Origin of the sequence: Brevundimonas sp. (assembly GCF_046295775.1) — a bacterium.
Taxonomy (GTDB): Bacteria; Pseudomonadota; Alphaproteobacteria; order Caulobacterales; family Caulobacteraceae; genus Brevundimonas.
In genome coordinates this window covers 54,424-109,213 of the sequence record NZ_JBKBML010000004.1, presented here as the reverse complement: position 1 = coordinate 109,213, position 54,790 = coordinate 54,424, and the positions used below count along the sequence as shown (strand labels likewise).

The 54,790-nt window shown below is 68.0% G+C and carries 56 protein-coding genes and 2 tRNA genes (1 of these 58 cut by a window edge); 17 read left to right on the top strand and 41 right to left on the bottom strand.

Annotated features, from left to right (window positions below):
* Positions 1 to 84: 84 nt before the first annotated feature.
* From pal to ACK4I0_RS04185, 6 genes are all read right to left on the bottom strand, one after another.
* Entirely contained in the window at positions 85 to 639 is a 555-nt protein-coding gene (gene pal, locus ACK4I0_RS04210) for a peptidoglycan-associated lipoprotein Pal (RefSeq protein ID WP_409608310.1), read from the bottom strand.
* A gap of 149 nt (positions 640 to 788) precedes the next feature.
* The gene (gene tolB, locus ACK4I0_RS04205; RefSeq protein WP_409608308.1) at positions 789 to 2,156 is read right to left on the bottom strand and encodes a Tol-Pal system beta propeller repeat protein TolB; all 1,368 of its coding nucleotides are present in this window, start codon (positions 2,154 to 2,156) and stop codon (positions 789 to 791) included.
* 124 nt (positions 2,157 to 2,280) lie between these two features.
* Positions 2,281 to 3,111 (bottom strand): hypothetical protein, encoded by an 831-nt coding sequence (locus ACK4I0_RS04200; protein ID WP_409608306.1) that lies wholly within the window; start codon positions 3,109 to 3,111, stop codon positions 2,281 to 2,283.
* Positions 3,112 to 3,115: 4 nt separating this feature from the next.
* Positions 3,116 to 3,589 carry an ExbD/TolR family protein gene (locus tag ACK4I0_RS04195; protein ID WP_409608304.1) on the bottom strand — a complete coding sequence of 158 codons (474 nt, stop codon included), beginning with the start codon at positions 3,587 to 3,589 and terminating at the stop codon, positions 3,116 to 3,118.
* 3 nt (positions 3,590 to 3,592) lie between these two features.
* Positions 3,593 to 4,348, bottom strand: coding sequence for a protein TolQ (tolQ, locus tag ACK4I0_RS04190; protein ID WP_409608302.1), 756 nt, complete (start codon positions 4,346 to 4,348; stop codon positions 3,593 to 3,595).
* Positions 4,349 to 4,429: 81 nt separating this feature from the next.
* On the bottom strand, positions 4,430 to 5,413 hold the full coding sequence (locus tag ACK4I0_RS04185; protein WP_409608300.1) for a TraB/GumN family protein: 984 nt from the start codon (positions 5,411 to 5,413) through the stop codon (positions 4,430 to 4,432).
* 162 nt (positions 5,414 to 5,575) lie between these two features.
* On the opposite strand from ACK4I0_RS04185, the gene ACK4I0_RS04180 reads away from it, so the two are divergent.
* Positions 5,576 to 7,660, top strand: coding sequence for a TonB-dependent receptor plug domain-containing protein (locus ACK4I0_RS04180; protein ID WP_409608298.1), 2,085 nt, complete (start codon positions 5,576 to 5,578; stop codon positions 7,658 to 7,660).
* Between the two features lie 71 nt (positions 7,661 to 7,731).
* On the opposite strand, the gene ACK4I0_RS04175 is transcribed toward ACK4I0_RS04180, so the two are convergent.
* Positions 7,732 to 9,573: a peptide MFS transporter gene (locus tag ACK4I0_RS04175; RefSeq protein WP_409608296.1), complete on the bottom strand. Its 1,842-nt coding sequence runs from the start codon at positions 9,571 to 9,573 to the stop codon at positions 7,732 to 7,734.
* Between the two features lie 232 nt (positions 9,574 to 9,805).
* Here ACK4I0_RS04175 and ACK4I0_RS04170 point away from each other — a divergent pair, with 232 nt between their 5' ends.
* Positions 9,806 to 10,876, top strand: a complete 1,071-nt coding sequence (locus ACK4I0_RS04170) for a GNAT family N-acetyltransferase (protein WP_409608294.1) — start codon at positions 9,806 to 9,808, stop codon at positions 10,874 to 10,876.
* 12 nt (positions 10,877 to 10,888) lie between these two features.
* On the opposite strand, the gene mscL is transcribed toward ACK4I0_RS04170, so the two are convergent.
* The 5 genes from mscL to aroA all read right to left on the bottom strand — a co-directional run bounded on the left by mscL (position 10,889) and on the right by aroA (position 15,696).
* Positions 10,889 to 11,311, bottom strand: a complete 423-nt coding sequence (gene mscL / locus ACK4I0_RS04165; protein WP_409608292.1) for a large-conductance mechanosensitive channel protein MscL — start codon at positions 11,309 to 11,311, stop codon at positions 10,889 to 10,891.
* 10 nt (positions 11,312 to 11,321) lie between these two features.
* Complete coding sequence (locus ACK4I0_RS04160; RefSeq protein WP_409608290.1) at positions 11,322 to 11,612, bottom strand: integration host factor subunit beta; 291 nt, start codon at positions 11,610 to 11,612, stop codon at positions 11,322 to 11,324.
* A gap of 282 nt (positions 11,613 to 11,894) precedes the next feature.
* Positions 11,895 to 13,595: a 30S ribosomal protein S1 gene (rpsA, locus tag ACK4I0_RS04155; RefSeq protein ID WP_409608288.1), complete on the bottom strand. Its 1,701-nt coding sequence runs from the start codon at positions 13,593 to 13,595 to the stop codon at positions 11,895 to 11,897.
* 167 nt (positions 13,596 to 13,762) lie between these two features.
* The gene (gene cmk, locus ACK4I0_RS04150) at positions 13,763 to 14,401 is read right to left on the bottom strand and encodes a (d)CMP kinase (RefSeq protein ID WP_409608286.1); all 639 of its coding nucleotides are present in this window, start codon (positions 14,399 to 14,401) and stop codon (positions 13,763 to 13,765) included.
* On the bottom strand, positions 14,398 to 15,696 hold the full coding sequence (aroA, locus tag ACK4I0_RS04145) for a 3-phosphoshikimate 1-carboxyvinyltransferase (RefSeq protein ID WP_409608456.1): 1,299 nt from the start codon (positions 15,694 to 15,696) through the stop codon (positions 14,398 to 14,400). The genes cmk and aroA overlap by 4 nt, the downstream gene beginning before the upstream one ends.
* 149 nt (positions 15,697 to 15,845) lie before the next feature.
* Here aroA and ACK4I0_RS04140 point away from each other — a divergent pair, with 149 nt between their 5' ends.
* A complete protein-coding gene (locus ACK4I0_RS04140; protein WP_409608284.1) occupies positions 15,846 to 16,304 on the top strand; it encodes a TIGR02300 family protein in 459 nt (152 codons plus the stop codon).
* A gap of 157 nt (positions 16,305 to 16,461) precedes the next feature.
* Positions 16,462 to 16,537 (top strand) — tRNA-Ala (locus ACK4I0_RS04135).
* A gap of 54 nt (positions 16,538 to 16,591) precedes the next feature.
* Here ACK4I0_RS04135 and ACK4I0_RS04130 read toward each other — a convergent pair.
* From ACK4I0_RS04130 to ACK4I0_RS04120, 3 genes are read right to left on the bottom strand one after another with little or no spacing between them, the layout of a single operon-like run.
* On the bottom strand, positions 16,592 to 17,122 hold the full coding sequence (locus ACK4I0_RS04130; protein ID WP_409608282.1) for a lipocalin family protein: 531 nt from the start codon (positions 17,120 to 17,122) through the stop codon (positions 16,592 to 16,594).
* A complete protein-coding gene (locus ACK4I0_RS04125) occupies positions 17,109 to 17,939 on the bottom strand; it encodes a DUF1365 domain-containing protein (RefSeq protein ID WP_409608280.1) in 831 nt (276 codons plus the stop codon). Before ACK4I0_RS04125 ends, ACK4I0_RS04130 begins: the two co-directional genes overlap by 14 nt.
* Positions 17,936 to 19,288, bottom strand: a complete 1,353-nt coding sequence (locus tag ACK4I0_RS04120) for an NAD(P)/FAD-dependent oxidoreductase (RefSeq protein WP_409608278.1) — start codon at positions 19,286 to 19,288, stop codon at positions 17,936 to 17,938. Before ACK4I0_RS04120 ends, ACK4I0_RS04125 begins: the two co-directional genes overlap by 4 nt.
* A gap of 110 nt (positions 19,289 to 19,398) precedes the next feature.
* Between ACK4I0_RS04120 and ACK4I0_RS04115 the strand changes: the two genes are divergently transcribed.
* The 5 genes from ACK4I0_RS04115 to ACK4I0_RS04095 all read left to right on the top strand — a co-directional run bounded on the left by ACK4I0_RS04115 (position 19,399) and on the right by ACK4I0_RS04095 (position 22,479).
* Complete coding sequence (locus tag ACK4I0_RS04115; RefSeq protein ID WP_409608276.1) at positions 19,399 to 20,202, top strand: DUF1295 domain-containing protein; 804 nt, start codon at positions 19,399 to 19,401, stop codon at positions 20,200 to 20,202.
* Entirely contained in the window at positions 20,199 to 21,227 is a 1,029-nt protein-coding gene (locus tag ACK4I0_RS04110) for an SAM-dependent methyltransferase (RefSeq protein WP_409608274.1), read from the top strand. Before ACK4I0_RS04115 ends, ACK4I0_RS04110 begins: the two co-directional genes overlap by 4 nt.
* 18 nt (positions 21,228 to 21,245) lie before the next feature.
* The gene (locus ACK4I0_RS04105; protein WP_409608272.1) at positions 21,246 to 21,647 is read left to right on the top strand and encodes a DUF2177 family protein; all 402 of its coding nucleotides are present in this window, start codon (positions 21,246 to 21,248) and stop codon (positions 21,645 to 21,647) included.
* Positions 21,648 to 21,742: 95 nt separating this feature from the next.
* Positions 21,743 to 22,162, top strand: a complete 420-nt coding sequence (locus ACK4I0_RS04100) for an Hsp20 family protein (RefSeq protein WP_409608270.1) — start codon at positions 21,743 to 21,745, stop codon at positions 22,160 to 22,162.
* A 56-nt stretch (positions 22,163 to 22,218) separates the two neighbouring features.
* Positions 22,219 to 22,479 (top strand): DUF1150 family protein, encoded by a 261-nt coding sequence (locus tag ACK4I0_RS04095; RefSeq protein ID WP_409608268.1) that lies wholly within the window; start codon positions 22,219 to 22,221, stop codon positions 22,477 to 22,479.
* Between the two features lie 32 nt (positions 22,480 to 22,511).
* On the opposite strand, the gene ACK4I0_RS04090 is transcribed toward ACK4I0_RS04095, so the two are convergent.
* The 11 genes from ACK4I0_RS04090 to ACK4I0_RS04040 form a co-directional block, all read right to left on the bottom strand.
* Complete coding sequence (locus ACK4I0_RS04090; RefSeq protein WP_409608454.1) at positions 22,512 to 22,976, bottom strand: PTS sugar transporter subunit IIA; 465 nt, start codon at positions 22,974 to 22,976, stop codon at positions 22,512 to 22,514.
* A 76-nt stretch (positions 22,977 to 23,052) separates the two neighbouring features.
* The gene (gene hpf, locus ACK4I0_RS04085; protein ID WP_409608266.1) at positions 23,053 to 23,715 is read right to left on the bottom strand and encodes a ribosome hibernation-promoting factor, HPF/YfiA family; all 663 of its coding nucleotides are present in this window, start codon (positions 23,713 to 23,715) and stop codon (positions 23,053 to 23,055) included.
* Between the two features lie 62 nt (positions 23,716 to 23,777).
* Positions 23,778 to 25,286, bottom strand: coding sequence for an RNA polymerase factor sigma-54 (gene rpoN / locus ACK4I0_RS04080; protein WP_409608264.1), 1,509 nt, complete (start codon positions 25,284 to 25,286; stop codon positions 23,778 to 23,780).
* An 85-nt stretch (positions 25,287 to 25,371) separates the two neighbouring features.
* Positions 25,372 to 26,163, bottom strand: a complete 792-nt coding sequence (gene lptB, locus ACK4I0_RS04075; RefSeq protein ID WP_409608262.1) for an LPS export ABC transporter ATP-binding protein — start codon at positions 26,161 to 26,163, stop codon at positions 25,372 to 25,374.
* A gap of 3 nt (positions 26,164 to 26,166) precedes the next feature.
* Positions 26,167 to 26,661 carry an LptA/OstA family protein gene (locus ACK4I0_RS04070; RefSeq protein ID WP_409608260.1) on the bottom strand — a complete coding sequence of 165 codons (495 nt, stop codon included), beginning with the start codon at positions 26,659 to 26,661 and terminating at the stop codon, positions 26,167 to 26,169.
* Between the two features lie 2 nt (positions 26,662 to 26,663).
* Positions 26,664 to 27,323 (bottom strand): LPS export ABC transporter periplasmic protein LptC, encoded by a 660-nt coding sequence (lptC, locus tag ACK4I0_RS04065; protein WP_409608258.1) that lies wholly within the window; start codon positions 27,321 to 27,323, stop codon positions 26,664 to 26,666.
* A 5-nt stretch (positions 27,324 to 27,328) separates the two neighbouring features.
* Complete coding sequence (locus ACK4I0_RS04060; protein ID WP_409608256.1) at positions 27,329 to 27,943, bottom strand: ribonuclease D; 615 nt, start codon at positions 27,941 to 27,943, stop codon at positions 27,329 to 27,331.
* A gap of 102 nt (positions 27,944 to 28,045) precedes the next feature.
* Positions 28,046 to 28,132 (bottom strand) — tRNA-Leu (locus ACK4I0_RS04055).
* Between the two features lie 89 nt (positions 28,133 to 28,221).
* The gene (locus ACK4I0_RS04050) at positions 28,222 to 30,294 is read right to left on the bottom strand and encodes a TonB-dependent receptor domain-containing protein (protein ID WP_409608254.1); all 2,073 of its coding nucleotides are present in this window, start codon (positions 30,292 to 30,294) and stop codon (positions 28,222 to 28,224) included.
* A gap of 131 nt (positions 30,295 to 30,425) precedes the next feature.
* Entirely contained in the window at positions 30,426 to 31,007 is a 582-nt protein-coding gene (locus ACK4I0_RS04045; protein ID WP_409608252.1) for a hypothetical protein, read from the bottom strand.
* A gap of 82 nt (positions 31,008 to 31,089) precedes the next feature.
* A complete protein-coding gene (locus tag ACK4I0_RS04040; protein ID WP_409608250.1) occupies positions 31,090 to 31,551 on the bottom strand; it encodes a peptidase S1 in 462 nt (153 codons plus the stop codon).
* 238 nt (positions 31,552 to 31,789) lie between these two features.
* Here ACK4I0_RS04040 and ACK4I0_RS04035 point away from each other — a divergent pair, with 238 nt between their 5' ends.
* From ACK4I0_RS04035 to ACK4I0_RS04025, 3 genes are all read left to right on the top strand, one after another.
* Positions 31,790 to 33,589 (top strand): long-chain-acyl-CoA synthetase, encoded by a 1,800-nt coding sequence (locus ACK4I0_RS04035; RefSeq protein ID WP_409608248.1) that lies wholly within the window; start codon positions 31,790 to 31,792, stop codon positions 33,587 to 33,589.
* A gap of 80 nt (positions 33,590 to 33,669) precedes the next feature.
* The gene (gene motA / locus ACK4I0_RS04030) at positions 33,670 to 34,539 is read left to right on the top strand and encodes a flagellar motor stator protein MotA (protein WP_409608246.1); all 870 of its coding nucleotides are present in this window, start codon (positions 33,670 to 33,672) and stop codon (positions 34,537 to 34,539) included.
* Positions 34,540 to 34,646: 107 nt separating this feature from the next.
* Positions 34,647 to 34,946 (top strand): hypothetical protein, encoded by a 300-nt coding sequence (locus ACK4I0_RS04025; protein ID WP_409608244.1) that lies wholly within the window; start codon positions 34,647 to 34,649, stop codon positions 34,944 to 34,946.
* A gap of 15 nt (positions 34,947 to 34,961) precedes the next feature.
* On the opposite strand, the gene ispG is transcribed toward ACK4I0_RS04025, so the two are convergent.
* From ispG to ACK4I0_RS04005, 4 genes are read right to left on the bottom strand one after another with little or no spacing between them, the layout of a single operon-like run.
* Positions 34,962 to 36,092, bottom strand: coding sequence for a flavodoxin-dependent (E)-4-hydroxy-3-methylbut-2-enyl-diphosphate synthase (gene ispG, locus ACK4I0_RS04020; RefSeq protein WP_409608242.1), 1,131 nt, complete (start codon positions 36,090 to 36,092; stop codon positions 34,962 to 34,964).
* Between the two features lie 54 nt (positions 36,093 to 36,146).
* A complete protein-coding gene (locus ACK4I0_RS04015) occupies positions 36,147 to 37,181 on the bottom strand; it encodes a helix-turn-helix domain-containing protein (RefSeq protein ID WP_409608240.1) in 1,035 nt (344 codons plus the stop codon).
* Between the two features lie 6 nt (positions 37,182 to 37,187).
* The gene (gene ptsP / locus ACK4I0_RS04010; protein WP_409608452.1) at positions 37,188 to 39,494 is read right to left on the bottom strand and encodes a phosphoenolpyruvate--protein phosphotransferase; all 2,307 of its coding nucleotides are present in this window, start codon (positions 39,492 to 39,494) and stop codon (positions 37,188 to 37,190) included.
* Between the two features lie 43 nt (positions 39,495 to 39,537).
* Positions 39,538 to 40,797, bottom strand: a complete 1,260-nt coding sequence (locus tag ACK4I0_RS04005; protein ID WP_409608238.1) for an aspartate kinase — start codon at positions 40,795 to 40,797, stop codon at positions 39,538 to 39,540.
* 56 nt (positions 40,798 to 40,853) lie between these two features.
* Between ACK4I0_RS04005 and ubiG the strand changes: the two genes are divergently transcribed.
* A complete protein-coding gene (gene ubiG / locus ACK4I0_RS04000) occupies positions 40,854 to 41,681 on the top strand; it encodes a bifunctional 2-polyprenyl-6-hydroxyphenol methylase/3-demethylubiquinol 3-O-methyltransferase UbiG (RefSeq protein WP_409608236.1) in 828 nt (275 codons plus the stop codon).
* Here the strand turns inward: ubiG and ACK4I0_RS03995 are convergent.
* Genes ACK4I0_RS03995 through ACK4I0_RS03975 form a run of 5 tightly spaced genes read right to left on the bottom strand, consistent with a single transcriptional unit; the run spans position 41,678 to position 44,562 of the window.
* On the bottom strand, positions 41,678 to 42,184 hold the full coding sequence (locus ACK4I0_RS03995; RefSeq protein ID WP_409608234.1) for a GNAT family N-acetyltransferase: 507 nt from the start codon (positions 42,182 to 42,184) through the stop codon (positions 41,678 to 41,680). The genes ubiG and ACK4I0_RS03995 overlap by 4 nt on opposite strands.
* A 2-nt stretch (positions 42,185 to 42,186) precedes the next feature.
* The gene (locus ACK4I0_RS03990) at positions 42,187 to 42,621 is read right to left on the bottom strand and encodes a DUF1178 family protein (protein ID WP_409608232.1); all 435 of its coding nucleotides are present in this window, start codon (positions 42,619 to 42,621) and stop codon (positions 42,187 to 42,189) included.
* A complete protein-coding gene (locus tag ACK4I0_RS03985; RefSeq protein WP_409608230.1) occupies positions 42,618 to 43,454 on the bottom strand; it encodes a carbon-nitrogen hydrolase family protein in 837 nt (278 codons plus the stop codon). The genes ACK4I0_RS03990 and ACK4I0_RS03985 overlap by 4 nt, the downstream gene beginning before the upstream one ends.
* Before the next feature lie 3 nt (positions 43,455 to 43,457).
* A complete protein-coding gene (grxC, locus tag ACK4I0_RS03980) occupies positions 43,458 to 43,715 on the bottom strand; it encodes a glutaredoxin 3 (protein ID WP_409608228.1) in 258 nt (85 codons plus the stop codon).
* Between the two features lie 55 nt (positions 43,716 to 43,770).
* Positions 43,771 to 44,562, bottom strand: coding sequence for a ComF family protein (locus ACK4I0_RS03975; RefSeq protein WP_409608226.1), 792 nt, complete (start codon positions 44,560 to 44,562; stop codon positions 43,771 to 43,773).
* Between ACK4I0_RS03975 and ACK4I0_RS03970 the strand changes: the two genes are divergently transcribed.
* On the top strand, positions 44,561 to 45,442 hold the full coding sequence (locus ACK4I0_RS03970) for a methyltransferase domain-containing protein (RefSeq protein ID WP_409608224.1): 882 nt from the start codon (positions 44,561 to 44,563) through the stop codon (positions 45,440 to 45,442). The two genes, ACK4I0_RS03975 and ACK4I0_RS03970, sit on opposite strands and share 2 nt — an antisense overlap.
* Here the strand turns inward: ACK4I0_RS03970 and ACK4I0_RS03965 are convergent.
* Genes ACK4I0_RS03965 through ACK4I0_RS03950 form a run of 4 tightly spaced genes read right to left on the bottom strand, consistent with a single transcriptional unit; the run spans position 45,439 to position 48,364 of the window.
* Positions 45,439 to 45,618 (bottom strand): Flp family type IVb pilin, encoded by a 180-nt coding sequence (locus ACK4I0_RS03965; RefSeq protein WP_409608222.1) that lies wholly within the window; start codon positions 45,616 to 45,618, stop codon positions 45,439 to 45,441. The two genes, ACK4I0_RS03970 and ACK4I0_RS03965, sit on opposite strands and share 4 nt — an antisense overlap.
* Before the next feature lie 24 nt (positions 45,619 to 45,642).
* Positions 45,643 to 46,056: a (deoxy)nucleoside triphosphate pyrophosphohydrolase gene (locus ACK4I0_RS03960; protein WP_409608220.1), complete on the bottom strand. Its 414-nt coding sequence runs from the start codon at positions 46,054 to 46,056 to the stop codon at positions 45,643 to 45,645.
* Positions 46,053 to 47,465, bottom strand: coding sequence for a bifunctional glutamate N-acetyltransferase/amino-acid acetyltransferase ArgJ (argJ, locus tag ACK4I0_RS03955; protein WP_409608218.1), 1,413 nt, complete (start codon positions 47,463 to 47,465; stop codon positions 46,053 to 46,055). The genes ACK4I0_RS03960 and argJ overlap by 4 nt, the downstream gene beginning before the upstream one ends.
* On the bottom strand, positions 47,462 to 48,364 hold the full coding sequence (locus ACK4I0_RS03950) for a peptidyl-prolyl cis-trans isomerase (RefSeq protein ID WP_409608216.1): 903 nt from the start codon (positions 48,362 to 48,364) through the stop codon (positions 47,462 to 47,464). Before ACK4I0_RS03950 ends, argJ begins: the two co-directional genes overlap by 4 nt.
* Positions 48,365 to 48,643: 279 nt before the next feature.
* On the opposite strand from ACK4I0_RS03950, the gene secA reads away from it, so the two are divergent.
* The 3 genes from secA to ACK4I0_RS03935 all read left to right on the top strand — a co-directional run bounded on the left by secA (position 48,644) and on the right by ACK4I0_RS03935 (position 54,020).
* Entirely contained in the window at positions 48,644 to 51,487 is a 2,844-nt protein-coding gene (gene secA, locus ACK4I0_RS03945) for a preprotein translocase subunit SecA (RefSeq protein ID WP_409608214.1), read from the top strand.
* 146 nt (positions 51,488 to 51,633) lie between these two features.
* Entirely contained in the window at positions 51,634 to 52,797 is a 1,164-nt protein-coding gene (locus ACK4I0_RS03940) for an aminotransferase class V-fold PLP-dependent enzyme (protein ID WP_409608212.1), read from the top strand.
* 194 nt (positions 52,798 to 52,991) lie between these two features.
* Positions 52,992 to 54,020 (top strand): ribonucleotide-diphosphate reductase subunit beta, encoded by a 1,029-nt coding sequence (locus ACK4I0_RS03935; protein ID WP_409608450.1) that lies wholly within the window; start codon positions 52,992 to 52,994, stop codon positions 54,018 to 54,020.
* An 18-nt stretch (positions 54,021 to 54,038) separates the two neighbouring features.
* Here ACK4I0_RS03935 and ACK4I0_RS03930 read toward each other — a convergent pair whose 3' ends face one another.
* Positions 54,039 to 54,446: a MaoC family dehydratase gene (locus tag ACK4I0_RS03930; protein ID WP_409608210.1), complete on the bottom strand. Its 408-nt coding sequence runs from the start codon at positions 54,444 to 54,446 to the stop codon at positions 54,039 to 54,041.
* Between the two features lie 14 nt (positions 54,447 to 54,460).
* Positions 54,461 to 54,790, bottom strand: partial view of an NADP-dependent oxidoreductase gene (locus tag ACK4I0_RS03925; protein WP_409608208.1) — the end only. Its footprint extends 690 nt past the window's final position; 330 of the gene's 1,020 nt are visible here — the last part of the coding sequence; its start codon lies beyond the right edge, outside the window — the gene reads right to left on this strand; the stop codon is at positions 54,461 to 54,463.

The window sequence follows — 54,790 nt, the reverse complement described above, 5'->3', positions numbered from 1 at the left end:
CGCAAGGCGCGGGCGCGGGGTCTTCACACATGAAAAGGCCGGCCGGGAAAACCCCGGCCGGCCTGATGTCTCACCGTGTCGAAATCAGCGCTGGGCGCCGGAGACGATGGCGGTGTGGGCGTTGCGGTTGCGGGCCCAGGCGTCGTCGTTCGAACCTTCGGCGATCGGGCGCTCCTTGCCGAAGCTGATGGTGTCGATGCGGGCCGCCGGGATGCCGCGGTCCACCAGATAGTTGCGCACCGACTCGGCGCGGCGGGCGCCCAGAGCCAGGTTGTATTCGCGGGTGCCGCGTTCGTCGGCGTTGCCTTCAATGCGGATGCGCACGTTCGGATAGCGCTGCAGCCACTGAGCCTGGGCGTCCAGGCGCGGATAGGCGTCCGACTTCACGTCATAGCTGTCCAGGTCGAAGTAGACGCGGTCGCCGACGTTGACGATGAAGTCCTGCTCGGAGCCTGGCACGGCGGCGCCGACATTGCCGCCCGAAACCGGACCGGTCGGGGCCGTCGGATAAGCCGGACCCGTGGCTGGCGGGGCGGTGTCGGGCACGACCGTATCGACGGGACGCCGCGGCGTGCAGGCGGTGACGGCCACGGCGATCACGCCCACGGCGGCCAGGTTGACGAGGGTGCGGGTGTTCATCTGGGCGTCTCCTAAATCTGGTCCGGGGCCTCTGCCCCAAGCTTTGCCTTGAAGCTGCTGCTAGCGGCGGGCACGGCGTCGCGCCAGCCGGGGTAACGCACAGTTGAGCGATAAGGCTCCGCTCGTGACCGCGTATTACCCAAACCGCGCTACGACGGGCAGGAATCAGGCCCCTGACCCAGGCCCAGCGTCGCCGGCGGCGTGTCCAGAAGCGGGGACCAGGCCGGGTCTGAACCGCGCCCGTCATAGCCGGCCTGGGCCACCACGCGGCCCGACAGATCGACGGTCCACAGACGGGTGTCGCCGCCGCGCGTCTGGCGCGCGAACATGATGTAGCGGCCGTTCGGGGCCCACGACGGGCCTTCCTCGAAATAGGACGATGACAGGATGCGTTCGCCCGAGCCGTCGGGCCGCATCACGCCGATGTGGAAACGTCCGCCCTGTTGCTTGGTGAAGGCGATCAGGTCGCCGCGCGGGCTCCACGCGGGGGCGGTGTAGATGCCGCCGCCGCGCGAGATTGGACGCTGGCCGCGTCCGTCGGCGCTCATGACGTAAAGACGGGCCGAGCCGCCGCGATCGGAGGTGAAGACGATCTGAGAGCCGTCGGCGCTGAACGACGGCGAGGTGTCGATGCCCGGATCGCTGGTCAACCGCGACAGCTGGCGCGTGCGCAGGTTCATCACATAGACGTCGGTGTTGCCGCCCCGGATGATCGAGAAGGCGATTCTGGAGCCGTCGTTGGAGAAGCGCGGCGCCAGCACCTGGCCGTCGAACTGACCCAGATTTTCGGTCCGCCCGGTAGTCAGATTGCGAAGATAGATGCGGCTGTAGTCGCGCCCCAATCCGACATAGGTCACTTCGTCGGGATTGGAGGCGGAGAAGCGCGGAGACATGATGACCTCGTCACCCGGCGTCAGATAAACGGGATTGAAACCGTCCTGATCCACGATCGACAGGCGCGACAAGCGGTTTAGCTGAGTGCCGCTTTCCGAAACGAAGATCACGCGGCTGTCGAAGAAGCCGTTCTCGCCGGTCATGCGCTGATAGACGACGTCGGAAATCTTGTGCGCGATGCGGCGCCACTGCTCGGGCGTGGCGGTGAATTGATAGCTGACCAGCTGGCACTGCCGGTACGGGTCATACAGCCGGAAGCCCACGTCGTTGCGGCCGTCCGGGCGCGGGGTGACCGAGCCGTACAGAACCGCCTGGGCGCCGATGGACGTCCACTGCGGAAAGTTCGGCGCATTGGCCAGGGTCAGATTGGTCTCGATGAAGCTGCGCGGATCCAGGGGCGCGAAATAGCCCGAGCGCCGCAGATTGCCTGACACCACATTGGAGATGTCCGCGCCGTTCGCGCCGCTGAAGGGCGCGACAGCGATCGGAAAGGGGCGCAGCACGCCTTGGTCCACGACAACGTCCTGAACAGGCGCGCTTTGGACAGGCTGGCCGGTCTGGGCGTTGGCCGTCGACGTCAGGGCCAGGGCGGCGGCGGATGCCAGCAGAAGCGTCAGACGCATGAAGGTCTCCTTGGAAGTCTCGGCCCGATCCGCTCAGCTTGACCGGGATTGAGGCCATATTGGGATGGCTTGAGCCACGAAACGATCCGGGCGGTGATGACGATCCCGTTATCCGCCCGGGCCCCTAGCGACTGCCGCACTGACGGGCGGTCTCGAAGCGGAAGGGTACGTCCTGGGTTTCGAAGCCGCTCGGGACATCGAACGGGGCGGCGGCCCGCAGGGCTCGCAACATGGAGTCCGACGCGGCGCGCCATGCGGCGTCGCTGCGGGCCCCTTCCAGACGCGGGTTGCCGACGATCTGACCTGAGGCGGCCAGGCGGACAGTGACGCGGATCGTCAGGTTGTCTGCTCCGGGCATCTCGCAGTTGACGTTCCAGTGCGGCGTCACCTGCGAGGCGAGCGCGCTGAGCTGCGGCCCCGTGGCGCGCGGCGCTTGGCCCGCGCCCTGCTGGCCGGCGGCGGGACGGCCCGTCGTCCCGGTGGGACGCGGCGGTCCGGCCAGGGCGTCCAGGTCGAGGCTTTCCTCGCGGCGCGGGGGGGCGGGACGCGGCGGCGTCGGCTGGCTCTTGGTGGGAGGAGCCGGCGTGGGCGGCGCCGGACGAGGCGGCGTCGGAGCGGGCGTCGGCGGCTTTTTCTCGGGCGGGCGCGGCGTGGGTGTCGGTGTCGGTGTCGGACGGGGCGCGGGCGGCGTCGGGGCCGGCGGAGTCGGTTCGGGCGGCGGAGGCGTGACCTCGGGCTCGGGCGGCGGCGGAGCCGTGGCGCCGTCGTCGGGCGACAGCTCCTCCTGAGGATTGTCGGGCGCGGCGGCCGCGATCTCGATGTCGGAGACGATCGAGACCGGCACCGACGACGGCAGAGGACGCGGCTCGCTGCGCGGGAAGGAAATCAGGGCGAGCGAAGCCACCCCCAGGTGCAGGGCGATGGATCCCAGGACGGCGGGGCTGGGACGACGCAAGCGGTCAGCCTCCGCTCGCCGCATCCGGCGCGGTGTCGGTGATCAGGTTCAGCTTGGTGAAGCCCGAGGCCGACAGGCGCGCCATGACGCGGGCCACCGCCTGATAGGGCGCGCGCCCGTCGGCGCGGATGTAGACCGGCCGATCCGTGGCCTCGCCCTCCCCGTCACCACCCTGGGCTCGGAGACGCGGCACGAACTGGTCCCAGGCCGCCTCGGCGTCGTCGACATAGATGGCGCCGTTCTGATCGATGGAGACCGACAGCGGCTCCTGCGTCTGTTCGACGGCGGACGCCTCGGTCTGGGGCAGTTCGACCGGCACGCCGACCGTCAGCAGCGGCGCCGAGATCATGAAGATGATCAGCAGCACCAGCATCACGTCCACCAAGGGCGTGACGTTGATCTCGCTCAGCGGCGCGCGCCGCCTGCGGCCACGACCGCGGCCCGAGCCGCCGGCCGCGCCTCCTCCGCCCAGGGCCATGGGTCAGGCGCCCCGGCGCAGGCTGAAGTCCGACGAGGGCGGGGGCGGCGGAGGCGGCGGCGCGGACGGCGAGGCCAGCCGGCGCGCCACGGCCGCCTGCAGGTCGTCGGCGAAGGCTTCCAGCCGGCCGACGTACTTGCCCGCGTCGATCGAGAACTTGTTGTAGGCGATATAGGCCGGGATCGCCGCGCCCAGGCCAATGGCGGTGGCGAACAAGGCCTCGGCGATCGCCGGCGCAACGGTGGTCAGATTTGTGTTGCCGGCCGAGGCGATGGCGTCGAACGCGTTCATGATGCCCCAGACCGTGCCGAACAGGCCGATGAAGGGCGACGAGGTGGCGACCACCGACAGCACGCCCAGGCCGTTCTCGACCCGCTGGCCCTCGCGTGAGATCAGGCTGTTCAGCGAGCGGTCGATGCGCGCGACCAAAAGGCTTCCCTGATCGGCGTCGACCGGACCGCGCTGACGCGTGTCCTTCCACTCGGCCAGGGCCAGCTTCAGCATCCGCGGCAGGGCGTGGGCGGGCTCGGCGCCCGACTGGGCCGCCACGTCTTCCAGTGAACGGCCCGAGTTCAGATCGGCCTCGAAGGCGTCGGCCTGGCGGTTCAGCCGGGTCAGGCGCACGGCCTTGTCGATGATGACCGTCCACGACCAGACCGAGGCGACGGCCAGGCCGATCATGACCGCCTTCACCACCCAGTCGGCATGCATGAACAATTCGATCGGATTCAGCATCGAGGCGTCGACGGGCGCGGTCATTCAGCGGTCCTGCGGCGGATCAGAGGATGGGTCGCCCCGTTCGAGCGGCGGAGCGCGGCCATTTCAAGGCGTGGAATCCGTCTAGACGCCTGAATCGGCCGCGTCACCTGTCGGTTGCGTGATCGGACGCCATTCCGGCCCCTCGATCTCGAGGCCGCGCGCCTCCAGGGCGTCCAGCACGCCGCCCGGCCGCGCCAGCAGTCGGATCGGCGCCACGGCCAGGGTGACGCCGGGCTGGGTCAGCGCCTGGTTCAACGCCTCGTCCCACTGGCCGCGCAACAGGGGCGCGACCTCCGGGTCGCCCCAGGGCCAGCAGACGTCCAGCGCCGCGTCGATCGGCGAGGCCGCGACCTCGGCGACGCGGAACCGCCGCCAGGCCTCGGCGCGGGCCAGGGTCATCTCGGGACCGCCCTCGGCGGCGACGATGGCCGCCTTGACGCACGGCGCATAGGTGGACGGCGGCGCATTGATCAGGCCGTCGATCAGTTCGTCGCCCCGGATTATGCCCACCGGCGTGACCGGAACGCGCGCCCGGCGCGCGGCGCGGCGCACAACGTCGTCGGGTCCGGCGCTGGTCCGGCGCGAAAAGCCCGCCTTGTCGTTCAGCAGGTCGATGCTCAGCGGCACGAAGTTGGTGGTGCGCCAGCGCTGACTGCGCTCACTGGCCATGACCGCCTCCAGCCGCGCCTGCCATTCGGGCTCGAGATAGTCCGCGGTCGTCGTTCCGGCCGGCAAGTTGGAAATGGTGCGGATGCGCCAGATCAGGCGCAGCACGTCCGCCGCAGAGGCGCGCCCCTGCTGAGGAAACAAAATGCGGTCGGCGCGCAGGGTCGCCGCCTCCAGGGCGTCGGGCCGCCACTCAAGTTCGCGCGGCGGCGTGATGGCCCCGACCAGGATCAGGGTGCGGTCGTCCTGGGTGATCTCCCACATCGGCGCGCCCGAGCGCCGCGCGGTGACGATGATGTCCTCGACCTGGGTCGCAGGCGCAGCGTCCTGAGTTCGCCCAGGGTGCGCCGGCAGCATCAGCACGGCCGCAAGGACCAGCACCACCATTCGTCGGATCATCGAAGCCCCCGTGGATCGCGGCCGGAATGCGGCGCGAACATTGCCGATGCGTAATCTTAAACCACTGTAATACATGGCGAATGTTTAATCCACCTTGCCGCCTTGTAACTGGCTTGATCAGGGCCGCACGGCCACCTTCGCGCCACACGAGGAGGGACCGCCATGTCCAAGACCATTCTGCTGGCCGGCACGGCCCTGCTGCTCATTCCTAGCGCCGCCCTGGCCCAGACCAGCAATGACGGTCCCGAACCTCAGGTCGCCCAGGCCCCTGTCCCCACCGGACCGACCTCCACCTCGCCACTGGTGGACGCCGCTGACAAGGGGGTCCTGGTCTTCACCCCTGACTTCTTCGCCGAGCAGCGGCCCAACACCGCGCTGGACATGGTCAACCGCGTGCCCGGCTTCTCCGCCGACAACGGCTCGGGCGCGCGTGGCTTCGAAGGCGCGGTCGGAAACATCCTGATCAACGGCGCGCGGCCGGCCTCCAAGAGCGACACAGGCACCAATGTGCTGGGCCGCACCCTGGCCAATCAGGTGGATCGCATCGAGCTGATCCGCGGCGGCGCGCCGGGCATAGACATGCAGGGCTATTCGGTCGTCGTGAACGTGGTGCTCAAGACCACCGCCAGCCGCCAGCACATCGTCACCTGGAACGCCAATCTGTTCGAGGGCGGACAGGATCTGTTCGGCGGATCCTATCAGTTCACGGCCCGCGAGGGCGAACGGACCTATGGCCTGACCCTGTCGGACGGGGTGTCGATGAGCGACTCCAACGGCGCGGGCCGCGTGATCCGCCGCGCGCCCGACGGGACCGTCACGCGCGACGAAGATTTCTACAACGACGGCTACGGCGGCGGTCAGTCGGTGCGCGGAAACTTCTCCACCCCCTTCGCCGGCGGCAAAATCGATCTGACCGCCCGGTATGGCCGCAACGACTGGCACGGGATCAATCTGCAGACCGCGCCCGGCGTGCGTCGCGAAAACCTGAGCGATCAGGACTCGACAGGCGGGGAGTTCGGCGTGGTCTACACCCGCCCCCTGCGCGACGATCTGAAGCTTGAGACCCGGCTGATGCATCAGTTCGGCGACTTCGACGCCACCTCGGTTTCGCGCACACGCATCGGAACGACCGACAGCCCCGAACAGGTGTTCCGCTCCATCGGTGACTCGTCGGAAAGCATCGCCCGCGCCCTCGTGCGATACGAGCGGTCGCCGACCCTGAACTTCGAGCTGGGAGGCGAGGTCGCCTACAACATGCTCGACACCGAGCAGGCCTATACGGTCGGCGGCGTGGCGATCCCCCTGCCGTCCGCGACGGTTAAGGTCGAGGAAACGCGCGGCGAAATCTTCGCCAAGTCAGGCTGGCGCGTCAGTCCCAAGCTGAATGTCGAGGCCGGCCTGCGGCTGGAATCCTCGACCATAAGCCAGTCCGGCGACGCCGATCAGGAAGAGAGCTTCTTCTACGCCAAGCCGCGCCTGCTGGTGACCTGGACGCCCATGGCCGACAATCAGCTGCGCTTCCGTTTCGAGCGCGTGCTGGGCCAGTTGGACTTCGACGACTTCGCCGCATCAGCCGACTTTCAGGACGAGAACGTCCAGGGCGGCAACATCGACCTGAAACCCGAGCAGCGCTGGGTCAGCGAGGTCATTTACGAGCGCCGCTTCTGGGGCGAGGGCGTCGTCTCGGTCGGCCTGCGCCATGACGAGATCCGCGACGCCATCGATGTCATCCCCCTGCCCGGCGGCCTGTCGGCCATCGGCAACATCGGCGACGGCACTCTGGATCAGCTGGCGCTGAACATCACCGTGCCGCTGGACAAGCTGGGCGTCTCGGGCGGCCAGTTCGGCTTCCGCAACACCTGGAACCGCACCGAGGTGACCGACCCGACGATCGGCGAGGCGCGGCCGATCTCCGGCGTGCGCCCGACCCAGGCGGTCATCACCTTCCAGCAGGACATCGACAGCTGGAAGCTGCAGTACGGCGCCGCCTACATCCCGCTGCTGGGCCAGGCCAGCTTCGACCCGGACTTCAAGTCCAGCTGGCGCGGCCGCGACTATCTGGAGCTCTGGGCCGAGTACAAGCCGACCGCGACCCTGTCGATCCGCGGCCAGGTGAACCTGTGGGACGACTTCTCGCAGGAGCGCGAGGTCTACGCCAACCGCACTACGCGGCCGATCGCCTTCGTCGAGAACCGCTTCGTCGACCCGCGGACCTTCTATCAGATCCGGGTGCGCAAGACGTTCTGAGGACGATGGCCCCTCGAAGAAAAAGGCCCCGGGATCGCTCCCGGGGCCCTTTCCGCTTCCTGATCGAACGATCAGCGAACGCCGGCCATGCCCTTCTTGAGGATGGGCGAAACCAGCAGCAGGACGACGCCGACGCCAACCCCGGTCCAGCCGATCGTGCCGAAGATGGAGCCGTAGGTCTCCAGCGCCAGGGCGCGATTGGTCACCACGCCGGCCACGGTCTCGGTCGCTGTCGCCTGGGCGATCATGCCGGCGACGATGTGCGCCACAGAAGACGACAGGAACCACACGCCCATCATCATGCCCACGACCCTGTCCACCGACAGTTTGGTGATCATCGACAGACCCACCGGCGACAGACACAGCTCGCCCATGGTGTGCAGGAAATAGGTGAAGAACAGGAACATCAGCGGGACGCGGAAGTCGAGGTTGAACGCGTTGGCCGCGGCCCAAGCCAAAAGCAGGAAGCCCGATCCGACCAGAACCAGACCCATGGAGAATTTGACCGGGGTCGAAGGCTCCATGTTGCGCTTGGCCAGCCAGACCCACAGGGCGGCGAACATCGGTCCGAAGATCACGATGATGGCCGGGTTGAACATCTGGGTGTAGCCGACGTTGAACCAGCCGGGCATCTCGGTCGACTGGTCGGCGAACAGGGTCAGCGAAGAGCCGGCCTGTTCGAATAGCGCCCAGAACAGCACCGAGAAGAAGATCAGAACCTGGGCGACCAGCATGCGGCTGCGCTCGGCGCCCTGCAGCTTGATGATGGTGTAGCCGACCACGGCGACGAAGATCAGGCCGGCGGCGTAGGGCAGTACGGCCGAGATCAGCTCGTGGCGCTGCATCAGCAGCCAGGTCGGGAAGACCGCCACCAGGCCGCCGATCCAGAATACGGCCTCCAGAGGAATGCCGAACACGCGGGTGCCGGCCAGCTTCTCGGGGTTGGGCGGCCCGCCGCGGCCTTCAAGCCAGGACTGGCCCAGGATGAAGGTGACAAGGCCGATCAGCATGCCGAAGCCCGCCAGACCAAAGCCGTAAGCCCAGCCGTAGTTGAATCCCAGGTAGGAGCACAGGCCCGTGGCCAGCACGGCGCCCAGGTTGATGCCGACGTAGAAGAGGGTGAAACCGGCATCGCGGCGCGGATCATTCTTCTCGTAGAGCGAGCCGACCACGGTCGAGATGTTGGCCTTCAGGAAGCCGACGCCGACGATGATCAGAGACAGCGCCAGGAACAGCATAGGTTCGCCGAAGCCGGTGTCGCGCGTCGTCTCCAACTGATAGTCGCCTGAGGCGACGAAGGCCGGGAAGCCTGCGGCTGCGGCCTGAGGCGTGATGGGAACGGGGCTGTCCGCGGCGGCGGCGGGCGGGGTTCCCATCTGCTCGCCCACGACGGCTGCGGCCACGTCAGCGGCGGCCGCGGCCGACGGCTCGGCCGCCACTGTCGAGATGCCTTCCGGGGCGACACGGATTTCCACCCGCTCGTCGCCGACGACGGCGAATTGGCGACGGTTGGTGTCGCGGCCCTCAACCTCAACGGCGTAGGACTGATCACCGATGATGATGCGGTCACGGCCGCCCTGGCCCTCGAAAGCCATGGTGAAGTGACCGGCGACCAACAGGATCGCTCCGATCATCACCGCCTTGCGCTGACCCAGATACTTGTCGGCGATCATCCCGCCGATGACGGGCATCAGATAGACCAGCGCGCCATAGGCCGCATAGATGCCGGCCGCCTCGGACGGACCGAACAGGAAGTGCTGAACCAGATAGATGGTCAGCATGGCCCGCATTCCGTAGAACGAGAACCGCTCCCACATCTCCGTGAAGAACAGGATCACCAGCCCCCTCGGGTGTCCCAGGATCGTCTTGCGCGGATCGCCGATAACGGCGTCTCCCCCGTCCGTCGTGCTCAACGGCTTACTCCAATAATGCTGCGCGCCCGCTGTGCCGCAGGGCTGCGCCGGAAGGTCGCATATCGAGCACGGCGGCCCCATCGCGACAAGGGTTAAGCGGACGTCGCGGCACGGACCTTGCCGCAGGAGCCTCCAGCAAGATCAATTCAGCACACGTTTACAACTTTGGGTTACTTCGGACCTCAGAGGGCATCCGATGCTTCGACCTTTTCAATTGACGGACCACGCGGCGGTGAACCGACTGCTCGCGTCGGTGGGGTGGCCCACACGGTCGCAGGCCGGATGGGCCTGGCTGGGGACATCGCCTGCCGGACGCGAAATCCACGCGCCGCAGGGCTGGATCGTGGAAAGCGACTTTGGTGATGTCGTCGGGTTTCTGGGCAATCTGGTGCTGCCATTCGACTTTCGCGGGCGGCGTCTGCGCGGCGCCACGGGCTTCTCCATCGTCGTGCGACCCGAGGCGCGCGGCGCGGGCCGGCGGCTGATAAGCGCCTTTCTGAACCAGGACGGCGTCTTCACGCACTACACGTTGAACGCGAATGCGCTTTCGGCGCCCATCTACGCCCGGCACCGCATGACCCCGTGGCCCGAGGCGACGTCCGGGCTGAAGCTGTCGTGGATCGCCGACCCCGTCGCCTGCATGAGTTCGCGGTTGTTGCGGGCGGCGGCGCGGCTCGAGCCGCAACGCATCGTTTTCCCAGAGCGGCTGCTGACTTCTCGACTGGACACGCCTGCGCCGTTGCGATTGCCGCAGGGCGTTGATGTCGTCAGCACTTTTGAGCCGAATGGAGACTACGCCCTCTATTGGTCCAGACTATCCGAAGAGGGCCGGCTGCGGGTGGATCGCAGTCCCGCCGAAATCAGCTGGCGCTTCGCTGACCCCGACCTGTGGCGTCAGCCGCTGGTTCTGGGGTTCCGGCGCGACCGGGGCCTGACGAGTGTCGCGATCGCTGTCCTAGCCAAAGGCCACCCGCTGGAGCCGGCCGTTCTGGAGGTGATCGACCTGACTGCCCTGTCCGATGAAAAGGACGGCTGCGAGATCCTGCTGCGGGCCCTCATCGACAACGCCCCTCGGTTGGGCGCGGCCAAGACCAGGCTCCCGGTGGTGTCACCCTGGCTTCTGGACCGGCTGGGCGAGACGGCCCGGACCGCGCGGCGCGAGGGCGGTTGGGGCCATTGCCATGCCCGCTTCGGCGCGGCAGGGCCCGACCCTGAACTGTGGTCGCCGACCGCCTGGGATGGAGACTACTCCGTATGCCTGCGTTCGGCCCCGATAAGCGCCCGGTCTTCTCAGGCCGCTTAGCGACCGGGCCTTCTAGGGCCTGGGCCGCGCCTTCAGCTCGTCGCGGATTTCGGTCAGCAGGCTCTCCGTCGCCGTGGGCGCGGTGGGAGCCGGGTCGGGCTGGGCCGCCTGTTCGCGCCGCAGGCGGTTGATCACCCTCACCAGCATGAAGACCACGAAGGCCACGATGAGGAATTGGATCAGGGTGTTGATAAAGGCGCCGTACTGGATGGCGACCTTCTCGATCTCTTCGGTCGCCGGATTCTCGGCCACGAGCACCCATTCCAGCTGAGAAAAGTCGATGCCGCCTGTCACCAGGCCGATGGGCGGCATGATGACCTGATTGACCAGGCTTTGAACAATCCCGTTGAAGGCCGCGCCGATGATGATGCCGACCGCCAGGTCGATGACGTTGCCCTTGACCGCGAACTCGCGGAATTCAGTCAGCAATCCCATGTTCGCTCCGTCAGGCGTCGCCCGAGGCGTTCAGCCTCTCGCGCAGTTCCTTGCCGCTCTTGAAGAACGGCACCGACTTGGCCGGCACATCCACCGTCTCTCCCGTGCGCGGGTTGCGCCCCGACCGCGCCGGGCGCGACCTGACCGAAAAGGCGCCGAAGCCGCGCAGCTCCACCCGCCCCCCGTCGGACAGCGCCTCGGTCATTCGGCCCAGCACGATGTTCACCACACGCTCGACCTCGGAATGGGTCAGGTGGGTGTGCTCAGCCGCCAGCTTGTCGATCAGTTCTGACTTGATCATCGATTAGGCCCCCGCCCTGCCGCGCCCGTCGCCGGGCTGTCTGGGGTCGCGGCCTCAATGACCGCCGGCGCACACTAACCACAGCTTTCCGCAGGAAAAAGGGGCTGGGGGGCAATTGGGGCCGAATATCGTCGTTAAGGGCGCGCGTTCCCGCCGCCGGCGACGCCCTGCCCTGAGCTTTCGCGCATCAGGCGAGCGGACATGGAAAAGGCGGCCGGATCGCTCCGGCCGCCCCGTCCTTCAGCTCCCGCTGCAGAACGCGTGGCGTTCCGCAGCCGAGGCTTACTCCTTGTTGGCGTTCTTGAGCGCGGCGCCTAGGATGTCGCCCAGCGAAGCGCCGGAGTCCGACGAACCGAACTGTTCGATGGCTTCCTGCTCGTCCTTCATCTCCAGAGCTTTGATCGACACCGAGACGCGGCGCGAGGCCTTGTCCACGGCGGTGATCATGGCGTCCACGCGGTCGCCGACGGCGAAGCGTTCCGGACGCTGCTCGTTGCGGTCGCGCGACAGGTCCGACTTGCGCACGAAGGCCGTGACCGGCGCGTCGTCTTCACCGAACTTGACCTCGATGCCGCCGGTCTCGATCGAGGTGACCGTGACCGTGACCTGCTGGCCGCGCTTGAAGGTGTCGCCTTCGCCGATCGGATCGCCGCCCAGCTGCTTGATGCCCAGCGAGACGCGTTCCTTCTCGACGTCGACGTCCAGGACCTTGGCCTTGACCATCTCGCCCTTGCGGTAGCGCTGGATGGCTTCTTCACCCGACACCGACCAGTCGAGGTCGGACAGGTGCACCATGCCGTCGATGTCGTTGTCCAGACCGATGAACAGGCCGAACTCGGTGGCGTTCTTGACCTCGCCCTCGACGGTCGAACCGACGGGGTGGGTTTCCAGGAAGGCGTCCCAAGGGTTGGCCTGAGCCTGCTTCAGGCCCAGCGAGATGCGACGCTTGGAGCTGTCGACGTCCAGCACGATGACGTCCACTTCCTGCGAGGTGGAGACGATCTTGCCGGGGTGGACGTTCTTCTTGGTCCACGACATTTCCGAGACGTGCACCAGGCCCTCGACGCCGGCTTCCAGCTCCACGAAGGCGCCGTAGTCGGTGATGTTGGTGACGCGGCCCGTGTATTTGGCGCCGACCGGGTATTTGGCTTCCACGCCGTCCCAGGGATCCGACTGCAGTTGCTTCATGCCCAGTGAGATGCGCTGGGTGTCCGGGTTGATCTTGACGATCTGCACCTTGACGGTGTCGCCGACGGCGAGAACCTGCGACGGGTGCGAGACGCGCTTCCACGACATGTCGGTGACGTGCAGCAGGCCGTCGATGCCGCCCAGGTCCACGAAGGCGCCGTAGTCGGTGATGTTCTTGACGACGCCGTCGCGGACTTCGCCCTCGGCCAGCTGACCGACCAGTTCGGTGCGCTGCTCGGCGCGGGCTTCTTCCAGGATGGCGCGACGCGAGACGACGATGTTGCCGCGCGGACGGTCCATTTTCAGGATGGCGAAGGGCTGTTCCTTGCCCATCAGCGGACCGACGTCGCGCACCGGGCGGATGTCGACTTGCGAACCCGGCAGGAAGGCCGAGGCGCCGCCCAGATCGACCGTGAAGCCGCCCTTGACGCGGCCGACGATGGCGCCGTTTACCGGGTGACCTTCGGCGAAGACGCCTTCCAGACGGGTCCAGGCTTCTTCGCGGCGAGCCTTGTCGCGGCTGATGACGGCTTCACCCAGGGCGTTCTCGACACGCTCCAGATAGACTTCGACGTTATCGCCCACCTTGGGGATGACGGCGCCTTCGCCCTGGCCGAACTCGCGGGCGGCGATGCGGCCTTCGGTCTTCAGACCGACGTCGACGATGATGATGTCTTTTTCGATGCCGACCACGCGGCCGTGCACGACCTGGCCTTCGCCGAGGTCGCGGCCTTGCAGTTGTTCGTCGAGCAGCGCGGCGAAATCGTCGCGGGTGGGGTTCAGGGTATCGGTCATGAAGCTCTGGGGTTGGAGGAAAGGGCTATGGCGCGCGACCAAACGGCCCCGCGCGAAGTGGTTGTCAGAAGAAAAGGCAGGTCGTCAGGATGCGAGGCCGAAGCTCGACCCGATCGCCCGCGGAAGCCGAGGATGGGAGCGTTGGATTTGCGAATGGGCTTGAAGGCCTAATTCGCGCGCGCCGCCTCGACGATACGGCGGGCCGCATCGAAGGCGGCTTCTATATCCATCTCTGTGGTGTCCAGCAAGACCGCGTCTTCGGCCTGGACCATGGGCGCGGCGCCCCGGCCGGCGTCGCGCTCGTCGCGGCGCACGATGTCGGCCAGCATGTCCTCGAAGGCGATGACCTCGCCGCGCCTGGTCAGCTGTGTCCAGCGCCGGGTGGCGCGCACGTGCGGCGTGGCGGTGACGAAAAGCTTGGCGACCGCGTCCGGGGCTATGACGGTGCCGATGTCGCGCCCATCCAGAACGGCCCCGCCGGGCAGGGCGGCGAAATCCTGTTGCAGCTTCAGCAGGGCTGCGCGCACGCCGGGATGGCCCGCCACGCGGCTGGCGGCCTCGCCGGTTCCCCGCTCGATCAGTCTGGGATTGTCCGACAGGCCCGACACGTCCAGCACCCGCGCCGCCGCCTCGGCGGCCTGCGCGTCGTCCAGCGACACGCCTTGGTCCAGCAGGCTCAGACCCACGGCCCGATACAGCAGGCCCGTATCCAGATGCGGCAGGCCGTAATGCGCCGCCAGCCGCGAGGCGATGGTGCCCTTGCCCGAAGCGGCCGGGCCGTCGACGGCGATAACCAGGCCGCTCATGCGCCCACCTCGGCGCCCAGACCCTGCATCAGTTCGACGAAGCCGGGGAAGCTGGTGGCGATCATCTCGGGGTCCAGCACCGACACGGGCTGTTCGGCCGCGAGACCGAGGACCAAGTGGCTCATGGCGATGCGGTGGTCGTGGGCCGTGGCGACGGTCGCGCCGCCGCGGACTGGGCCGCCCATGACAGTGAACCCTTCCGCCTCCTCCTCGACCGCGACGCCGCAGGCGCGCAGGCCGTCGACCATCAGGCGAATGCGATCGCTTTCCTTGACCCGCATCTCGCCCACGCCGCGCATGACGGTCTGTCCCTCCGCGAAGGCCGCCGTGGCCGCAAGGATCGGATATTCGTCGATCATGGAGGCGGCGCGCGCTTCAGGCACGACAACACCCTTCAGGCGCGAGTGGCGGGCGGTGACGTCGCCGATGTCCTCGCCGCCGCTCTGACGTCGATTGGCGATGGTCAGGTCCGCGCCCATCTCGATCCAGGTGTCGAACAGGCCGGTGCGCAGGGCGTTCAGCATGACGCCCTCGACCGTCACTTCCGATCCCGGAACGATCAGGCCGGCCGCCAGCGGAAAGGCCGCCGACGAGGGGTCGCCCGGCACGGCCACGACCGTCGCCTTCAGCGTCTGGCCGCCCTTGAGACGGATGCGCCAGCCCTCGCCCTCGGGGACCACAGACACCTCCACGCCGAAGTCGCGCAGCATACGCTCGGTGTGGTCACGGCTCTTTTCCGGCTCGACCACGCAGGTTTCGCCCTCGGCCGTCAGGGCGGCCAGCAGGATCGCCGACTTGATCTGGGCCGAGGCCACGGTCTGGACGTGATGGATGGCGCTCAGCCCGCCGCCCTTGAGGGTCGCGGGCAAACGGTCCTCAGCGACCTGCCAGGCAAAGCGGGCGCCCATGATGCTCAAGGGGTCGGTGACGCGCTTCATCGGGCGTTTGCGCAGCGAGGCGTCACCGTCAAAGGTCGCCTGGACCGGCTGACCGGCCGCGGCCCCCATCAGCAGACGCACGCCCGTGCCCGCGTTGCCGCAGTCGATGACATCGGCCGGCGTGCTGAACCCGCCCTGGCCCTCGACGCGCCAGGCGCCCTCGCCGGTGCGCTCGACCTTGGCGCCGAAAGTCTGGACGGCGCGGGCGGTGGCCAGGATGTCCTCGCCCTCCAGAAGCCCTTCGATCCGCGTCGTCCCGGTCGCCAGCGCGCCCAGGATCATCGCCCGATGCGACATCGACTTGTCGCCCGGCGCGCGCACGCGTCCCTTGAGTGAAGCGGATGGTCTGGAGGTCAGGAGAGAGGGGGTCGTCACCCGGCGGTCTCGTTTGCGGATCGCGCGCCGGGCGGCGCCCAAATGGGGTAGATAAGAGAGAGCTTTTGACAGCGGCCCTTGGGGGTGGCAAGGGAGCCGCCCGAAATCACCCCTTTTCGAGAGCATCGTCCGTGGCCAATCCCGAACTGGGCGCCAAGCAGGTCTGCCCGAACTGCCAGGCTAAGTTCTACGACCTGAACCGTCGTCCCGCCCACTGCCCCAAGTGCGACACTGAATTCGACCCCGAAGAGGCGCTGAAGAACCGTCGCTCGGCCGGTCGCGGCCGTCCGGCCGGCTATGCCCCGGACGAAGCCGAGGATCAGGTCAAGGAAAAGGCCGCCGAGAGCGACGACGAGGACGAGGATGCGGAAACCTCGACGCCAGAAATCGATCAGGAAGGCCACGAGCCGATCGTCACGCCGGACGACGATGATGACGACTCCGCCGACGACGACGCCGGCATGGGTTCGTCCGACGGCGACGACGATCTGGACGACGACGATGACGATGACTCGGTCCCCTTCATCGAGGACGAGGACGACGATTCCTTCAACGACGAGATCGCCAAGCCGTCGAAGGACGACGACTGACGCTCAACCTACTGTTTTCGCCCGGCTTTCAGGAAACTGGGGCCGGGCGAAAATAAAAGCGGAACGGGTCTTGATCGCCGTCAGACCCTGACATAGTTTCCGCCGCCTCGCTGGGGCGTTTCGAAAGAAGAACCGGCGGACCAGACCGAAACGGTCCGGGGCTATAGCTCAGTTGGTAGAGCGCTTGAATGGCATTCAAGAGGTCAGCGGTTCGACTCCGCTTAGCTCCACCACAACGGCCGCTTCCCTAAAGGGAGCGGCCGTTTCCAATTCTACCGCCTGAACTCCTAACGACCGCCCGACGGCTCCAGCTGGCGGGTCGGCAGGCCCAGTTCCGCCATCCTAGCCACAAGTCGCTGACGCTGGGCGTCGCTCATGGTCGGGCTACGCGACAGCAGCGCGGGAAATTGTCCGTCGGCGGTCGAGGCGATCATCCAGCTGTAATCCGGCGCGATGTCGATGACCCAGTAGCGCTGGCGGATCAGGCCGCCGAAGAAGCTGGCCTCGAACTTGGCGTTCGTTTGCGCGTCCAGAACCCGCGCTCGGGTCTCGACCACCCGCGTGGGCCCCGTGCGCGATCCCCGGTGGCAGGTCTGGCGGATGGTGAAGTTCCCGCCGTCGCGCGGGGCCCAGACCTGGCTGGCGGCCCAGCAATCGCGCTGGTGATTGTTGGGCGTGCGCAAAATCTCGTGCCAGCGGCCCATGAAGCGGTCCAGATCAACCGTGCGACGCGGCTCGGGCGCCTGGGCCAGGGCGACGGCGGGAAACAGCACGAAGGCGGCGGTCAGGCCGGCCAGGGCGGACTTAAGCACGGACATCGGTCGAAACTCCTGCGGCGGCCGGTCGGCCATGGGTGACGAACTGATCGGGCGGCGGCGGGCGATGGCGGAAGCCGACGCCCTTGAGGAAGATGAACAGCGCCTCCCAGTGGATGCCCGCAACCACCTTGAGGGTCAGCAACGGGTGGGTGACCCATGCGCGCAGCAGCTGGCCGTCGGTCAGGGGGCGACGCCGGCCCGTGAAGGCGGCGGTCAGCATGGGGCCTTCGGCGTCGTCGACCGAGATGTTCAGCCCGGCCTGTTCGCCGTCGCGCCCCTCGGGCGGAACGATGCTGAAGCGGTAGGTCAGGCCCATGTCCATGAAGGGCGAGACGTACAGCCGCTTGTCCGTGGTCTGGCGCACCGGCCGGCCCGGCCCTTCGACCGGCAACAGATAGACATGGCGGTCGCCGAAGGTGTTGGACACTTCGTACCAGATGGCCTGGAGCGCGCCGTCGGGCGCGTGGCAGAAGATGAGGCTCAGCGGATTGAAGCCATGGCCCAGCACGCGCGGCATGGTCAGCAGGCGGATCGGGCCGCCGATGGGCAGGCCGGCCTCGACCAACTCCGCCTCCACCTGGGCGCGCAAGGGGCGGCCCGACCGGTCGCCGTGGTCCTCGGCCCGGAAACTGGCCAGGCCGAACCGCCCGCGCGTCAGGATCCTAAGCCGACGGATCAGCCCCTCGACCTCGTCCAGATCCAGCAGCAACATGAAGACGCGGTACTTCAACGCGTGCTTGCGCGGCCGGCGGCGCTGATGGGTCACCACCCCGACGTAGAGGCCGGACGCCTCGGCGCGCGGGGCGGGCAAGGTCATGCCGCCTGGGCCAGAAGCGGCGCCGCCAGGGGGATGCGGCCGCTCTCGTTTTCGACCGACCAGGGTCGACGCACGCCGCCCATCTCCTCGGCGGCGGCCAGGCCGGCCTGCAGCCCGTCCTCGTGGAAGCCCGAGCCGAACCAGGCCCCGGCGAACCAGGTGTTGCGCTGGCCCTGCAACGACCACAGCCGGGCCTGCGCCTGCAAGGCGGCGGCGTTGAACACCGGGTGCTCATAATCGTCCTGGCGGATGACCAGGGCAGGGTCGGGCCCGCGGTGCGGGTTAAGCGTCACGAACAGGTCGGGGCCAGGCAGGCTCTGCAGTTGGTTCATCCAGTAGGTCACGCCCCCGCCGGTCTCATGCTCGACATCGGTGTCGCTGACGTGGTTCCAGGCCGCCCAGGCGGCGCGGCGGCGCGGCATCAGGCTGCGGTCGCGGTGCAGAACCGCGCGGTTGGGACGATAGGCGATGGCGCCCAGCAGTTCGCGCTCGTCCGCGCTGGGCTCGGCCAGCATGGCCAGCGCCTGATCGGAGTGGACGGCCAGCAGCACGGCGTCATAGGTTTCGGGCGCCTGGCCCTGGGCATGGATCACCGCCCCGTTCGCCGGCCGATCGACCCGCGTGACGGGCGCGCCGGAGACAACGCGCCCGGAAAAAGCCTGACGCAGGCGCTCGACATACTCCCGGCTGCCGCCGTCTACGGTCCGCCAAGTCGGGCGGGTGTCGTATTCGAGCAGACGGTGGTTCTGATAGAAGCGGATGAAGGCCGCCGCCGGATAGTCCGCGATCTGGCGCGCGCAGGCCGACCAGATGGCCGCCGCCTGAGGCAGCAGGTGGTGATCGCGGAACATCTCGCCGTAGGTCTGCTCTTCGAGCCAGTCGCCCAGAGAGCACAGCGAACCGTCCAGCCGCTCCAGATCGGCCGCCGCCGTCCGATGAAAGCGCTGCAGGTCGCGCAGCATCGACCAGAAGCGCGGGCTGACCAGATTGCGCTTCTGCGCGAACAGGCCCGCCAGGCCGTTCGACGAATATTCGAACTTCCCATGGTCCCGCGACACGGCGAACGACATATAGGCCGGCTTCGTCGCCGCCCCCAGGTGATCCAGCATCGCCGTCAGGTTGGGATAGTTGGCCTCGTTGAAGACGATGAAGCCCGTGTCGACCGCGACCGGGCCTGACGGCGACGGCGCATCGACCGTGTGCGAATGCCCGCCCAGCCGCGCCTCGGCTTCGTACAGCGTGACGTCATGGCTCTTGGACAGCAGCCAGGCGGCCGACAGGCCCGAGACGCCGGCTCCGACGACAGCGATGCGACGGCGAGGGGAAGGAGTAGGGGTCAAGCGGAGCATCCAGGCTGGCGAAAGCTGTGCCGAAAAATACGCGGTGTCACTGAACGCGGATGCGCCGCATCCGTTCGAGTCTCTATGGCGTAGCTTGGCCGCTGGAGGAACGAAACACCATGATGCTCATGGCCCTGACGATCCTGGTGATGATGTCCGTCGTCATGGCGGCCGCCTGGATCTGGGTGAAGCGCACCGGCAACGGCGGCTGGACCGACGTCTTCTGGACCTACGGCACCGGCGTGGCCGGCGTGATCGCCGCCCTGTGGCCGGTCGAAGGCGCGCTGATGGAGCGCCAGGCCATTGTCGCGGTGCTGGTGGCGATCTGGAGCCTGCGTCTGGGCACCTATGTCGCCCTGCGTGTGTCGCGCAGCGACGAGGACGTTCGTTACGACACGCTCAAGAAGGACTGGGGCGGCTGGGGCCCCAAGGCGTTCGGCTTCCTCCAGATCCAGGGGCCGATCTCCACGCTTCTGGCCCTGTCGATCCATGCGGCGGCGGCCCGGCCGACAGCCGAGCTGGACTGGCGCGACGCCCTCGGCTTTCTGGTTCTGATCATGGCCATCGCGGGCGAGAGCCTGGCCGATCGGCAGATGAAGGCGTTCAAGGCCGACGCGTCCAACAAGGGCAAGGTGGCGGACACCGGCCTGTGGGGCTGGTCGCGCCACCCCAACTATTTCTTCGAATGGTTCGGCTGGCTGGCCTATCCGGTCATGGCCCTTGCTGCCGACTACCCCGTGGGCTGGCTGTCGCTGATCGCGCCCGCCCTGATGCTGTTCGTCCTGACGCGCCTGACCGGCGTGCCGCCGCTGGAGGCCGCCATGGTCAAGTCGAGGGGCGAGGCCTACCGCGCCTATCAGCGCCGGGTCAGCGCCTTCTTCCCGCTTCCGCCCAAATCCGCCGCTTCGGAACCCACTTCATGAGCCTGCTTGCCTTCGCCCGTTCGCTTCAGGATGCGCCCGCGCCCGACTTCGTGGTGCGCACCGCCATAGCCGGCTTCGTCGCCGACAGCCGCAAGAAGGCCGCACCCGGTTCGCCCGAGGCCGACGCCGCCTTCGCGCGTGAAATGAGCGCGCGCGCCATCGCGGAACACACCGACGCCGCCAACCGCCAGCACTACGAACTGCCGGCCGAGTTCTTCCGCATCTGTCTGGGGCCGCGGCTGAAATATTCGTCCTGCCTCTACCCAACCGGCGCCGAGACCCTGGCCGAGGCGGAAGAGGCGGCGCTGGCCGAAACCTGCGTGCACGCCGATCTGGCGAACGGGCAGGACGTGCTGGAGATGGGCTGCGGCTGGGGCTCGCTGTCGCTGTGGATGGCGGAACGCTATCCGGGCTCGCGCATCACGGCGGTGTCGAACTCCAATGGGCAGCGCGAATACATCCAGTCCCAGGCGGCGGCGCGCGGCTTCACCAACCTGACGGTCATCACCGCCGACATGAACGACTTCCAGGCCGCGCCCGGCGCCTTTGACCGCATCGTGTCGGTCGAGATGTTCGAGCACATGGCCAACTGGCGCGCCCTGCTGGAAAAGGCCCGGCGCTGGATCCGGCCCGACGGGCGGATGTTCCTGCACGTCTTCACCACCCGCTCCGCGCCCTATCGCTTCGAGGTCTCGGACGAGAGCGACTTCATCGCCCAGCACTTCTTCACTGGCGGCATCATGCCCAGCCAGGGTCTGGCGGCGCAGTATCCCGACCTGTTCGAGGTCGAGAAGGAATGGCGCTGGTCGGGCCGGCACTACGCCCGCACGGCGCGGCACTGGCTGGCCAATATGGACGCCAACAAGCCCCGCGTGGCCGAACTGATGCGCCAGACCTATGGCGACGACGCCGCGCTTTGGACCCGACGCTGGCGCCGCTTCTACCTGGCGACCGAGGGCCTGTTCGCCGACAGCGACGGAGCCGAATGGGGCGTCGGCCATTACCGCCTCAAGCCTCAACCCTGACATTCAAGGAAGACCGCCATGCTGCAGATCGGAGCCGCCGTGTTGGGCACGGGCCTCGTGTTCGGGGCGCTGGACGCCATCTGGCTGACCGTCATGGGCTCGCGCCTGTACAAGCCCGTGCTGGGCGACATGCTGCGCGACACGCCCGCCATCGGCCCGGCGGCGGCCTTCTACATCATCTATGTGCTGGGCGTGGTCATCATCGCCGTCCTGCCAGGCGTGCGCGAGGCGTCGGTCGGCAAGACGGCCGGAACAGCGGCCGTGCTGGGCTTCATGGCCTATGCGACCTACACGCTGACCAACCACGCGACCCTCGCGCGCTGGTCGACGACCCTGTCCATTGGGGATCTGCTCTGGGGTTGCTTCCTGACCACGACGGCGGCGGTCGGGGGCTACTACGCCGCACGCCTGGTGGCTTGATCAGGACGGACCGCCTCACCATCTTTTGGAGTGGCCGGGCGTCTCGCCGATGACGGGGGACGCCGACGGCCGGGTCGCTATTTCGGGACCTCAAGATGACGACGCGAACCGTGCTGTTCGACAGCCCCTTTCTGCTTGGGTTCGACCACACCCGGGCCCTGATCGACCGGGCCTCCAAGGCCGCGGCCGAAAGCTATCCGCCCTATAATGTCGAGCAGACCGGCGACGCCGCCGTGCGCATCACCCTGGCGGTCGCGGGCTTCACGCCTGACGAGTTGGCCATCACGCTTGAGGGCCGTCAGCTGACGATCGCCGGCAAGCGGGACGATCAGAGCCGGGGCGAACAGGCTTTCCTGCATCGCGGCATCGCGGCGCGGGGCTTCATCCGCAACTTCGTGCTGGCCGACGGGCTGGAGGTGCAGGGGGCGCAGCTCGAACACGGCCTGCTGCATGTCGACCTGGTGCGGCCCGAAGAGCGGGCGACGGTGCGACGAATTCCCATCACGACCGGCTGAAAGCGGTCGAACCGCCCGGCGATCCGGGCGTTGAACCTTTGAAGGAGGCGGTCACCATGACGCCCACCACCATCATGACCAAGGAAGACTTCGCCGGTCTGGGCGCGCCTGACCTGGTGTATGTCCGCGAGATCAAGGCCGCCGACGTGCTGGCCGACGCCGAGGTCGAAGCGCCCCAGGGGCTGGAGATCGATCCCGATCAGACCCTCTATGCCGTGCATGGCGCAGACGGCGAACGCCTAGCGGTCATGATCGATCGCGACACCGCCTTCGCCGCCGCCGTGGCGCACGAGCTGGAGCCGGTCTCCGTTCACTGAAATCGGACGCGGAAAGCGGCCTGGCCTGGGTGTCAGGCCGCCGTGGCGGGCATGTCGTCGACGAAGAGGGCGCGAACCGCGTCCTCTGTCCGCGCCTGGCGCAGGCGTTCGCGCAACTCGGCCGACCGCAGGGCGCGAGAGACCGCCGCGAGCGCCCGCAGGTGCTCGGCGCCGCTGTCAGGCGGGGCGAACAGGCCCATCAACAGATCGACCGGCCGGTCGTCCACGGCGTCATAGGCCACGGGCGTTTCCAGGCGGACAAACACGGCCTGGACCTTGGTCAGGCCCTTGATCCGCGCATGAGGCACAGCCACGCCGGCGCCCAGACCGGTCGAGCCCAAGGCTTCACGCTCCAGCAGGGCGGTGAACAGCACACCTTCGTCCAGGCCCAGGCTGTCAGCCGCCGCCTCGGCGACCATGTGCAACGCCTGACGCTTGGAAGACGCGGACCCACGCAGGGTCACGCCTTCCGGCGCCAAAAGTGTAGCGATGTCCATCATGACCCCGACACAGGCCCCTAACAAAAAGGGGGCGGCGCGCGCCCTTTAGACGCTTCGCCGCCCGGGGGAAAGCTTAGCCGCCAGAGCCGTTGGTCTTGGCCGCGCCATTCGTGGTGATCGTGCGCTCGGGGTCGATCCAGCCCACATTGCCATCCGGTCGGCGATAGACCACCGAAAGGCCGCCGTGAGCCGCGTTGCGGAACAGCACGACCGGATAGCCGGTCATGTCGAGCTCAAGAACCGCGCGGCCGACCGTGATGGTGCGGATTTCCGACTGGGTCTCGGCGATGACCATGCCGACGGGCGGGGGCTCGTCGGGGCGGCCCGCCTCGCCGAACGCGTCATCCTCGACGCTGTCCGGGTCGCGCAGGACGATGGAGCGCGCCACGTCGCGCGCCGCGTCTTCGGTCTTCTCGGGCGACAGGCCTTTGGGACCGATGTGGTGATCCTTGAGGCGACGCTTGTAGCGACGCACCCGCTTCTCGAGCTTGTCGAGACTGTCGGTGAAGGCGGAATGGGCGTCGCCGCCCTGTCCCGTCGTCACCAGCGACTGGCCCGAGGCCAGCCTGACCCAGCAATCGACCTTGAAGCCGTGCCCGTCCTTGGACACCACGACCTCGGCGTCCTGACCGCCGCGTTCGAAGTATTTTCCAACTCCGTCTTCGAGTTCCTGGGAGATGCGCGAGCCTAACGCTTCGCCGACATCCACTTGCTTGCCGCTCACTTGGACTTGCATGTCGATAGAACGCGACGACCCCGATTTGGTGTCAACGCCGATCACCGATTTGTGGTGAGGCTTCAGCCGGCCTTGAGCAGGCGGCGGCGCTGGACCGACGACGGAATCCGCAAGGCTTCCCGATACTTGGCTACCGTTCGGCGGGCGATGTCGACGCCGGCCTCATTGAGAATTTCCACGATCCGGTCATCGGACAAAACGTCGCCCTGCGCCGCCTCGCCGTCGATCAGGCCCTTGATGCGGTGACGCACCGCCTCGGCCGAGTGGGCGGCGCCCCCGTCGGCGGACTGGATCGCCGCCGTGAAGAAGAACTTCAGCTCGAAAACGCCGCGCGGAGTGGAGACATATTTGTTGGACGTGACCCGGCTGACGGTCGATTCATGCATCTCGATGGCGTCGGCCACGGTCTTGAGCGTCAGGGGACGCAGGAACTCGACGCCGAAGGCCAGGAAGGCGTCCTGCTGGCGCACGATCTCGGACGACACTTTCAGGATGGTGCGCGCCCGTTGGTCCAGCGACTTGACCAGCCAGTTCGCCTGGGCCGCGCAATCGGCCACGAAGGTCTTTTCGGTATCTGACCGCGCGCCGCCCGCCACCACGCCATGATAGCGCTTGTCGATCAGCAGGCGGGGCAGGGTGTCGGCGTTCAGCTCGACCTTCCATCCGCCCGCCGGGTCGGCCCGCACATGAACGTCGGGGATCACCGTCTGGGCCGGCTCGCCGCCAAAGCCCGCGCCGGGGCGCGGCGTCAGGGCCTTGAGCTCGGCGACCATGTCGGCAACGTCCTCGGCGTCGACGCCGCAGACCTTGCGCAGGCCCGCCAGGTCGCGCCGCGCCAGCAGGTCCAGATTGTCCAGCAGGCAGCCCATGGCCGGATCGAAGCGGTTGCGCTCGATCAGCTGCAGCTTGAGGCATTCCGGCACCGACCGCGCCATGACGCCCGTGGGCTCGAACCCGTGACAGACGGCCAGCACCGCCTCGACCCGCTCCAGTCCGCACCCCAGCCGGTCGGCCACCTCGGCCAGTTCGCCGCGCAGGTATCCGCCCTCGTCGGTCATGTCGATCAGGGCCAGGGCGATGGCGTGGTCGGCCGGCGACAGGCGCGCCGACGAGGCCTGAGCCTGCAGATGCTCCCACAGGGTCACCGCGCGGCTGTCGGGCAGTTCGCCGCCTTCGCCGTCCATGGACCCGCCGCCCGAGCCGACGCGCGACCAGTCGTTCAGTCCGGGCTGGCTGTCCTCGGCCATGCGGTCCGAGGCGCGTTCGCCCGGCGCCGCGTCTCCGTGGATGTCGTCAGAGCCCGCGTCCACCGCGTCGCCGCCGTCCCCGGCCCGGCCGTCCTCGAAACTCATTTCGGCGCGATCGGACGCCTCTTCACGCTGGGGCGTCGCCTCGGTTTCGCCGTTGGCGTCGGTCTCGTCGCGCTGCAGCAGAGGATTGCGTTCCAGCTCGGCCTCGACGAAGGCGTCCAGCTCCTGGTTCGACAGTTGCAGCAGCTTGATGGCCTGCTGCAGCTGGGGCGTGATGACCAGCCCCTGCCCCTGCCTGACCTCCAGCCTCTGACCGATCACCTTGGCGCCCCCGCCGGGCGACTGGCCCGGAACTTGCTAAGGACGCCAGCTTGGCCTCAATCGGTTAACGACGCTCTAAGCAACCTCAGGCGTACAGGTCGCCCAGATAGACGCGGCGGACCTCCGGGTCGTGAATGACCTCGTCGGCGGTGCCTTCGAACAGGACTTCGCCGGACGAGATGATCGCCGCGCGGTCGATGATGTCCAGGGTCTCGCGGACATTGTGGTCGGTGATCAGCACGCCGATGCCTTCGCCCGACAGATAGCGAATGACCTGGCGGATGTCCGCGATCGCCAGGGGGTCGATGCCGGCGAAGGGTTCGTCCAGCAGCATGAAGCTGGGTCGGCCGGCCAGGGCGCGGGCGATCTCAACGCGGCGACGCTCGCCGCCCGACAGGCCGGCGGCCGGGGCCTGACGCAGATGGTCGATGCGCAGCTCCTCCAGCAGGCGGCGCGTCTCCATCTCAATGGCGTGGCCGGTCTCGCGCAGTTCGACCACGGCCTTGACGTTCTGCTCGACCGTCATCCCGCGGAAGATGGAGGTCTCCTGCGCTAGATAGCCCAGGCCCATGCGGGCGCGCTGATACATGGGCTGGGCGGTGATGTCCTGGCCGTCCAGCCAGATCGAGCCGGCGTCGACCGGGATCAGGCCGGTGATCATATAGAAGCAGGTGGTCTTGCCCGCGCCGTTGGGGCCCAGCAGGCCCGCGACCTCGCCGCGCTGAACCGTCAGGGACACGTCCTTGACCACCTGACGCGCGCCGAAGGATCGGGCGATGTTCCTGACCCGCAAACCCGTCTCGCGCGCGGCCTCGACCGGCGCGGCGGCGTCCGCCTCGTCATGCAGGTTGAGGGCTGAGAGCTCCTTGCGCGCCAAGGCTCAGTCCTGATCGGGGTAGAAGACACCCTGGATGCGGTTGCCCGCAGCCCCGCCGCGCGGCGCGCCGGCCATCTGCGCCTCGCCGGTGTCGATGTTGTAGACCAGACGCCCGCCGGTCAGGACGTTGCGGCCCTGGGTCAGGACCACGTCGCCGGTCACGGTGACCGTCGCGGCCGAGACCGAATAGACCGCGCGGTCGCCGCGGATGCTTTCGTTGGGCGTGATGTAATAGACGTCGCCCGAGGCCGTCGCGCCGGTGGTCGATCCGCCGCTCTGGGCGATCTCGATGGCGTTGGCGCGCAGGCGGTTCTCGCCCTGGATCACCTCGGCCCGGCCGCGCAGGGCGAAGCCGCCCGGCGTCACCCCCCCGTCGTCGGCGCCGAAGAAGATCGGCTGGCCGCTCACGGCCTGGCGCGTCTGGGTCTGCGACTGGGCGTCGGCGGCGCCCGCCACGGCGACGGCGGCCAGCAGCAGGGCGAGGACGGGTTTCGACATGGTCAGCTCCCAGCGACGTTGAACACGCCGCGAATCTTGGTGTCGCCAGAGCCCTTGAACTCGACGCGCTCGCCCTGGTCATAGAGCGCATAGGACGAAGCGGTCAGGCTTCCAAGAGGCCCCGAGGCCTGAACGCCCTTGGAGCCGGTGACGATCCCCGTGCGGGTGTCGACCACAGCCTCGGGCGTGGTGAGGGTGAAGCCTGAACCGCCGTCGGAAATGCGCACGTTCGGGCCTATGACGACGTTGCGGCCGGCGGGGTCGTACTGGCCGCCGTCGGCGGTGATTTCCGTGACCTTGGCCCCGCCCAGGTTCAGCTTCAGCGCCGGGCCGATCAGGCGGAACTGGCCGCTGGCCGGATCGCGCACCGCGCCCTGGGCGCCGACGGTGAACGAGCGGCCCTGATCGTCCTGGCCGTGGAACATGGGCTTTTCGAGCTCGATCTCCTGGCTCTGGCTGGCGCGACGCTCGACGCCGCTCATCACCGTGCGGAACACGGTCCAGGTCAGGGCAGCCCCGGCCAGGGCCAGGATCAGGATAGGCAGCAGGCGGCGATACAGCTTGACCCGGCGCGAGCGCGTCCGCCACCGCTCGCCCGCCTGGGCGACCCGCGCCTCATCGGCGCGGCGTCTTTCCTCGCGAGGATCGAGCGGCTCGGTCATGGGGCTCAGCTATGGGCGAAGATGTCGATCTCGTCCCAGCCGGCGAGGTCGAGCGCGGCGCGCGTCGGCAGGAAGTCGAAACAGGCGCGGGCCAGTTCAGTGCGGCCTTCACGGGCCAGCATCTCGTTCAGGCGCGCCCGGATGGCGTGCAGGTGCAGCACGTCAGAGGCAGCGTATTCCAGCTGGGCCGGGGTCAGCACCGCCGCGCCCCAGTCCGACGACTGCTGAGCCTTGGACAGGTCCACGCTGGCGCATTCGCGCGCCACATCCTTCAGGCCGTGCCGGTCGGTGTAGGTGCGGGCCAGCTTGGAGGCGATCTTGGTGCAGTAGACCGGGCGGGTCTCGACCCCCAGGTGCAGCTGGAACATGCCGATGTCGAACCGGCCGAAGTGGAAGATCTTAAGCACTTCGGGGTCGGTCAGCAGCCGCTTCAGATTGGGGCAGTCGTAGTCCGGGCGGTTCAGCTGGATTACATGGGCGTCGCCGTCGCCGGACGACAGCTGCACCACGCACAGCGGATCGCGGCGGAAGCGCAGGCCCAGCGTCTCGGAATCGATGGCGACAACCGGGCCGAGGTCGAGGTCGTCGGGCAGGTCGCCATGGTGCAGATGAACGGTCATGGCGTCCTAAGTAATCGGCCTGCGGCTTCAAGGCGAGAGGCTGCCCTAGCGCCAGATGCAGAAACGGCGCCGCACCGTAAGGCGCGACGCCGTTTCGAATAATGGTGCCCAGAAGAGGACTCGAACCTCCACGACCTTTCAGTCACTGGCACCTGAAGCCAGCGCGTCTACCAATTCCGCCATCTGGGCCGGGGGTTTCCCCTCGGAGGCGCGGACCTATAGGGGCCCGCCTTTCGCCGGTCAACAGGCCTTTTCGCCTGTTTGCGACAGTTTTTGCATCAGAAGCGCGCGCGCACCCCCACGACGAAGTTCCGGCCGCGCAGCGGCTGGACATCCGCCAGGTACGAGGCGTGGTTGAAGGCCTTCTCGTCCAGCAGATTGGTGCCGCGCACATAGATCTGGGTCTGGGCGGGTCCGAGGTTCAGATCATACGCCAGGGTGGCGTTGATCATGTTGTAGCCCGGCGTCACCGTTTCGAACGGCGCGATGTCGTTCTGCTCGAACACGCGGACATACTCCGCCCCGCCCGACCAGGCGCCCGTGTAGAAGTCGCCTCGCACGCCCAGGCGCGCGGCCGGAATGCGCGGGAGGTCGCCGCCTTCATCGAACTCGGCGCGCACATAGTCGCCGAACACCGCCGCAGACAGGCCCGGCCGGAAGGCCCAGCGCGCCTCGCCCTCGACGCCGGTGAAGCTGGCGTCGGCCTGGCTGTACTGGATCAGGCGGAACTCCTCGAACTGGTCCAGGGTGCGCGCGAAGATGTAGCCGTCGTAGTTGTAGCGGTAGGCGCTGCCGGTGAGGGTCAGGGCGCCCTGGGTGCGCTTCAGGGTCAGCTCGGCCGAATAGCTGGTCTCGACGTCCAGGTTGGCGTCGCCGATCTCGAAGGTGTTGGTCGCCAGGTGGACGCCGTCGGCATACAGCTCCTGAGCGCTGGGCGCGCGCTGCGAGCGGGCAAGGGCCAGGGTCGCCGTCCAGCCGGGCGAGAACCGCCAGCTGGCCGCGCCCGAGATCGAGAAGGGGGAATGGTCGGCGTCGGGCTGGCCGTCGGCCGAGGCCTGCTGCCATTCCTGACGGACCGCGCCTTCCAGGCGCCAGTCGCCGATGACCTTTTCCTCCAGCAGGAAGACGGCCTGGCTGTCGGTACGGCTGGGCGGCAGAAAGGCTTCGTCGCCGACGGCGGCGAAGTCGCTGCGCGAGGTCTGGAAGCCGACGACGCCGCGGAATCCCGCGATCGGCGCATGCTGAACCTCGACACGGGCGTCATGACCCTTGTTGGTGAAGGTCGTGCCGACTTCGCCGTCCTCGATTTCCTGGTGCCGGTAGTCGGTGAAGCCGCCGCGCACGCGGATGCGCTCGACGCCCGCGAACGGGTCGCGCAGCTCGCCGCGGATATCGACACGCTTGCTCAGCAGGTCGACGAAGGGGACGCCGTGCTCTTCATGGTCGTGGTCGTGGTCGTGATCATCGTCATGGTGGTCGTCATCATGATCGTGGTCGTCATGACCGCCGCAGTGCAGGTGGTCGCCATGCGGATGGCAATCCTCGAACTCGTGGGCGTGGCCGGGCAGGCCGTAGCGGCTGCGCTGCTCGGTGTAGGCGGCGCCCAGATATCCGCGCGACCCGATCCAGGAGAGCCCAAGAGTCGCCGTCGACGTTTCATTGAAGGTGCCGTCCAGGCGGGCTTCCTCGAAGTCCGGAACCTTGTAGTCGGCCGTCTTGCGGCCAGCGGCCTCGACGCGGATCGCGAAGTTCCCCGCGCCTGCGGTCAAACCCACCACGCCGGCTTCTTCGTCATCCGCCGTTCCCAGGCGCGCCTCGATCACGCCCTCGCCGCCGTTGACGGGGATGGCCGTCGGCACCTTGTTGTCGATCAGATTGACCGCGCCGCCGATGGCCCCGCCGCCGTACAGCAGGGCTGACGGTCCGCGCAGAATTTCGATACCTTGAAGCAGCAGCGGTTCGCCGGCCACTGCGTGATCGGGAGAAACCTCCGATGCATCCAGCAGGCCCACGCCGTCCGACAGAACCTTGACGCGCGGCGCCGTCTGGCCGCGCACGACGGGTCGGCCCGCGCCGCCGCCGTAGGGATCGGCGTTCACGCCCGGCAAGCCGTTCAGCGTCTCGCCCAGCGTGCCCTGACGTCGATGAACCAGGTCGTCGCCCGTCAGCACCGCGACATTGGACACCACCTCATTACGATCGCGGCCCAGCGGGTCGGCGGTGACGATGACATCGGGCAGTTGCGCGGCGGTCGGGCCGGCCTGAGGCAGATCATCGCGCGTTTCGGCGGCCGCGGGGGCGGCGATCAGCAGGACGGAGGCGGAGGCGAGAAGGCAGGAACGCAGACGCATGGCTCACTCGAAGGTCATCAAGGTTGCCAAGGTGCATATGTTATACCGTAACCGTACGCAACCGCCTGCCTGTTCCGGCTGGATTACAATTCGGAAAGGCCCCGGGGTGAACCGGGGCCTTTCTCGCCGCCTCAGTTCAGAGGCTGAGTAGTGATGGCGGGCGCCGGGGGAGCCGCAGACGCGGGTTGGGCGTTCAGCGAAGCTGTCGGCGCGGCCTCTGCGGCGTAGGGACGCGGACCGGTAGGTTCGACCGGCGTTTCGACGGCCGGCGTTCGGGTCGCCGCGACCGGCGTCGCCGCCCGGGTCGGAGAGGCGGCGCGCTGAACGGGAGCGGGCGCGGTCTCGACCGGTGCGGCCTGGACCGGGGCCGGAGCCGCCTCGGTCACCATCGCCGCGGCGGGCGCCGCTAGAGGGGCTGCGGGGGCAGGCGCCGCCGCAGCCGGCTCGGCCGTCAGAGCCGCGCTGGTGTTCTCGCCGCCTTGCAGCATGAGCGCGCCGGATCCCACCAGCACCAGCGCGCCGAGGGGGGCCAGGATCATCCAGGTCTTTATCGGCTTGCCGGCGCGCGCCTTGCGACGTGCGGGCGCGTTGCGGCTCTCCGCTTCGCGGGGCGGCAGGGTTTCTTCGAAGATGCCGGGCTCACGGTCGGTCGAATAGGTCATAGACATAGTCGGGTCCTCCATAACGATGGTCAGGGAAACCCGATCGAGCATGCGCCGTTCCGGCCAAAGGCTGAAAACCTTGAAGAAACACCGTTGTCGCCACAGATGCGGCGACAACGGCGCAGCTTTCGGATCAGAAACTTTCCAGTTCCGAAATCGACAGGATGGCGCGCTGCGTCTCGCCGCTGGAATAGGTGCCGACCCAGATCTCGTAGCGTCCGGCCTCGGGCTTGAGCGTCAGCGACGGATTGGTCCCCTCGCCGGAATCGTCGTCGCAGTACCACTGGCCGTTCGGACCATTGACTACCAGGGTTACGTCCGCCGAGGCCTGGGCCGAAATCTTGAGCGACAGCGAGCTGGAACCGCTCCAGTGCAGCCGCACGTCGGGTGCGTTGGTGATGTAGCCCTGGCACTGGTTGAAGCGGGTCGCGGCGTCGATGCTGCCGCCTGCGCGCAGGCTAGTCAGGTGCGGGTCTGGCGTAAACCCGGCCTGCAGATGGACTTCGCCGAAGTTGGGCGAGCCATTGTAGTCCTGCGCCAGGGCCGGCGCAGCCAGGCCCGCCAGGGCGGCGAAAGCGATGATGATCGGTTTCATGAAGGCGATGTCCCCCGGACGGCCAGACAGCCCCATGCCGATGACCGCCGTTCTGCGATTTTACACCCTCAACCTTGACCGCGACAAGCCGCCGCAGAGTTGACGCAGCGTTACCCGCCGCAGTTGCGCAACGCTTGACCGCAAACCGCTTTTTACGGCTCTTCGACCACCCAAGCGCGGTTGACCGCGCCCCGCGCCATGCCCCACACCAAAAGGGCGGCAGGACTGGGAGTGCGACATGGGGCTGGCGGCCAATATCCGACGTGACCTGAAGTTCGTCGGCGGGCTGCGTCGGCTGCTGAAGCGCATCAAGCCGATCCAGCTCGATAGCGACGTGCTGATCTGCGACGACTTCGAGGAGGCGGTCGACAAGTTCGGCCCCAACGTCGCTGTCGAGGATGAACAGCGCAGCCTGACCTATCGCGAACTCGACGCCCTCGCGAACCGCTACGCCCACTGGGCCCAGAGCCGCAATCTGCGCCGCAGCGACGCCGTGGCTCTGATGATGACGAACCGGGCCGATTATCTGGCCGCCTGGCTGGGCCTGTCGAAGATCGGCGTCGCCACAGCCCTTATCAACACCAATCTGACCGGTCACGCCCTGGCCCACTGCCTAGCTATTTCAGGCGCTTTCAACGTCATCACCGACCAGGATTGCTGGAGCTGCGTCGAGGAGGCGCGCCCGCTGGTGGACCGCACCCTGAACATCTGGGTGCTGGGCCTGCGCGCCGAGGACGAGGCCAGCGAGCGGCGCTCGCTGGACGCGGCGGTGCGATCGGCCTCCAGCGTGCGGCCCAACCGCGACCTTCGCCAAGGCCTGACCAACCGGGATACGGCGCTGTTCATCTACACCTCGGGTACAACCGGCCTGCCCAAGGCCGCCCGCATCCCGCACTCGCGCGCCCGCACCTACATGCGCGCCTTCGCCGGCGCCACGGCCGCGACGGAGAAGGACGTGCTGATCAACGTCCTGCCGCTGTATCATTCGACCGGGGGCCTTGTCGGCGTGGGCTCGGTGCTGCTGAACGGCGGCAAGCTGGTGCTGCGCAAGCGGTTTTCGGCCGGCCGCTTCTGGCCTGACGTCGCCGCCTCGGGCGCGACCATGTTCGTCTATATCGGCGAACTGTGCCGCTATCTGGTGAACTCGCCCGAGCAGGAAGGCGAACGCGGGCACAAGCTTCGTCTGGCTTTCGGCAATGGCCTGCGTCCCGATGTGTGGACCGAGTTTCAGAGCCGGTTCGCCATCCCCGAAATCCTGGAATTCTACGGTTCGACCGAGGGCAACGTCTCGCTGTTCAACTTCGACGGCCGACCGGGGGCGATCGGGCGGGTGCCCGGCTTCCTCAAGAAGCAGTTGAACATCAAGCTGGTCGCGTTCGACATCGAGACCGAGGAGCCCGTGCGTCTGGCCAACGGCCTGTGCCGCCAGGCCTCGGTGGGCGAGATTGGCGAGGCGATCGGCGTCATCGGCGACGATGTGCGCCACGATTTCTCGGGCTACGCCGACAAGGCCGCCACCCAGAAGAAGATCTTGACCGACGTGTTCAAGCGCGGCGACCGCTGGTTCCGCACGGGCGACCTGATGCGCCAGGACTCCGACGGCTATTTCTATTTCGTCGATCGCATCGGCGACACCTATCGCTGGAAGAGCGAGAACGTCTCGACCTCCGAGGTCGAGCAGCGGCTGGCCGAGGCGCCGGGCGTGCAGGAGGTCATCGCCTATGGCGTGCCGGTGCCGGGTCACGAGGGCAAGGCCGGCATGGTCGCACTGGTGATGGAAGGCAAGTTCAGCCCGGCGGACTTCACCGCCTATGTCGATGCGCAACTGCCGCCCTACGCCCGCCCGGTGTTCGTGCGCCTGATCCCCGCCGCCGACACCACCGGCACCTTCAAATACCGCAAGGTCGATCTGGTGCAGGACGGCTTCGACCCCGATCGTACGGGCCCCACCTTGTATGTGCGCGGAGGCGAGACTGGCTATCGCAAGATGACCGCCAAGGCGCGCGAGGCCATCCTGTCCGGCCAAACACGGCTCTGATCGCCGTTCGGCGACAACGGCCCCTTAAGCATTAACCGCCATGGTGAAGGCCCCTACCCCGGCCGGACACTTGCGCGCTCATGTTCCAGATCATCGGCATCGTGCTGCTCTTCGGCATGGTTTTCGGCGGCTACACCATCGCTGGCGGCAAGATGGGGGTCATTCTCCACTCCCTGCCCTATGAGATGATGATGATCGGCGGCGCGGCGATCGCGGCCCTGATCATGTCCAACTCGGTCTCGACGCTGAAGGGCGTGGCCGGCGGCTTCGGCCGCATTTTCGGCGGGCCCAAGTGGAAGAAGCAGGACTACAAGGACCTGCTGAGCCTGCTGTTCCAGCTGACCAAGACGATGAAGTCCAAGGGCGTGATCGCCCTGGAAAGCCACATCGAGAAGCCGGCCGAGAGCACCATCTTTCAGAAGTATCCCAAGGTGCTGAAGGACCACTTCGCCACCGACTTCATCTGCGACACCCTGCGCATGATGACCATGAACCTCGAAGATCCACACCAGATCGAGGACGCCATGGAGAAGCAGCTGGAAAAGCACCACCATGAAGCCATGGGCCCGGCCCACGCGCTTCAGAACATGGCTGACGCCCTGCCCGCCCTGGGCATCGTCGCCGCCGTGCTGGGGGTCATCAAGACCATGGCAGCCATCACCGAACCGCCCGAAGTTCTGGGCGGCATGATCGGCGGCGCCCTGGTCGGCACCTTCCTAGGCGTTTTCCTGGCCTACGGACTGGTCGGCCCCATGGCCACGCGCCTTAAGGAGGTGCTGGAAGGCGACGGCGCTTACTACAAGATCATCCAGTCGGTGCTGGTGGCCCACCTGCACGGCAACGCCGCCCAGATTTCGGTCGAGATCGGCCGCGGCGACATCCCGTCGGACGCCCAGCCGTCCTTCTCAGAAATGGAAGAAGCTCTGTCGGCGGCCCCGACCGACGCCTGATTGGTCTCGTCTCCCGACTGGAACACGCGACGATTGCGTGGGTTGTCCTCAGTAACGATCGCGCGAGCCGTCCCGGCCCTTCAGCGATCGAGCCTGGAGAATTTTCCATGAAGACGACCACCCTTCTCTTGGCCGGCGCCGCCGCTCTGACGCTGGCGGCCTGCGGCGACAACCGCGACGAGAATATGCCTGCCGAAACTACGACCGGCATGGACGCTACGACCACGGCCCCGGTGCCGCCAGCCGACACCACCATGGCGCCAGCTCCCAGCGACAGCACAATGCCGCCAGCTGCCGGTTCGAGCATGACCAACGAACCGGTGGCGCCCGGCCAGACCCCCCCGACCCTACCGCCGGAGCCTGCGCCGGACGGCATGGGAACGCCCACGACGCCGCCCGCGCGCTGATTGCAGCCGGGCGGTCTAGTCGACCGCCCTGGCTCGCGCGGCGTCGAGCTCCGCCGCCTTTGCTTCGACACGGGCGACGATCTCATCGATCATGCCGTCGTTGGCCTGTTTGTGGGCGATCTTGCCGTTGAGATAGACCATGCCCGCGCCCTTGCCGCCGCCGGTAAAGCCGACGTCGGTGTACAGCGCCTCGCCCGGGCCGTTGACGACGCAGCCGATGATGGACAGCGACATCGGCGTGGTCACATGGGCGAGCTTCTCTTCCAGAATCCCGACGGTCTCGATGACGTTGAAGCCCTGACGCGCGCACGAGGGGCAGGCGATGATGTTCACGCCGCGGTGACGCAGGCCCAGCGATTTCAGGACGTCGAAGCCGACCTTGATCTCCTCGACCGGGTCGGCGGCCAGGGATACGCGGATGGTGTCACCGATCCCGGCCCACAGCATCGAGCCCATGCCGATGGCGGACTTGATCGTGCCGGTGCGCAACGGTCCCGCCTCGGTCACGCCCAGATGCAGAGGACAGTCGATGGCCTCGGCCAGCTGCTGATAGGCGGCGACGGTCAGGAACGGGTCCGACGCCTTCACCGAAATCTTGAACTCGTGGAAGTCGTGGTCTTGGAGGATGCGCGCGTGGTTCAGCGCGCTCTCGACCATAGCGTCGGGACAGGGCTCGCCGTACTTCTCGAGCAACTCCTTTTCCAGGCTGCCGGCGTTGACGCCGATGCGCATGGAGCAGCCGTGATCCTTGGCCGCCTGGATCACTTCGCGGACCCGGTCGGCCGAACCGATATTGCCCGGATTAATGCGCAGGCAGGCGGCGCCCGCCTGGGCCGCCTCGATCCCGCGCCTGTAGTGAAAATGGATGTCGGCGACCAAGGGGACCTTGGCCTCGCGCGCGATCGTGCGGAAGGCGGCGGTTGACTCCTCGTCCGGGCACGAGACCCGGACAATGTCGGCGCCCGCCTCTTCCAGCTGACGGATCTGGTCGATCGTAGCGGCGGCGTCAGAGGTCGGGGTGTTGGTCATGGACTGCACGCTGATCGGTGCGTCACCGCCGACCAGGACCGAGCCTACCCGGATCTGGCGGCTCTTGCGGCGCTCGATGTGGCGCCAGGGACGGACGTGGCCGAGATCGTTGCTCATAGGGGCATACATAGGACAGGAGCCGGCCCGAAACCACGACCGACCAATGACGGATCAGAGCGGGGGCTGGGGCGCGGGCGCCACGGCCTGAGCCAGAGCCTGCTGGCGGGCCGCCTCCAGACGACGCGCCTCCTGTCGCGCCTCGGCTTCGCGCACCGCCGCCTCCGCCTGGGCGTTCAGCTGAGCCAAGGGCATGACCGGTCGGGGCAGCATGCCGGCGTGTTCGCCGTTCAGATAGAGGTCGAAGGCCTCCACCTCGGGCGCGTCTATGGTGGCCGTCACGCCCAACGGGGCCCGCCAGCTGTCGCCCTCGGCCATGGCGCGTGCGAACAGCACCCGGTTCTCGCTGATGCGCACCACCAGCGTCGTGGGCTTGCGCGCCTGAAGGATCACGCGCGAGGCATTGGCCGGCGCGCCGTAGACAGCCCCTCGAGGATTGAAGGCGCGCTGCACCGGCGGCGCAGCGGCAGCGGCCGCCGCTGCCACGGCGCCGGCGTCCTCGGGATCCACCCCGGTCAGTTGAGCCTCCAACCCCGGCGTGATGTACATTTGAGGGGTGGTCTGGTCGGGCGGCGCCGGCAGCGGCGCACCGAGGGTCATGGCGGCGTCGGCGTCGGCTAGCTGAGCCCAGTCCTCGGGCGTTTCGGTAATGGCCGAGGGATGAACCGGCTCCACGCGTGAAATGCGCACGACAACGTTCCAGATCACCACGCCGACGACCAGGGCGACCACGACGGCGATTATGCGCGGTGAACGACGCCGCATCTCCTGGAGGTCGGCCCCCGTCGGCGCCTGCAACGGCACGGTGCTGTCCGGGCTTTCGCGTTTCAACCGCTCGACCGCGTGATGCTCGTCCAGACCCAGGGCCTGGGCGTAGGCCCTGACATAGCCGATGGCGAAGATGCGCGACGGCAAGCCGGACCAGTCGTTCTGCTCCAGGGCAGCCAGATGCCGGCGATGGACACGCGTGTGGGTCTCGAGTTGCAGTAGACTGGCCCCCGACCGCTCGCGCGCCTCGCGCAGGGCCTCGCCGAGCGTTTCGGCCCGTTCGAGCAGATCGTGGAAGGGGGCGTCGGACAGGGCGCTCATTGACGGTCAGACGGCCACGTTCAGCTTGCGCGCCAGGGATTCGATCTCGCCGCGCACCGAGCCGGCGGACGAGCCCAGCAGGCCCGCCATGCCGCGCCGCGCCGCCGGCAAATCGGCCGACAGGATCATGCGCTTGACCGGACCCACGCCGCCGGCCGGCGCCGACAGGCGGGTGAAGCCCAGGGCGATCAGGGCGAAGGCCTCCAGCGGACGGCCGGCCAGCTCGCCGCAGACCGAGGCTGGCGTGCCGGTGTCGGCGCAGGCCTTCTGGATCGCCTGCAAGGCCCTGAGCGCTGGCGGCGACAGCGGGTCGTAACGGTCCGACACCAGCGGATTTGTCCGGTCGGCGGCGTACATGTACTGGAACAGGTCGTTGGTCCCGACCGAGACGAAGTCGGTCAACGGCAACAGGGCGTCCAGGTGCCACAGCACCGAGGGGCATTCGATCATGGCCCCTACGCGGAGCAGGCGCGGCAGAGGCCGGCCGCGCCGCCGGGCCCAGTCGCACTCGACATCCACCAGCTCGCGCGCGGCGCGGAACTCGTCGACCGTGGCGATCATCGGGAACATGATGCGCAGTTCGCGGCCCGCCGCCGCCGCCAGCAGGGCGCGGATCTGAAGCCTCAGCAGGGCCGGACGATCCAGGCCAAGGCGGATGGCGCGACGACCCAGCGCCGGGTTCTCTTCGCGCTCGTTGTCCAGATAGGGCAGCACCTTGTCGCCGCCGATGTCGAGGGTGCGGAACACCACTGGCCGGTCGCCGGCGGCGTCCATGACCAGTCGATACAGCGCCGTCTGCGCCGTCAGGCGGGGCAGTTCGTCGGAGACCATGAACTGGAACTCGGTGCGGAACAGGCCGATGCCCTCGGCGCCCGTCAGATCCAGGTTCTCGAGGTCCACCGCCAGACCGGCGTTGGTCAGCAGCGTGATGCGCGTGCCGTCGGTGGTCACGGCCGGCGTGTCGCGCAGCAGGGCGAACTCGGCCTGACGCTGGCTTCGCACGGCCATGCGGCTCTGCACCGCCGCCAGCATGTCGGGGCGGGGCCGCAGATAGGCCTCGCCGGTCTCGCCGTCAGCGATGACCAGGTCGCCCTCGCTCAGCCGGTCGCGGACGCCCGCCAGACGGCCGACGCACGGAATCTGAAGCGCGCGTGCAACGATGGCCGCGTGGCTGGCGGCCGAGCCCTCTTCCAGCAGCAGGCCGCGCAGCTTGGCGCGGGGGTATTCCAGCAGGTCCGCCGGTCCCAGGTTGCGCGCCACCAGGATGGCGTCGTCGGGGAGGTCGCGCTCACCCGGCTTGTCGCCCGCCAGCACGCGCAGCAGCCGGTTGGCCAAATCCTCGAAATCGTGCAGCCGCTCGCGGATGTAGGGATCGCGCGCCTGGGCGAAGCGGGCGCGGTGTTCGTTGCGCACCCGGTCGACCGCCGCCTCGGCCGTCAGGCCGCCGCGCACCGCCTCTTCCAGAGACCGGTTCCAGCCGCGGTCATCGGCGAACATCCGATAGGTCTCAAGCACCTCGAACGACGGGCCGGCCAGCTTGCCCTGACCACCGTCCAGCATGGCGTCGATGCTGGCCCTGAGGTTGGCGAGGCCCAGTTTCAGCCTGCCTTCCTCGAGCACCGGATCGTCCGACAGCAGCCGTTCGGGCGGCAGGGGAGCCTCGTGCAGCACGACCTGGCCGTAGGCGAGGCCCTCGGCGAACCTCTGGCCCTGGATGTGCTCGGGCCGATGCGGCGCCACCTCGACGTCGCGCAGTTCGTCCTGCGCCAGCAGCTCGCCCGAGGCGACCGTTTCGGCCAGCACCATGGCGATGGTCTGGATGTCCTCAACCTCGTCGTCGTCATAGCGACGCTCGGCCCGGTTCTGCACCACCAGAACCCCGATGGCCCGGCCGCCGCGCAGCAGGGGGGCGCCCAGAAAGGCGTGATAGGGGTCCTCGCCCGTCTCTGGGCGATAGGAGAAGCTGGGGTGGTTGGGCGCGTCCGACAGGCTCACCGGCTGGGCCAGCCGGGCCACTTCGCCGACCAGGCCCTCGCCTGGGCGCAGACGGGTGTTGTGCACGGCCTCGGGATTCAGGCCCTGAGTGGCGAACAGCTCAAGCTCGCCCGAGGCGCGGCGCAGATAGATGGAGCAGACTTCGGCGACCATCGACTGGGCGATGATCCGCACCACCATGTCCAGGCGGTCCTGGGCCGAGGGCGCAGCGTCGCCCTGAACCGAATTTGGCCCCACGGCGGCGCCGGCCAGCGCCTCGCGGATCTGGCGCAGGAGGTTCCTGGGCCCCCTCGTCGTCAATCCGCCGCCCTTGGGCATGGCTGCTCCCAAAACGGGCGACACCGCGTCGCCCCGCTTCATCCTATAGCGCGTCCAGGCCGTAGGCCGAATGCAGGGCCCGCACGGCCAATTCGGCGTAGGCGTCCTCGATCAGCACGCTGATCTTGATCTCCGAGGTCGAGATGGCCTGGAACTTGATCCCCTTGTCCGCCAGCGCGCGGAACATGGTCTGGGCCACGCCCGCATGGCTGCGCATGCCCACGCCGACGACCGAGACCTTGGCCACGTCGGTGTCGATGCGGATTTCCTCGAAGCCGATCTGGTTCTGCGCCGCCTTCATCAGCTCGGCGGCGCGGGCTGCGTCCCGGCGGCCGGTGGTGAAGGTCAGGTTGACCGCGCCCTCGGTGCGGGCCTGGCTCTGGACGATCATGTCCACATTGACGTTCGCCTCCGCCAGCCGGGTGAAGACATCGGCGGGCGCGTCGGTGCGGTCCGAAAGGCCCAGCAGGGCGATGCGGGCCTCGTCTCGGCTCATGGTCACACCGGACACGATGCGTTTTTCCACGATCTCCTCCTCGTCGCAGATTAGGGTGCCGGCGGCCGCCGGGAGATTTCCGTATTCGTCGGGTTCGATGAAGCTGGACAGCACCCGCACAGGCACCTGTTTGGCCATCGCCAGCTCGACCGAACGGGTCTGCAGCACCTTGGCGCCCAGCGACGCCATTTCCAGCATCTCTTCGTAGGACACACGCTCCAGCCGGCGCGCCTTGGCCTCGATGCGCGGGTCGGTCGTATAGACGCCGTCCACGTCGGTGTAGATGTCGCACAGGCAGTCCAGCGCCGCCGCCACCGCCACCGCCGAAGTGTCAGAGCCGCCGCGGCCCAGGGTGGTGATCCGCCCGTCCGCCGTCACGCCCTGGAAGCCCGGGATGACCGCGATCTCGCCCGCATCCATGGCCGCGCCCAGCCGGTCGCCGGGAATGTCCTCGATGCGCGCCTTGCCGTGGGCGTCGTCGGTCAGGATCGGCACCTGCCAGCCCATCCAGCTGCGCGCCTTGAAGCCCATGTTGCGCAGCGTCAGCGCCAGGAGACCCGAGGTCACCTGCTCGCCCGAGGCCACCACCACGTCGTATTCGTCGTCCGACAGGGCCACGCCGGCCGAGGGCGCGCCCGCGCCGTCGGTCCAGGCCACAAGCTCATTGGTCTTGCCCGCCATGGCCGAAACCACCACGGCGACCTGGCGCCCGCGCCCCGCCTCGGCCGCGACGATGCGCGCCGCACGACGGATGCGTTCGAGGTCGCCCATCGAGGTGCCGCCGAACTTCATGACCAGCCGCGTCATCGTGGCCCGAAACTCCCGCCTTGCATGGAGGGCGCGGGGGGTTCATCCCTCGGCCCATGGCCGCTTCTAACGACAGCCGCACCGCGCGCAAACCCCAAAGCCCGGAGGGTTTTTCCGACCCGCCGAGCGCAGGCTCGCCCGACGTCGCGTCCGGCGCATCGATCGACCCCGCCGACGTGGCCCGCTTCTCGGCCCAGGCGGCCGAATGGTGGGATGCGCGGGGGCCTTTCGCGCCGCTGCACAGGTTCAATCCGGCCCGCCTCTCCTTCATCCGAGACCAGGTCTGCGCCCGCTTCGGCCGCGACGCCCGGACGCTGCGCCCGTTCGAGGGCCTGTCGCTGATCGACATCGGCTGCGGCGGCGGCCTGGTGGCCGAGCCGATGCGGCGCATGGGCTTTGACGTCACCGCCGTGGACGCCTCCTCCGAGAACATCGGCACCGCCCGCGCCCACGCCGCCGAAACCGGCCTGGACATCGCCTATCGCGCCGCCACCGTGGAGCAGATCGAAGCCGAGGGCGCCGGGCCGTTCGACGTCGTGCTGGCGCTCGAGATCATCGAACACGTCACCGACCCAGAGGCCTTCATCCGCACCGCCTCGCGGCTGGTCGCCCCGGGCGGAATGCTGATCGTGGCCACCCTGAACCGCACCCTGCGCTCGCTGGCGCTGGGCAAGATCGCGGCCGAGTATGTGTTGCGCTGGGTTCCGGCGGGCACTCATGACTGGCGCCAGTTCCTGAAGCCCGACGAGATCAGGATGATGCTGTCGGAGGAGCCGCTGGCCGTGCACGGCCCATATGGCCTGGCCTATGACCTGCTCAACGACCGCTGGGGCGAAAGCACCGACGCCGCCGTCAACTTCATGATGGTCGCCACCCGCGACTAGAGCAGCCGCACCATGTAGCGGGCGTCCGCCCCATAGCTGGCCAGCTTCTCGACCATGCCCGGCGGGCTTTCCTCGACAAAGCCCAAACGCCCCCAATAGGCCGCGGCGTCATTGACCGCGACCAGGGCGAGGACCGGCCAGCCGTCCGCCCGCGCCTGATCCGCCAGCTGCTCCACCACCGGCCGCGTGTGACCGCCGCCGCGCGCGTCGGGATGCAGGGCCAGGTCGTGCAGATAGATCAGGTCGGCGTCACCCGGCAGGGCCGGGATCAGCGCGTTCAGCGCGGGCGCCGAACCGCGCGTCCACGGATAGGCCACCATATAGCCGAGCACGCCGCCGTCCTTGTCACCCAGGACGAAACAGCCCTGAGGATGCAACTCCAGCCGATTGGAGAAACAGGCCCGCTCTTCCGGATGGTCGGGAAACGACAGCCGCGCCACCTCGACCACCCCGTCGAGATGGCTCTCCGTCATGGCATGCCAGTTCAGAGCCCCCTGCGTCATGGTCAGTTCGCCTTCGACGGATCGATGGGAGCGGGCGGCAGCGGGGCGACCGGCACGCCGTCATCCTTGAGCTTCTTCACATCGGCGGGCGTGGCCTCGCCGTAGATTTCGCGCTTCTCGGAGCGGCCTTCGTGGATGTCGCGGGCCTCGCGGGCGAAGGTGTCGCCGACATAGTCGAAGTTGGCCTCGACATGGGCGCGGACCTGGCGGGCGGCCTGGCTCATCATGGCCTGCATCTTGGCCGCCGCCTCGCCGTCCGGCGCGCTTTTTCGCGTGCCCGCGACCGCCGGAGCCATGATCTGCTTGTCGACCTGGCGGGAGCCGCAGAAGGGGCATTCGACGAGACCTCGCGCGGCCTGATCGTCATAGTCCGACGACGAGGCGAACCAGGCCTCGAAGCCGTGGGCGTGATCGCAGGTCAGGGCGTAGCGGATCATGTGGGCGGGTCGAAGGCTCGGTCATGCGTCAGGGCGGGGATGGCGCGTCGCGCCTTGTCCACGGCCGCCAGATCGAGGTCGGCGAAAAGCACGCCGGGCTCGTCGTTGTCCAGTCGCGCGATGACCTCGCCCCAGGGAGCAACTACCGTCGAGCGGCCCCAGGTGCGGCGGCCGTCCTCGTGCGCCCCGCCCTGCGCGGGGGCCAGGACAAAGGCGCCGGTCTCGATGGCGCGGGCGCGCAGCAGCGTCTCCCAATGCGCTTCGCCCGTCGGGACCGTGAAGGCGGCGGGCACGGCGATGATGCTTGCGCCCGCCTTGGCCAAGGCCCGAAACAGGTGCGGAAAGCGCAGGTCGTAGCAGACCGTTAGCCCCAATCGGCCCCAAGGCGTTTCGGCGACCACGGCCCGGTCGCCCGGCCGGACGCCACTGCTTTCGCGATAGGTCTCGCCGTTCGGCAGATCGACGTCAAAGACGTGCAGCTTGTCATAGGCGGCGGTGATCTGACCCTGCGGGTCGATCAACAGCGATCGGTTGGCCGATCGCGCATCGTCGCCGGATCGCACGATGGCCGAGCCGATCAGCAGCCAGACGCCCAGTTCGGCGGCCAGCGCACGCAGGGCCTGCACCGCCGGGTCCGCGTCCTGGTCGACAATGGCCTCGCCGCGGCGGTCGCGGCGCTGCTCCATCAAATTGGAGGCCTCGGGCGTCAGGATGAGGCGCGCGCCGCCCGCCGCCGCCTCGCGGATCAGCGGCGCGATGTGATCCAGCGCCGCCTGCGCCGTCGCCGGCGTGCGGGTCTGGATCAGCGCGATCCTCAGCGCCTCACCGGCCACGGGTCAGGCCTGAAGCAGCGGGTCCAGGCCGCCGCGGCTGTCCAGGGCGTGGACGTCGTCGGAACCGCCGAGGTGTTTTCCACCCACGAAAATCTGCGGGAAGGTGGCCTTGCCGCCGGACTTCTCGACCATTTCGGCCTTCTTCTCGGGGTCATTTGAGGCGACGATCTCCGTGAAATCCACGCCCTTGCGCTCGAACAGCGACTTGGCGGCCATGCAGTAGGGGCAGCCCGGCTTGGTGTAGAGGACGACTTCGGCCAAGTTTCTTCTCCGTGTTGACGCCCGCGGGCAAAAGCCGGGGGTGCGTGTATGAGCCCTAGATAGGCAGTTCGCGCGCGGTGCGCACCCTGGCGACGACCGCCAGATCCACGGCGCGCGCGCCCGCTTCGATCAGCGCCTTGGCGCAGGCTTCAGCGGTAGCTCCGGTGGTCAATACGTCATCGACCAGAAGGATGCGCCGCCCCTTCACCTTCAGGCGGCCGGCCTCGGTCATGACGAAGGCGCCGCGCACGTTCTCGCGCCGACCACGGCCCGACTTGCCGCCCTGGCTGTCGGTGGCGCGGGCGCGGGCCAGGGCGTCGGGCAGATATTCGCGGCGGGCCGCGCGGGCCAGGGGGCGCGCGATCTCGGCGGCCTGGTTGAAGCGCCGCCCCAGCAGGCGGGCGGGGTGGAGCGGCACCGGTGCGATGGCGTCGGCCTCTGCGATCAAGGGCGCGGCCGATCGGCTGATCCAGCGCGCGAACAAGGGACCGAACTGCTGCTGATCACCATGCTTGAACTTCAGGATCAGGCCGCGCGAGGCCTCGTCGTAGACGCAGGCGGCCCGCGCCCGATCGAACCTGTAGGGCTTGGTCAGGCAGGCCGCGCACTTGGTTTCGGCAAAGGTGCCCCCGTCGAATTCGAAGGCCGCCCCGCAGCCGTCGCACACGGGATCTTCCAGGAAGACAACCCGGCTCCAGGCGTCCGGCGTGAGCCCCATGGAGGCGGTCGCCTCGCGGCTGTCGTGTGCAAGCGGCGGCAAAAGCACGTTCGCCAATGCGCGCCCGAACGCCTTGAGATGCGGCGCGGCTTTCAAACCGCGCGCCCAACCCCCATCCTGAAGCGACATGAGCTCCTCCTCCGCCCCGCCCCGACTGTTCGACCCCGTCCGCCGCGCCGCTCGCCTGACGCGCGCGCGCGGCCTGTTCCCCAAGGCCGATTTCCTGCACCGCCGCGTCGCCGCCGACGCCGCCGACAGTCTGGCGGCCATCCTGCGCGAGTTTCCGGCTGCGGTCGACCTGTCGCCTCACGCCGGCCTGTTCGCCAGGGCGCTGGCCGAGGGGCCGGCGGCCGGGCGCGTGGGCCCGGTCGAAGCCGGCGATCCGGCTTGGCGCGCGGCGCCGGCGCATCAGCCGCTGGATCGGGCGCCCGGATCAACCGATCTGATCGTGGCCCTGCTGGGCCTGCACTGGGCCGACGACCTGCCCGGCGCCCTGGCCCAGATCCGACGCGCGCTGCGACCCGACGGGCTGTTTCTGGGTGCGATCTTCGGCGCCGGAACGCTGTCCGAACTGCGGCAGGTCCTGACCGAGGCTGAACTTCAGGTGCGCGGCGGCGCCCAGGCCCGCGTTTCGCCCTTCGCGGACGGCTATGACGGCGCGGCCCTGCTGCAACGGGCGGGCTTCGCCCTGCCGGTGGTGGACGTCGACACGGTGGTGGTGCGCTATTCCGACGCCTTCGCCCTGATGCGTGATCTGCGAGCCATGGGTGAGACCAATGCGCTGGCGGGGCCAGTGCGTCCCCTGACGCGCGAGATCGCCGCCCGAGCGGCCTCGCTTTATGCAGAACGGTTCGCGGATGCGGACGGCCGGGTTCGCGCCACCTTCGAGATCATTCACCTGGCCGGCTGGGCGCCGCACGAAAGCCAGCAAAAGCCGCTGGCGCGGGGATCGGCGAAGATGCGTCTTGCGGACGCCCTGGGCGTCAAGGAGCAGACGGGCGAAGACTAACCGCCCATCGCCCCGCGCACGGCGTCCATGGCGCGGTTGAACAGGCCGCTGGTGTGGTTTCCGAAGGCGGTCAGGGCGCTGAGAAACACCAGGAACATCAGCGAGATGATCAGGCCGTATTCCAGAGCCGTGGCCCCGGACTCATCTTCGACCAGGCGCTGAATGAAGGTCCGCATCGACCGGCCGCCCTCCTCGAGGCGTCAGAGCAGGTCGCGCAGCCAGGCGACCAGAGGTTCGTCCGCCGGCGGCATGGGATACTCCCTCAGCCGATCCGGTTTGACCCACGCAAGCCGCGCATGCTCGCGGGCCTTCACCACGCCGGACCAACGCCGACACAGGTAAAGTGGCATCAGAAGGTGAAAGGATTCGTAACCGTGGCTGGCGAAAACGAAGGGCGCCAGGCAGGCGGCCTGGACGTCGATGTCCAGCTCTTCCTTGAGCTCGCGGATCAGGGCGGCTTCGGGCCTTTCGCCGGGCTCGACCTTGCCGCCCGGAAACTCCCACAGGCCGGCCATCTGCTTGCCCTCCGGCCGCTGGGCGATCAGCACGCGGCCGTCCGCGTCGATCAGGGCGACGGCGACGACGAAGACGGTGGGGACGGCGGGCGCGCTCAACTGCGGTAGTCGCCGTTGATCTCGATGTAGCGCTTGGTCAGATCGCAGGTCCACACCGTGGCCGAGGCGCGGCCAGAGCCGACGTCCACCGTGATGTCGATCTCGGAGCGCTTCATATAGGCGCTCATCTTGGCCTCGTCGTAGGTTGGCGAGGGCGCGCCGTCGATCGCCGCGACGTGGGGGCCGAAGCGGATGGCCAGACGGTCGCGGTCGACCGGCTCCTCGGTCTTGCCCACGGCCATGACGATGCGGCCCCAGTTGGCGTCCTCGCCGGCGATGGCGGTCTTGACCAGGGGGCTGTCGGCGATCGACTTGGCCAGCTTGCGCGCCGAAGCGGGGCTGGCGGCGCCGTCCACCGTCACCTTGACGAACTTGGTCGCGCCCTCGCCGTCGCGCACCAGCTGGTGCGCCAGGTCCAGCATGACCTTGTCCAGAGCGGCCGAAAAGCTCTTGAGCCGTCGGTCGCCGACGCGGCCGATGCGCGGCGCGCCCGAGGCGCCCGTGGCGAAGATCAGGGCCGTGTCGTTGGTCGAGGTGTCGCCGTCCACCGTCACCGAGTTGAAGGTGGTGCGAACGTGCACGTTCAGCAGCGCCCGCAGCACCGGCGGCGCAATGGCGGCGTCGGTGACGATGAAGGCCAGCATGGTGGCCATGTCGGGGGCGATCATGCCCGACCCCTTGGCGATGCCGGCGACGCGCACCTTGACGCCGTCGATCTCGGCCTCGGCCGCCGAACCCTTGGGGAAGGTGTCGGTGGTCATGATGGCCTGGCCGGCCTCGGCCCAGCGATCCGCGTGAAGGGCGGCCTCGATGTCGGGCAGGCGTGCCACGATCTTCTTCTCGTCCAGCACCACGCCGATCACGCCGGTCGAGGCCAGCATGACGTCACGCTGGCGGCAGCCGAAGCGCTTGGCCACTTCCGACGCGGTGCGCCGAGCCGCGTCGGCGCCGGCCTTTCCGGTGAAGGCGTTGGCGCAGCCCGCGTTGACGACCAGGGCGCGCACGTCCTCGCCGCCGCGATCCGCCTCCAGATGCCGCCGGCACCAGTCCACGGGCGCCGAACCCACCTTGTGCCGGGTGAAGACGCCGGCGCAGGTCGTGCCGGGCGCGAAGCGGAAGACCGTCAGGTCCTGTCGCTTGTGCTTGTAAAAGCCGGCCCGCGCCGTGGCGATCTCCACCCCGCCGATCGGGGCGATCGCGGGGAAGGGCACGGCCAGAGGCGACACGTCCAGGCCCGGCTTGCCCGGCGCGGCCGGCGCAGCGGCGGACGGCGCGGCTACCCCCGTGGCGCGCTTCAGCGCCGTGGCAAAGGGATCCAGCGCCTTCTCGAGCGCGTGTTCCAGCTTCTGGCCGGTCGAGGCCTTGGACGGCGTCCGGGTCGGACGGGGGGGCGTGGGCTTGCGGCTCAAGAGGCGACGGCTCCCTTGGAAGGCGGCGGGGCGGCCGGCGCGGCTGGTGTGGGCGCGCGTGGCGCGGGCAGCATCTCGATCTCGGCCTTGCCGCGCAGCTCCTCCAGCAGGCGGCGCACGCCTTCGTAGGTCAGATAGCGCACGATCTGGGGCCGCGCCTGCTCCAGCGTCGGCGGTGTGGCGGGGCGGCGATCCTCGACCTTGACCACGGCCCAGCCGCCCTCGGTCTCAAAAGGCCCGACCAGGGCGCCCGACGGCTGATCGCGCAGCGAATCCGCATAGGCCTGGGGCAGGACGTCCAGGGTGGAATAGCCCAGGTCGCCGCCGGAGAAGCGCGTCGCCTCGTCGATGGAGCGTTCGCCGGCCACCGCCTCGAAGGCGGCGCCCTGGGCCAGCACGCCCACCACGGCCTCGGCCTCGGGCCGGGTGCGCGACAGGATCAGGCGCAGACGCAGCTCCTCGGCGTTCTGGGCCAGCCTGAGCTGCTCCTGATACAGCCGCTCGACCGCCTGATCGGAGATCGAGCCGTTGACCACGCTCTCGACCAGCATGTCGCCGAGGATGCGCTGACGCGTCGCTTCCAGCCGGCGTTGCGCCAGGGCGGATTCGTCCAGCCCGCGCCGTTCGGCCTCGCGGGCCAGAAGCCGTTGATCGACCACTTCATCCAGCACGCGGCGGAACAGGTCGGAGGTCGTGTCCAGCGGCTCGCCGTCGCCGATCAGGCCTTGCGCCACCGCCTCGCGGCGCACGTCCGACGCCCAGATGGTCTGATCCTCGACCTTGGCCACGGCCTGGTCGCCGGCCTCGGGCGGACGACCCTCGCCGCCTCGGCTGCAAGCCGCCAGCGTCAGCCCCAGAATGAGCGCCATGACGGCGATCGGGCGCGAAACCTGTCTCATCGGCGCTCCCCGCCCAGCGGCGCCGTAACCCCGAAGGCCGTGCGCCTGAAAAGCCCCTCGCGTTGACAGGGGTATGGCCGGTGCTTAAGTCCCGCCTGCGCCCAAGTCGAGGGGTTTTCGGCCGTTCGCGCGGCCCTGCGCGCGCTTGAACCGGCGCCCGGGGACGCCGCCCGGCCCGATGCCGCCGCAGGCGCGTCGTCATCGCCCCACCCTGGGCCCCGTCCTGGGATTTTTTCAGAGCCGTCTTCGACGCGCTCCACCCGCCTAACCGGAACCTCCATGCTCGGCATCAAGAAACTGTTCGGCTCCGCCAACGACCGCAAGGTCAAGGGCTTCATGGCCCAGGTGCAGAAGATCAATGCGATGGAGCCCAAGTACGCGGCCCTGTCGGACGACGAACTGCGGATGATGACGGATCACTTCCGTGACCGCATCGAGAAGGGCGAAAGCCTCGACAAGATCCTGCCCGAAGCCTTCGCCGTGGCGCGCGAGGCGTCCAAGCGCGTGCTCGGCCAGCGTCAGTATGACGTTCAGCTGACCGGCGGCATGATCCTGCACGAGGGCGGCATCGCCGAGATGCGCACCGGCGAGGGCAAGACCCTGGTGGCCATCGCCCCGGCCTATCTGAACGCCCTGGCCGGCAAGGGCGTGCACGTCATCACCGTCAACGACTATCTGGCGCGGCGCGACGCCGACTGGATGGGTCGTGTCTATCGCTTCTTGGGGCTGGAGGTCGGCGTCATCGTCAACGGCCTGAGCCAGGGACAGCGCCAGGCCGCCTATGAGGCGGACATCACCTATGGCACCAACAACGAATTCGGCTTCGACTATCTGCGTGACAACCTGGTCTATGACCGGCGCGAAATGGTCCAGCGCGGCCACCACTTCGCCATCACCGACGAGGTCGACTCCATCCTGATCGACGAGGCCCGGACCCCGCTGATCATCTCGGGCCCGACCGAGGACCGGTCCGAGCTCTACAAGATCGTCGACGCCATCGTGAAGACGATGATCGTCGACAAATCGACCTACGACCTCGACGAAAAGCAGCGCCAGGCCCTGCTGACAGAGGAAGGCTCCGAATACATGGAGCGGGCCCTGGCCGAGGCGGGCCACCTGGATGCCGACACAACGGACCTCTACGAGGCGGCCAACGTCAGCCTGGTGCACCACATCAACCAGGCCCTGCGCGCCAATACCCTGTACCAGCGCGACAAGGACTACATCATCAAGGGCGGCGAGATCGTCCTGATCGACGAATACACGGGCCGGATGATGACCGGCCGACGTCTGTCCGAGGGCCTGCACCAGGCCATCGAAGCGAAGGAAGACGTCAAGATCATGCCCGAGAACCAGACCCTGGCCTCGGTGACGATCCAGAACTATTTCCGCCTCTACTCCAAGCTCTCGGGCATGACCGGCACGGCCGCGACCGAGGCCCAAGAGTTCATGGACATCTACAAGATGGACGTCCTGGAGGTGCCGACCCACCGCCCGATCCAGCGCAAGGACTACGACGACGAGGTCTACCGGACCTACGCCGAGAAGAACCGCGCCATCGCCGCCCAGGTCGCTGACTGCCACGTGCGCGGCCAGCCCATTCTTGTGGGCACCGTTTCCATCGAGAAGTCCGAGGAACTGTCCAAGCTGCTGGACACCTATGACTACAAGGTCGAGACCGCCCGCACGCTGAAGCCTGAATACGCCGGCCGGGAAAAGGAAGCGCAGAAGATCGGGGACGACGCCTACGACATCACCTATGTCACCGGCCGCGGCATCCCCCACAGCGTCCTGAACGCCCGCCAGCACGAGCAGGAAGCCTTCATCGTGGCCGATGCCGGCCTGCCGGGCGCGGTGACCATCGCCACCAACATGGCCGGCCGCGGCACTGACATCCAGCTGGGCGGCAACCTCGAGATGCGCCTGGACAAGTGGCGGCTGGACCAGCGCAACATGGGCCTGGAGATCACCGCCGAGGCCGAAAGCGCGATGGAGACCCAGCTGAAGGCCGAGATCGCCGTTCAGCGCGAGAAGTCCCTGGCCGCCGGCGGCCTGTTCGTGCTGGGCACCGAACGCCACGAAAGCCGCCGCATCGACAACCAACTGCGCGGCCGCACCGGCCGTCAGGGCGATCCCGGCACCTCGAAATTCTATCTGTCGTGCGAAGACGACCTGCTGCGCATCTTCGCCGGCGATCGCCTGGACGCGATCATGCAGCGCTTCGGCGTCGCCGAGGGCGAGGCCATCAGCCACCCCTGGCTGAACCGCGCGGTCGAGACGGCCCAGAAGCGGGTCGAGGCGCGCAACTACGACATGCGCAAGAACGTGCTGAAGTACGACGACGTCGTGAACGACCAGCGCAAGGCCGTGTTCGAACAGCGCCAGGAGTTCATGGACTCCGAGGACCTGTCGGAACTGGTCGACGACTTCCGCCGCGACGTGGTCTCCGACCTGGTCGAACGTCACATGCCGCCCAAGGCTTACGCCGAGCAGTGGGACATCGACGGTCTGGACGAGAAGGTGAAATCCACCCTCGGCCTTGAACTGCCGCTGCACGACTGGGCTGCCGAGGAAGGCGTGTCCAACGAAGAGATCGAGGAGCGCATCCAGGCCGCCGCCGACGCGCGCGCGGCCGAGCGTCTGGAGCAGATCGGCGCCGAGCAGACGCGCGGCCTCGAAAAGCAGTTCCTGATGCAGATGATCGACATGCAGTGGCGCGAGCACCTGGTGCATCTGGACCACCTGCGCGGCGTCATCGGCCTGCGCGGCTATGGCCAGCGCGATCCGCTGAACGAGTACAAGACCGAAGCCTTCAACCTGTTCGAGGGCCTGCTGCACGAGCTGCGCCACAATGTCACCCGCTGGCTGATGACGGTCGAGTTCCGCTTCCAGCCGCCGCCGGAGATGCCCGAGTTTCAGGAGATTCACCTGAACCCCGGCACCGGCGAAAACGAGATGGCCAACCCCATGGCCCAGAACCCGGAAGGCCAGTTGCAGGGCGACGACCGCGCGCGCCTGCCAGTCGAGGCCCTGCCCGCCGGATGGCAGCAGACCTCGCGCAACGCGCCCTGCCCCTGCGGCTCGGGCCGCAAGTTCAAGCACTGCCACGGGGCGCTGATCTAAAGAGCGCGTCTGCACATCGCGCTACGTGATTGCTCGTTGCTTGAGCGCAAACCTCTTCATGCCAGCCTTCGGGTTTGACCCGAGGGGCGGCCGCCAGGTCGGTCGATGCGCGTGACGCATCGACCGGCGATGGCTAAAGTCCAAACATGAGCTTCAAGCCCCTGTTCTCGCGCGCGCTGGGCCTCGCGCCCGGCCGTCTGCATTTCGCCGCCCACAGCCACCACCTGTGGCCAAACGCCAGCTTCGAGGCTCAGCAGCACGCGTGGGACGAGGCCAACCGCCACGCCGACCGCAAGTGGGACCAGATCTTCGGCAAGGTGATTCCCGAGGCCCAGGCGCAGGTCGCGGCCGAACTCGGTCTGCCGGACCCGAACACGGTCGTCTTCGCCCCCAACACCCACGACTTTCTGGTGCGGCTGGTGTCGGGTGTCGCGCACAGCCCTGTCCGCATCCTGTCGACCGACGGCGAGTTCCACTCCTTCCGCCGCCAGGCCGCGCGCTGGGAAGAGGCGGGCCAGGTCGTGGTGGAGCGCGTGCCGCTGCAGCCGTTCGACACCTTCCCTGACCGCTTCGTCCAAGCGGCGCGTGCGGGCGGGCACGATCTGATCCTGGTCAGCCAGGTCTTCTTCCGCACCGGCGGCGTGTTCGACCGGATCGCCGACCTGGCCGAGCTGGCGCGGCCCGAGGGGCCGTGGGTCGTTGTGGACGGCTATCACGGCTTCATGGCGACGCCGACCGACCTGTCGGAGGTGGCGGACCGGGTCTTCTACGTGTCTGGCGGCTACAAATACGCCATGAGCGGCGAGGGCGGCTGTTTCCTGCACGCGCCCGACGGCTTCTGTCCGCGCCCGGTCGTCACGGGGTGGTTCGCCGAGTTTGGCGAACTGGCGGGCCCGCCGGGCGGCGTCGGTTATCGGGCCGACGCCGGCCGCTTCTGGGGCGCCACTTTCGACTTCACGGCGCTCTATCGGTTCAACGCCGTGCGCCGCATGCTGACCGAGGCCGGACTGGACACCTCGGCGGTGGCCGATCACGCGCGCGGCCTGGGCGTGCGCTTTCAGAAGGCTCTGACGGCCGGCCGCGCCGGCGCCCTTTCGCAAGCTGAAATCCTGAACCCGATCGGGGACGAGGCCGCCCGCGCCCGCTTCCTGGCCCTGCGCCACCCGGATGCTCCCGCCTGGCGCGAGACGCTGCTGGAAGCCGGGGTGGTCAGCGATGTGCGCGACGACGTCATTCGCTTCGGCTTCGGCCTGTATCAGGACGAGGGGGACGTGGAAGCTCTGATGCAACGCGCCGAGCGCGCCCTATAGGGATCATCCCCAGACCGATCCCCAGAAACCTGAGACAAAACACTACATCTAGCGGCTATTGAAAAAAGTGATCGCAACATAGGCCATTTGACGCTTGGCGCCGCCGGTGTGTGGCAGCATTCTGACGACCTCTCCACGGATTCGTCTTCTCGAGGTCGCCCGCGATGAACGCCCCCATCAAGCCCGGCATCATCATGCCTGCAAAGGCCGGACTGCTGACGCCCTCGGCGGCCTACAAGCCCTTCCGCTACCCGTGGGCCTTCGACATGTGGAAGAAGCAGCAGCAGGTCCACTGGATGCCCGAAGAGGTGCCGCTGGGCGAGGACTGCAAGGACTGGGCGGCGAACCTGAACGACAAGGAGCGCAATCTGCTGACGCAGATCTTCCGCTTCTTCACCCAGTCCGACATCGAAGTCGCGGACAACTACATGGAAAAATACGGTCGGGTGTTCAAACCGACCGAGGTGAAGATGATGCTGTCGTCCTTCGCCAACATGGAGACGATCCACATCGCGGCCTATGCCCTGCTGCTCGAGACGATCGGCATGCCCGAGAGCGAGTTCGGCGCCTTCATGGAATACGAGGCCATGCGGGACAAGCACGACTACATGGGCCGGTTCGGGGTCGAGACCGACGCCGACATCTGCCGGACCCTGGCGATGTTCGGAGGCTTCACCGAGGGCCTTCAGCTGTTCGCCAGCTTCGCCATGCTGATGAACTTCCCGCGCTTCTCCAAGATGAAGGGCATGGGCCAGATCGTGTCTTGGTCGGTGCGCGACGAGAGCCTGCACTGCGAGGGCATCATCAAGCTCTACCACGCCTTCAACAAGGAGACGGGCGCCGTCACCAAGGCCGTGGCCGACGATATCGTGCAGTGCTGCGAGACCGTGGTGGGCCTGGAGGACAAGTTCATCGATCTGGCCTTCGAGGCCGGCGAAGTGCAGGGCATGACGCCCGAAGACATCAAGAAATACATCCGCTTCATCGCCGACTGGCGCCTGCGCCAGCTGAACCTGCCGGAGCTCTACGGCGGCTCGCGCGAGAACCCGCTGCCGTGGCTGCAGTCGCTGCTGTCGGGCGTCGAGCACGCCAACTTCTTCGAGGCGCGTGCGACCGAATACTCCAAGGCCGCGACCCAGGGCGCCTGGCACGGCGCTGATGGCGTCTGGTCAGAGTTCGACAAGATGATGGCCCGTCGCGACATGAGCCTGGTCCCGAACTGATCGGGATCCGCGCGGTCTTCAGCGTCGCTTGAGCACCGCGCGCGTCAAGCAGGAAAAGACGAGACGTCCGGCCTCGTCCAGCAGATCGTGCTGGGCGATGACGATGCCCTTGTCGTCGCCTACAGGGTCCTTGCCCATCACGGTCATCCGACCGCGCAGCAGTTCGCCTGGGGGCGGATTGCGCATGAAGCGCAGACCGTCGATGGCCAGCATCTTGGTCTGCGCCCAGCCGGCGGCCTTTTCCGCCGCCAGCCGGCTCCATAGTGCATAGACCAGGGCGTCGGGCGCACCATAGGCGACGTCCCAGCCCGGCGCGAACCGCTCGGCGAACACCTCCAGGGCCTCGCCGTCGACGGCGCAGGCGCCCAGGGGGATCACCTGGCCCACCTCGATGTCCTCGAAATGGGCCGAAAGCGGATCGCTCATAGGGGGGACTCCTCTTATGCGGGCTCCTCGGACACCCGCACCAGCAGCTTGCCGTCGTGATCGCCGGTGAACAAGCGGTCCAGCGACTTGACCGCGCCTTCCAGACCGTCGTCGACGTGGACCTTCCACTTCACGCGGCCGTCGGCGAGCCAGGGCCCCATCTCCTCGACCATCTCCCGCGCGCGGGGCGCGTAATCGAGGACCAGGAAGCCCTGGACGTTCAGGCGGTGGGTGATGATGCGCGAGAAGTTCGGCGAAGGCGGCATGCGCGTGGCGTTATAGGCCGAGATTAGACCGCAGACGGCCATGCGGGCGTGCACGTTCAGCCGGTTCCACACGGCGAT

Bases quoted from the DNA above. Each gene is read 5' to 3' on its own strand.
- ACK4I0_RS03990 (WP_409608232.1), bottom strand. From the start codon at position 42,621: ATGATCCGCTACGCCCTGACCTGCGATCACGCCCACGGCTTCGAGGCC.
- rpsA (WP_409608288.1), bottom strand. From the start codon at position 13,595: ATGACCGATACCCTGAACCCCACCCGCGACGATTTCGCCGCGCTGCTC.
- cmk (WP_409608286.1), bottom strand. From the start codon at position 14,401: ATGAGCGGCCTGGTTATCGCCGTCGACGGCCCGGCCGCTTCGGGCAAG.
- ACK4I0_RS04160 (WP_409608290.1), bottom strand. From the start codon at position 11,612: ATGATCAAGTCAGAACTGATCGACAAGCTGGCGGCTGAGCACACCCAC.
- lptC (WP_409608258.1), bottom strand. From the start codon at position 27,323: ATGACCGAGCCGCTCGATCCTCGCGAGGAAAGACGCCGCGCCGATGAG.
- ispG (WP_409608242.1), bottom strand. From the start codon at position 36,092: ATGAGCAACGATCTCGGCCACGTCCGTCCCTGGCGCCACATCGAGCGC.
- ACK4I0_RS04040 (WP_409608250.1), bottom strand. From the start codon at position 31,551: ATGAAACCGATCATCATCGCTTTCGCCGCCCTGGCGGGCCTGGCTGCG.
- ubiG (WP_409608236.1), top strand. From the start codon at position 40,854: ATGGCCGCTTCTAACGACAGCCGCACCGCGCGCAAACCCCAAAGCCCG.
- ACK4I0_RS04060 (WP_409608256.1), bottom strand. From the start codon at position 27,943: ATGACCGTTCATCTGCACCATGGCGACCTGCCCGACGACCTCGACCTC.
- ACK4I0_RS04115 (WP_409608276.1), top strand. From the start codon at position 19,399: ATGATGCTCATGGCCCTGACGATCCTGGTGATGATGTCCGTCGTCATG.
- ACK4I0_RS03970 (WP_409608224.1), top strand. From the start codon at position 44,561: ATGAGCTCCTCCTCCGCCCCGCCCCGACTGTTCGACCCCGTCCGCCGC.
- mscL (WP_409608292.1), bottom strand. From the start codon at position 11,311: ATGGGATTGCTGACTGAATTCCGCGAGTTCGCGGTCAAGGGCAACGTC.
- ACK4I0_RS04185 (WP_409608300.1), bottom strand. From the start codon at position 5,413: ATGATCCGACGAATGGTGGTGCTGGTCCTTGCGGCCGTGCTGATGCTG.
- ptsP (WP_409608452.1), bottom strand. From the start codon at position 39,494: ATGCCCAAGGGCGGCGGATTGACGACGAGGGGGCCCAGGAACCTCCTG.
- pal (WP_409608310.1), bottom strand. From the start codon at position 639: ATGAACACCCGCACCCTCGTCAACCTGGCCGCCGTGGGCGTGATCGCC.
- ACK4I0_RS04035 (WP_409608248.1), top strand. From the start codon at position 31,790: ATGGGGCTGGCGGCCAATATCCGACGTGACCTGAAGTTCGTCGGCGGG.
- secA (WP_409608214.1), top strand. From the start codon at position 48,644: ATGCTCGGCATCAAGAAACTGTTCGGCTCCGCCAACGACCGCAAGGTC.
- ACK4I0_RS03940 (WP_409608212.1), top strand. From the start codon at position 51,634: ATGAGCTTCAAGCCCCTGTTCTCGCGCGCGCTGGGCCTCGCGCCCGGC.
- ACK4I0_RS04105 (WP_409608272.1), top strand. From the start codon at position 21,246: ATGCTGCAGATCGGAGCCGCCGTGTTGGGCACGGGCCTCGTGTTCGGG.
- tolQ (WP_409608302.1), bottom strand. From the start codon at position 4,348: ATGACCGCGCCCGTCGACGCCTCGATGCTGAATCCGATCGAATTGTTC.
- ACK4I0_RS03930 (WP_409608210.1), bottom strand. From the start codon at position 54,446: ATGAGCGATCCGCTTTCGGCCCATTTCGAGGACATCGAGGTGGGCCAG.
- ACK4I0_RS04110 (WP_409608274.1), top strand. From the start codon at position 20,199: ATGAGCCTGCTTGCCTTCGCCCGTTCGCTTCAGGATGCGCCCGCGCCC.
- tolB (WP_409608308.1), bottom strand. From the start codon at position 2,156: ATGCGTCTGACGCTTCTGCTGGCATCCGCCGCCGCCCTGGCCCTGACG.
- ACK4I0_RS04125 (WP_409608280.1), bottom strand. From the start codon at position 17,939: ATGACCTTGCCCGCCCCGCGCGCCGAGGCGTCCGGCCTCTACGTCGGG.
- ACK4I0_RS04005 (WP_409608238.1), bottom strand. From the start codon at position 40,797: ATGACGCGGCTGGTCATGAAGTTCGGCGGCACCTCGATGGGCGACCTC.
- ACK4I0_RS03965 (WP_409608222.1), bottom strand. From the start codon at position 45,618: ATGCGGACCTTCATTCAGCGCCTGGTCGAAGATGAGTCCGGGGCCACG.
- ACK4I0_RS04120 (WP_409608278.1), bottom strand. From the start codon at position 19,288: ATGCTCCGCTTGACCCCTACTCCTTCCCCTCGCCGTCGCATCGCTGTC.
- ACK4I0_RS03975 (WP_409608226.1), bottom strand. From the start codon at position 44,562: ATGTCGCTTCAGGATGGGGGTTGGGCGCGCGGTTTGAAAGCCGCGCCG.
- ACK4I0_RS04070 (WP_409608260.1), bottom strand. From the start codon at position 26,661: ATGTCGAAACCCGTCCTCGCCCTGCTGCTGGCCGCCGTCGCCGTGGCG.
- ACK4I0_RS04180 (WP_409608298.1), top strand. From the start codon at position 5,576: ATGTCCAAGACCATTCTGCTGGCCGGCACGGCCCTGCTGCTCATTCCT.
- ACK4I0_RS04095 (WP_409608268.1), top strand. From the start codon at position 22,219: ATGACGCCCACCACCATCATGACCAAGGAAGACTTCGCCGGTCTGGGC.
- ACK4I0_RS04045 (WP_409608252.1), bottom strand. From the start codon at position 31,007: ATGCTCGATCGGGTTTCCCTGACCATCGTTATGGAGGACCCGACTATG.
- ACK4I0_RS04015 (WP_409608240.1), bottom strand. From the start codon at position 37,181: ATGAGCGCCCTGTCCGACGCCCCCTTCCACGATCTGCTCGAACGGGCC.
- ACK4I0_RS03950 (WP_409608216.1), bottom strand. From the start codon at position 48,364: ATGAGACAGGTTTCGCGCCCGATCGCCGTCATGGCGCTCATTCTGGGG.
- motA (WP_409608246.1), top strand. From the start codon at position 33,670: ATGTTCCAGATCATCGGCATCGTGCTGCTCTTCGGCATGGTTTTCGGC.
- ACK4I0_RS03935 (WP_409608450.1), top strand. From the start codon at position 52,992: ATGCCTGCAAAGGCCGGACTGCTGACGCCCTCGGCGGCCTACAAGCCC.
- ACK4I0_RS04025 (WP_409608244.1), top strand. From the start codon at position 34,647: ATGAAGACGACCACCCTTCTCTTGGCCGGCGCCGCCGCTCTGACGCTG.
- ACK4I0_RS04195 (WP_409608304.1), bottom strand. From the start codon at position 3,589: ATGGCCCTGGGCGGAGGAGGCGCGGCCGGCGGCTCGGGCCGCGGTCGT.
- ACK4I0_RS04100 (WP_409608270.1), top strand. From the start codon at position 21,743: ATGACGACGCGAACCGTGCTGTTCGACAGCCCCTTTCTGCTTGGGTTC.
- ACK4I0_RS03995 (WP_409608234.1), bottom strand. From the start codon at position 42,184: ATGACGCAGGGGGCTCTGAACTGGCATGCCATGACGGAGAGCCATCTC.
- ACK4I0_RS04090 (WP_409608454.1), bottom strand. From the start codon at position 22,976: ATGGACATCGCTACACTTTTGGCGCCGGAAGGCGTGACCCTGCGTGGG.
- hpf (WP_409608266.1), bottom strand. From the start codon at position 23,715: ATGCAAGTCCAAGTGAGCGGCAAGCAAGTGGATGTCGGCGAAGCGTTA.
- ACK4I0_RS04130 (WP_409608282.1), bottom strand. From the start codon at position 17,122: ATGTCCGTGCTTAAGTCCGCCCTGGCCGGCCTGACCGCCGCCTTCGTG.
- ACK4I0_RS04050 (WP_409608254.1), bottom strand. From the start codon at position 30,294: ATGCGTCTGCGTTCCTGCCTTCTCGCCTCCGCCTCCGTCCTGCTGATC.